This is a genomic window from Bacillus altitudinis 41KF2b, from assembly GCF_000691145.1.
GTDB lineage: Bacteria > Bacillota > Bacilli > Bacillales > Bacillaceae > Bacillus > Bacillus altitudinis.
This window is the reverse complement of the sequence record NZ_ASJC01000013.1, coordinates 1-57,671: the sequence shown is the minus strand read 5'-3', so window position 1 is coordinate 57,671 and position 57,671 is coordinate 1. Positions and strand designations below refer to the sequence as shown.

Here is a 57,671-nt window from a genome sequence, read left to right as displayed (position 1 = left end):
GGTCATTTAAGTGATCCGCAAAAGCTTGGAGAGCCGATTCTTTATCTTCAGGATGCAAACGATCACTCCAGCTGCTCAACACGTTCGGGAAATCCTTTTCATCTGTAAAACCAAGCGTTTTTCTAAACTGTGGAGACCACCAGAATTCATTGTTTGGATTGACAGGATCGCCAGCCTCTACAACCATATCCCAAGGCGCTTCCACAAGCGCACGGTTGATCAAGTCATATCTTGTCACGAATGCTTGCAGCTCTTCTTCTTTCAATTTCTGATCATGAATATCAAAAAGAGCCCCTGCCACACGAAGAGGTACACCATTTCGATCTCGAATCGTCGTTCCAGTTGCTTTGAACCAGCGATAATCGCCATTTTTCAACTTCAGACGATACTCGATATCATACGGTGTACGGCCAGAATGATCCAATAAATGCGTAGAGAATGCATTCAAGGTGTATTCCTGCTCATCTGGATGAATTCGAGATGCCCAGCTGTCTAAGACATTCGGAAAATCGTTTTCATTTTGGAAACCTAGCATTCTGCGGAAATCATCCGTCCATGTGAATTCGTTTTTTGGATTCACAGGATCTCCTGCTACAACCGTCATATCCCATAGACCCACTTGAATGGCTTTTGTCACTAAATTCATACGCATATGAATATCTTCTTGCGCTTCTTGCATCTTTTGCAACGCTTCATTTATTTGAGCCACTGCTTCTATTGTTTGACTAAAAGAGAATGCAGCAGTATCAATTCTGGCTGAAAAATCTCCCTTCTCAATTCGTTGAACTAATTGACTGCTTTCACTTAGAAGGGCTCCCGACGATGAATCACTTGCTTTTCTCATAAACATCTTCAATAACTCCTTTCATTCTTTCATACATTTTTGAAATATTTTACAGTTATAAACAATTCTTTATTAGGACTTTAGTAATACAAAAGATATATCGACAAAAACTGAAAATTGTTTATGTCAGAATGAAGGCAAATGTTCATTTTTTCACGAAGTTTTAGGTTTTGGGGATGGGTCATGGAAAAGATTTATGGAAGAAAACGGCTCATTTGATAGAATCAACCGCCTATTTTGTCTGAAAAATCTCTTTTTTTATATTGACACTGACCGCTCGAAAAAAGAAAATGGAACATAAGCATTTTAAAAAAGGAGAACGTCATGAGCGCGAATCAGGAACAACACGAATTAAAAAAGCTTTTATCGCCGCGTCATATTCGCATGATTGCGATGGGCGGGGTCATTGGTACAGGAATCTTTAAAGGAAGTGCCGATACAATCGGCTTAGCAGGTCCTGGAGTTATCTTTTCCTATGTATTTGCTGGATTGCTTCTTCTCATTGTCATGGCGGCTTTAGCTGAAATGGCCATCGTCTACCCGGGGAATAACCTTCGCGACCTCATACAGATTGCGCTTGGTCAACGTTTTTCATTTGTTGTCGGATGGGTTTACTGTTTTATGTGGCTCACTGTATGTGTCATTGAAATCATTGCAGCGGGGAGTTTACTTCAATATTGGATGCCAAACGTACCTTTATGGTCTTTATGTTTACTTTGCTCGCTCTTAGTCATCGGAATTAATTTAAATAATGTAAAATACTTTGGTGAAATTGAGTTTTGGTTCGCTGGAATGAAGATTTTCGTTATTATTGTGTTTATTATTCTCGGTGCTGCATTATTATTTGGAATCATTCCGAGCGAACAAAGCACGCCTGTTCTCACCAATTACCAAAACTTTGTCCCGAACGGATGGGGTGCTGTCTTTGCCTCATTATTAGTGGTGATCTTCTCGTATGGAGGCTCTGAATTGATCGGGCTGACCATTACAGAAACAAAGGATGCAGAAAAGGTGTTACCTGGTGTTGTCAAAAGTATGATGTGGCGCATCATCTTGTTTTACACACTGCCGATTTTGATTATTTGTGGACTCATTCCTTGGAATCAAATTGATCCGAATAACAGTCCTTTTGTCCAAGTCTTTTCAGCAGCTGGCATGCAAGGTGCCTCTCACTTCATTAATTTCGTCTTAATTACAGCCGTTCTATCTGCCGCCAACTCTGGTATTTACGGCACGACAAGAATGATTCATTCTCTATCTAAATCAGACGGCGGTCCAAAAAAGCTGGCACAGGTCAACAAAAGAGGTGTACCTATTTTAAGTTTATGGGTGACCGTTCTGTTTCTTTTAATCGGAACATTCTTTGCTTACTTGTACCCAGATCAAATTTTCAGCTATATGCTGGCTATCCCTGGTTTTGCGGTTTCTCTTATTTGGATCAGCATCTGTCTGGCTCATTTGAAACTGCGTCCAAGATATCCGCAGGAGCCGTATTTCAAAGTTTGGTTATTTCCGTATTTCACTTTATTTGCTGGTCTTGTACTCAGTATCAGTTTTGTTCTGTTCCTATTCAGACCAGAGAACTTACCTAGCTCGATTATCAGCATCGGTTTCTTAGCAGCCGCCATCATTGCTTCATTTTTAATGAAAAAGAAAGCTTAGAAACGAAGCAAAAACCCGCCTCAGTGGCGGGTATCAGATTGTTGACAAAGGGCTAAAATGAACTTGATTTTAGCCCTTTGTCTTCTTTTCAGCGTGATAGAAAACCTTTGCAGCCCTAGGAAGGACGAGTACTGGCGCGGAGCGAATTTGACATTCGTGAGCACCAGCACGCAGGACTGACAAAGAATGCGAGGGTTTGTCTACACGCTAAGAGCTATCGCCCATAAAGCGATAGCTCTTTTGATTATCCGCGCAAGACGGCTTGATACGTATCTTCTAATGCTTTCAATACGTTTGTATGAACAGCCGTGACTTCTTCCTCAGTCAACACCCCGCCTCAGTGGCGGGTTTTTTCATGAGCAGCTGCTGTGACTTCGAAATCGACAGACGCTTTTGGGATGCCGTTGATGATGATGGTTAATGTATGAATGCCCTCATAGTGCTTTCTCGTTGTCATATTTTGAAACGACTGTGACCGGACAAATTCTCTATGCAGCGTCGATCCTGTTTCAAATTCTGTGATTTTAAATACCTTTTGATTGCGTGTACCACGAGCTTTCACGTAATCAACAGCATACTCTACGCGCAGCTTTAATGGCTTATCTGCCTGAAGAATAAAATGAAAGGTCAGCTTCTCTCCAATACGAACGGGGTCTTGCATCACCTTCAAATCCATTACTTGGATAGACGGATCATCTCCATAGCCAAATAAAGCCATGATATCTGGATCGCCTTTTTTCAATAACGTACGGGATGCATGTTTGACAATCCAGTTTGTATGTTCATTGGTTCCATACCAGCTTTTGACCATTTGCTTCATGAGGTCTGGCTGAATTGCAGAAATATCATTTAAATGATTCGCTACACTTTTTTGCACATACTTGGCCGAATCTGACTTCAAGTTTTCCAAAATGGGCAGCGTGACAGAAGGGTCCTTTTTCAGCGCAGGGACGGATAATCCCCACGGCAAACGAGGCCTGCATCCTTCACTAGCGAGACGGCGAATATGTTCATTTTGATCCTGTGACCACACAAGCATCTGCGCCAGCATTTTCTCTTGATCTTGTATGAGAAAAGGTCGAACGGCAAATTCAGCAGTGGAAAACGGTGTAAAGAATTCAAGTGTTTTGATCGAGATATCCCAATGGTCAACACCATATGTCTCGACGTAGTCTGGAAATACGAGCGCACTGAGCCCTGTAAAATGCGGTGCTGTCTGACGCAGTACATCGATTGCCTTCTCATAATCCTCAGGCAGACAAGCGTGCATCGATTCAGTCACTCTTCTCATTCGTCCTTTTAACTCCAGCTGCTCCCAATCCTCTTGAAACACGAGCTGCTGAAAGTGATCAGCATCAAATACAGTTGACGCTTGCGCAAGTTTTTCTGCTAAATGTTGAATAAATGGTTCATTATATACATGTTTTAAAGGTTCGATCATGTCCGCCTCCCATAGCTCAATATCATTATTTTATCCTAAATTGTCAAAAGCGGCATAACAACAAGCCAAAAACAGCCCAATCCCGAAGAATTGAGCTGTTGTGCCGTTATATAAACATATTAATGATCATAATAAATGCAATGGCGCTAACGGAAATGATGGTCTCCATAGCCGTCCATGTCAAGAACGTCTCTTTAATGGTCATACCAAAATACTCTTTGATCAGCCAAAAACCAGAATCATTGACATGAGACAAAATCAGTGAACCCGCTCCTGTTGCTAAAACAAGCAGCTCTCTGCTCACATCCGGCATGGATGCAGCGATTGGGGCTACAATTCCGGCCGCTGTCATCATGGATACTGTAGCAGATCCTGTTGCCACACGAATAACCGCAGCAATTAGCCAGCTAAGTAAAATCGGTGAGATTGGGGAGTGTTTGGCTAAATCAGCAATATAATCCCCAACACCTGAATCGATCAGTACATTATTGAACGCTCCGCCTGCACCAATCACAAGCAGAATGGAAGCGATCGGTCCCAAACATTCATTACTAAATGACAGCACTCGGTCACGGCTCATCCCTTGTATAAAGCCAAGACTAAAGAAAGAATACACTGTCGCAATCAATAAAGCTGTTATGGGATCTCCAATGTACTTGAACATCTGATACCACATACTATCCTCTGGCAAAATAATGTCCGCCAACGTGGCAAGCAACATAAGAATGACCGGCACCAAAATGGTAAACATCGTATTCGCAAAACCAGGAAGCTTCCGATCAGCATGTCGTTCCGTGAATTGCTTTCTGAGCAGCTCTGGAACTGGTTTATATATTCGTTTTCCAATCCACTTACCATACAACGGTCCAGCAATAATAGCTGTTGGCAAACCGACGATGATTGAAAAGAAAATCGTTTTCCCCACGTTGGCATGATAGATGCCTACTGCTGCCATTGCAGCTGGATGAGGCGGGACTAACCCATGCACAACAGACAAGCCTGCGATTAATGAAATCCCAATCGTCACAAGCGAAATGCCCGTTTCAATCGCAATGGTAAAGAGTAAAGGAATGAGAAGAACAAATCCGACCTGGAAAAAGACAGGTATCCCCACGATAAAGGCTACAAACATCATCGCCCAATGCACATTCTTCGTCCCAAAACGACTGATGAGTGTTTGAGCGATCCGCTCAGCGCCCCCTGACTCGGCCATCATTTTCCCAAGCATGGTCCCAAGCGCTAGCACTATCGCCAGTAATGATAACGTGTTCCCTAATCCCGTTTTAATCGATTGAATGATTTCCTGTAAATCCATTCCTGTAGCAAAACCTACTAGCATAGAGGTAATAATCAAACTCACAAACGGATTCAACTTAGCGACTGTAATGAGAATGAGTAAAAGGACAATCGCCGCAATCACAATGAATAAAAGCATGTTCTCCCACCTTTTCCCCGATGTTTAACGATTTTGTTTTAATTGCAACGCACTAATGACATCAAATTCATCCTTCAGTTTGTCATAGAGACGCTCATATAAATAAAATAGCTCTATGTATGTTTCGTTGTTCTTCATATTTGGTTCATGGCGGGCAGAAATACGAATCCATTCCTGCACCTCTTCTATCTCTTCCATATGACCTAAACTATGAAGTGCAAGGACAGCCGCCCCAAGTGCGGAAGCCTCATAGCTTTCTGGAACGAGCACTTCTCTACCCATCGTATCTGCCAAAATCTGTCGCCATAGAGGGGATCTCGCAAATCCACCAGAAGCCCTGACATCCTTCGCTGGACCTGTTAAATCTCTTAGTGCCACACCGATCGAGAATACACTCATAATGACGCCTTCTAACACGGCTCTAATAAAGTGCTCGCGCTTATGCTGAAGACCAATCCCGAAGAACGTGCCTCTTGCGTTTGGATTCCAATAAGGTGCACGCTCACCTGTTAAAAATGGTAGAAACAGCAGTCCTTCTGAGCCAGCTGGAACCTTCTCTGCAATATCAATCATCAGATCGTAAGGGTCTACACCTAGACGCTTCGCTACCTCCACCTCTGACGACCCAAATTCATCCTTCAGCCATCTCAGCATAATCCCGCCGTTATTGGTCGGTCCTCCGACTACCCAGTGCTTGTCCGTCAATGCATAGCAAAATGTTCTTGATTGCTCATCTGTAATCGGCTGATCTACGACTGTACGTACTGCACCACTTGTCCCAATCGTGACTGCTACCTCACCTTTGCCAATCGCACCTACACCAAGATTCGCTAGGACACCGTCATTCGCACCCACAACAAATGGTGTATCTTCTTCAATGCCCATTCGCAGCGCAATTTCTGGCTGAAGCCCACGCAGCTGATGCGTCGTTGGAACAAGTTCAGACAGCTGATTCACCTGAATTCCTGCAATACGTAGGGCCTCCTCGTCCCATTGAAGCGTTTCCAATCGGAACAGTCCTGTTGCTGATGCAATTGAATAATCGACCACATACTGACCGAAGAAATGATAAAGAACATACTCTTTGATGGAAATGAATTTTGCTGCCTGATTGAAGACGTCAGGTGTCACTTCCTTGATCCATCGTATTTTTGAAAGCGGTGACATTGGATGGATCGGTGTTCCGGTTCTTTTATAAATTTGAAAGCCATCTAAGTCCGTTATGATTCGTTTCGCTTGTTCTGCACTTCTGTTATCAGCCCAAATGATACTGTTTGTTAATGCTTTTCCATTCTCATCCATGACGATTAAGGAATGCATCGCCGTACTAATTCCCACACCTATGAGGTTTTTTGCATCAAATGCTGCTTTCGTCAAGGCGCCTCTTACACTCGCAATCACAGCATCTAAAATATGTTCAGGGTTCTGCTCAACCCATGCTGGCTGGGGGTGAATGAGGTCATAAGGAACAGAATGTTTTGATATGACTTTCCCCTGTGGTCCAAATAGAACCGCCTTTGTACTTGTTGTTCCAATATCCAAACCAATTACCGCCTGGTTTCCCTTCATCTGTATCACGCCCAATCATTGATTTGAAATAAAGTGTCGTGGTGCCGGTGTACCTGATAAATCCCATTATAGGAATATTTTTTTCGACATTCAACGATCAAAAAGAAAATAATTTTCATTTAAAACCTTAGAATCGTTACCACAACAGCATTTTTCACTAATAGAAAAATTTATTTTTGAAACCATTACACTCTTTTTTGAGAGATGGTTTCTCTCATTTGCTTTAAGTTTGTTAATGTTTCCTGCTGCCTTAAATGTGCAAGCGCAAAATATAGCACATCAATCACAGTAAGCTGAGCAAGCCTAGCAGACATCGCTTCCGTTCGGAAAGCCGTTTCTTGCGTTGATGTATACAGCGTGACATCTGCAAGCTGACTCAATGGAGAACGCTGATAGCTTGTAATGCCAATGGTTTTCGCTCCTTTTTGCTTGGCTGTTTTCATCGCATCCAGTAAATCCTTATTTCGACCAGAATGAGATATACCAAGCACTGTGCTCTTTTGATCAAGCAGACCTGCCGACATCGCTTGAAAGTGAGAATCTGTATGAACAATACAGTTGATGCCTGTTCTCATAAATTTGTGGAAAGCATCTGTGGCGATGAGGCCAGACCCACCACTGCCATAAAACTCTAAGCGCTCTGCCCCATGGATTAATTGTACGGCTTTTTCTACATCTTCTGGATTCAACAATTGAAAACTATCCTTTAATGCAGTGATGTTCGCCTGAAATACCTTTTGCATAAAAACGGCAGTATCATCGTCAAGACTCATCTCTTCATCTACATAATCAGGCTTCGTTTGGTCTATTTCCTGGGCAATAGCAATCTTCAAATCTTGATACCCCTCAAATCCAAGCCTTTTACAAAGACGAAAAATCGTTGCCTCTGAGCTCGCTGTCTTTTTGGCAAGCTCGACAATCGACAAATGGATGATGTCGCGGGGCTCACTTGTAATGTGCTCAGCAATTGCTTTCAGTTTTGGCGGCAATCCTCTGCTTGCTGCCCTTATCTTATCCATACTACTAAAACTGACAGAAGCCAATTGACTTCACTCCTTCCTCATTCATGTTAGCGCATACATTTCCTCATGTTCCCATCTTATAAAAAAGAAGCCTGTTTGCACAGACTTCTTTTTTAAGAATTCAAGACTTTGATCATTAAATCAAAAAACCCTTCAGCATCTACATCCATACACACTTGAAGATTGCGATCTTTTCCCCATTGGTGCTGAAAATCACATATCATTTGACCATCGCAGAACTCACTCTTCGTCTCCACTTCTACATGAAAAGCCTGTGTATTCACAAGTTGTTTATCAATTGCAAGACTTACAGCAAGCGGATCATGCATGGCACATGCCCACACCCCATTCCGCTCAAAATAGCGCTGGCGGTAAATGCTTGTGCTCTCTCTGATATAACTGGCTAACGTTTCATTTTGAATGGCATTAATTCTCTCATCCGTTAACAAGACCTGTCTCGTGACATCCAGCCCTACTTGAGTCAATGAAGGGAAACCAGCCTCCAGCACCAATTTCGCCGCTTCTGGATCTGCATATGTATTAAATTCCGCAACTGGTGTGACATTCCCCTGTCCCTGCACGACACCCCCCATAAAAATGACTTCTTTCACATGATGAATCAGCTCAGGGCATTTTTTTACCGCAAGGGCTAAATTCGTTAACGGCCCTGTCAACACGAGCGTAACCTGCTTCGAATACTTCAGCACTTGGTCAATGATAAAATCAGGCGCAAAACCTTCATCTGCGGTCTTCTTAGGCCGGGCGTCCTTTAAAGCGCCGCCAATTCCATCCTCCCCATGCACCCGATGTTCATAATGAGGGGCTCTCAAAAGAGGCGTCGCTGCACCTTTGATGACAGGGATTTCCTCTGCCTCAACCAGCTCAAGCACTTTACACGTATTCAACGTAGCCGCTTCAACAGACACATTCCCGCACACCGTTGTGATCCCCAACATATCAAACCGCTTACTTTTCACTGCAAGCAAAATACCAATCGCATCATCAATTCCAGTGTCTACATCCAAGATCAATTTCTTTTTATTTGCCATGTTTGAAAGCTCTCCTTTAAATGAAAGTGTTTTTATTGATTAATAGCATATTACTTTAGTCATCATTTATAGGGAACAAATTGATAACGGATATTTTTTACTCTTTTTCTCCAATATCGTTGAGATACTGTTCACGTTCTTTTTTAGAGAGACTATTCAAAAAATTTTCTTTCACTTTAGGTTCATCTTTATATTCATCCCAGTCTATAAAACGATCTGATAAATCAGGGGAATGACTCATCGAACCGATTTCGTTAGTTTTGTATATTAATGATGCAGAAAAATGATATTTTTCTGCATCGTTATTTATATATCCATCAACTGTGACATAACCCATAGGGCTTATAGATACATTTTTTTTAAATGTGATGGTTTTAATAAAATTGTGAATATCTTTTTCATGTAAATATTCTTCAATTTTTGGTTTCATCTTTTCTGCGAATTCTTCGGCCTTTTCTTGATCGCTTTTCTCTTGCACTACTTCATCTGAAAAACTCTGATGAATGTACTCTACAACAAACACAGTTACGGAGATGACGGCGACCACAATTATGATAGAAAATTTCATGATATTTTTCATAAAAAGCAAAACTCCTTAATGAACTTTAATCAGCTGACTATTGAATTTGGCAAAATAAAAACAGGTAGGCTAGTACCTGTTTTACTCTTTTTCTCCAATGTCTCTCAGATACTGATCACGTTCCTCCTTAGTAAAACTTTTAAGGTAATTTTCTTTCACTTCCGGCTCATCTTTATATTCTTCCCAATCTATAAAGCGGTCTGATAAATCAGGGTCATAACTCATTGAACCGATTTTTTTAGCTCTATATTGTAAAGAAGCTGAGAAACCGTACTTTTCCGGTTCATCATTTACATAACCATCAATCGTAATATCTCCCATTGGGTTAATGGTCACATCTTTTTCAAACGTTATGGTTTTTATAAAGTTATGAATATCTCTTTTGTGTAAGTGCTCTTCAATCTTGGGTTTCATCTTCTCTGCAAACTCTTCTGCTAATTCTTGATCACTCTTTTCTCTTTCTTCCACGATATTTTTTCCTCCCGCATCGTTTGATTCTTTTTTCTTGTCAAATTCTAGAATAAGTAAAATCACTGAGATAACTATGACGAGAACTAGAACACATATAATTTTAATTGTATTTTTCATTTAAATAATATCCACCTTTTATTGATATAATAGAGATATTTTTTGTATAATAAGCGATAGATCTAAAATAGATATTTATACCACTACATAATATAATTACCAAATATAAAGATAACAGGAGTGTTAATATTGACCATAAAGTCAACTCGATTTAAGCTTACTGACGAAGACTATAAAGAAATATCAACAAAATCTTATGCTATTAAAAACTATAAGGACTATAAAGAAATAGAAATTAGCAATGATAGAAAAATGTATGTCATTGACTATAAAGAAACAGAAAAAGGGCTTAACTCACTAACTCTGGTATCAAAGGATGACTTTATTCGATCCGGTAAAGGCAAAGACCTCACCAAAATCAAAAACGCCGTCATCGCCTACCGCGGGTCAGAACCGATTGGCGCAGGCCAATATAAAGATACCATTAAAAAACATGGAAAAAAAGAGTCAGATGATCTTCTTTCTACCATTTTGACAAAGCTTCCTCCTTTTAGCCAGTCAGAGACGTCAAAGGAAGTCACGACGAAGATGACGACAGGGACAACGACCTATACAAATGAGATTGTACAAGATTGGTTGATTTCAGATACGAAGTATTTGATTAAAAATATCCCTTTTGAACACGGCGCAGAGAATCAAATGGTGCAGGCGGACCGGTATGCAAAAGAGATCCATAAGAAAATGCCGAATGCGAAGATGTATGTGACAGGGCATTCACTTGGCGGGTCAAATGCTTCTTATGTTCTTGTCAAAAATGATTTTATTAAAGGCGGGGTCACCTTTGAGAATCCGAATATTTACCCAAATCTATCGGATGGTCTGCAAGCCAAAGCATTAAAAGGTGATTACCGCAATAGATTAACAGAATATATCAATCTCAATGACGGGCTATCTCTCTTAAATCGTCATACGACAGAAATCGGTCGTGTGAAAGTGATGTATGATGCCGCTTTACCTGAAGGCGTCGATTACACTGAGGACTCCTCAAAAGCCGTCCAATTTATGAAAAATCTCCTCAATCGGGCAATGAGTGTGAATCCTTCACTTGATGCGAATTTATTTCTTGAAGCCCTCGCCGGCAGCCATGGCTTAGACCGGTATTCCTTTTCGTCAGATGGCTCCGTTCAAACCATTGATGATATGTTGAGAAAAAACCCTTCTCTCACTGCCGCCATGTTACATCAATTGAGCCAATCAAATGTTCACCCGCAAAGTGTGGTAGCGATTTTAATCAAGTCGCATGTTCTCATGAACACAGGTCGTACATTCTCCACATATGCCGAGCACCATATGCAGCAAATCATTCGCAAAATTGAGAAACTCGATGACAAAGTGGATCAATCGGTGGAACGCGTTCGTTCAAGATACAAACAAATTGTCGGTTTTGGTTCGTATGACCAGCTGACGGCTTCAGATGTGGATGCTGTCATTCGCCACTTAAAAACAGAGGGTCTTGAAAATGAGTTCTATTCGGTCAAAAAGTATGATGCAGCGATTGATCATGCGATGGATATGAAAAGGTGGATGGACTCAATATCAGATGATATGAGCCAGCTAGGAAAACAATACCACGATGCAGATACAACCCTTGCCAAGAATATGGGGATTTCTTAAGGAGTACGACAAATGGAATTTTCAAAGAAACAACCAACAGACGCAGATCGTTTTTTGCAGAGAGTCACAGATACGCATACATCTAGCTCCATCTTCTCTCAAGCAAACTTTAACACGGAAGACATGACACCAGCAGAGCTGGCTGCTTTGAAGGCAAAGATCAAAGAAGAACAGAAAACAGCGCTGATCAGAGCCATCCGGCATCAACTTCAAAATGAATTTGCAGAGGATCGCCAAGAAGCCAAAAAAATAGTAGATCTGATTGATGACCTTCTGATTAACGTGTACAAACATCAAAGGAACATCCAAACCCATATGTCAGGTGAAGCCATTGACGCCTTAATCGAAAAAATCGAACAAAGACTCACATTTTTTGAACTGAAAGAAGATGTTCAATCCGCCATCGACTCGATCGGCATTTAAATGAACCTGTCATCCGGTGAATCTTTTCCCCGTCTCACTCGTATATACTAAAAGAGTGATTGATTTGAAAGGAGATCTGTTTGTGGGATATATGTTGTTATTTTCGGTTGTGATCGGTCTTGTCCTGACCCTTTTGCTCACACCACTCAGGTTAATCGTTAGAAAGAAAGGAACTGAACAACAGGTGCCGCTTATGTGGATTGCGGGACTGGCACTGCTGTTTATCATCGGGATTTTCGGCTTCTACTACATCACCAATTTAGACCGCAACCCATCATCACTGTGGCTCATTGGACTTGTTGTGACAGCAGCAGGTGCCTTTTTATCAGTGGGATTGGAGCGGAAGATCAAGGGCGTATTATTTCTCATTTTATTGCTGCTCGGTGTTTATATGGCAACCGCTTTTCTATTTAATGCAAATGAGAAATTCGACGTGTCTAAGATGGAGCAAAAAGTCGAAATCAAAGCGTTCGATGAGACAGAAACACCTGCGAGTGTACCACCGCAATTTGCTCGCAATAAGATGAAGAAATCGTTCGGACAGGTGCCAAACACGAGTTACTACGAGCTTGGCAGCTTGCAAATTCAGAAGGTCAATGGTGAGTATGTGTATATCGCCCCCGTCGAGTTCTCCGATTTCTTTAAATGGATTCGTTCTGGTAGCACACCGGGTTACTTTACATTAAGTGCGACCGACTCATCTGCCAATCCAAAGTTTGTGAAAACCGAGATGGTCTATACGCCTTCTTCCTATTTCAATAAGGAAATTGAGCGGCATATCCGTCTTCAGTACCCAGATTTGATTTTCTATGGAGACACGCAGCTCGAGATCAATGATGATGGCAAGCCTTATTACATCCAAACATTTGGAGATTTCATCTCTGCACGAAACGGGTTTAAAGCTTCCGGTGTAGTTGTTGTGGATGCCAAAACGGGTGAAACGAAGAAATATTCCTTAGACAAAGTACCAGCCTTTATTGATGGCGCTGTGTCACCAGAGGCCGTCAGTCTGCAAAATAGTTACTTCGGCAACTATGTTCATGGTTTCTGGAACAGTATGTTTGGAAAATCAGATGTGAAGCTGCCTTCTGATGAGGGGACTGAAGCCAATGTAAGTCCGGTGTTTGATTCAAAAGGGGATATGTATTACTTCACAGATTTCACCAGTCCAAAAGAGGGCGTTGATTCCATGCTCGGGTATGCACTAACAAATGCCCGAACAGGAAAAGCCACGTATTATACGGGTAATCTTGAAGAATCCTACATGGATTCACAGGGAGCTTTGCAAATTATTGAGAAACGATTTATCGAGAAGAAATGGAAGGGCCGCATGCCGATTCTTTATAATTTCTATGGGGAAGCTAGCTGGCTTACACCTGTTCTCGATTCAAACGGGTTCCTGCAAAACTACTTTATTGTTTCGGCAGCCAATCCTGAAATCGCCGCATATGCTTCTACACCAAACGAAGCACTAAGAGCCTATAAAACAGCTCTTCAAAAAGGCGGCGGTACCGTCAATAGTTCATCGAAGCAAGAAAAGAAAGAGTCAACAGGTAAAGTGAAGAGGGTGTATAAGGAAAAGACCGGTGATTATACAACCGTCACCTTCTTACTAGACGATGGGAAAAACTACACGATGTCTTCTGAAAAAGAGCCTCTTATTATTTATTTAAAAGAAGGGGATCAAGTCATCATGAAGTACACAGATACAGGTGAGATTTTCCTACCAGTCGATGAAATCAACATCAAAGGATTATAAAAAAAGACGTTTCTCCTACTGCGGAGAAGCGTCTTTTCTCTCTTTTCTCAACAACTCAACAAGCAATTCCTTATTCTTATTCCCACCTGTCATCGGGGATTCAACATAGGAAAATGTCCGTTTAAAGTCCATTCCCCTCACAGAAATGACAGCCAATTCCCCGCCAATGCTGCCCCGCTGGAGCACATATTTAGATAAAACAGACAGCCCCATTCCATGAATGACAGCTTCTTTAATCGCTTGATTGCTGCTAAATGTCACAAAGGTTCGCGCTTTCAGTCCATTTGATTTCAGGACGTGCTGTAAGTATTCTCCTGTCCCAGATCCTTCTTCTCTTGTGATCCATGTTTCATTTTGCAATTGATCAATGGTGACATCCTTTTTCTTTGCAAACGGATGGTCTAATGGTGCAACGATATACAATTCATCCTCTAGAAACGTTTCTACAGAGAGTTCTTTGTCATTGGTTTGTCCTTCGATCAGTCCGATGTCGACATGGAATAAGCGAACATGTCTGGCAATCGCCTCTGTATTATCAATAACTACCTCAATATCAACATGCGGATAAAGCTGATGAAATTGTGCCAAGATTTGCGGCAGCACATACTCCCCAATGGTAAAACTCGCTCCAATCGTGAGCTTCCCTCGTGCCAGATGATGATGCTCATAAATATCCTGCTTCGCCTGTTCATATAAACGAATGATTTGTTTTGATCGATGGTACAGCATATCCCCAGTTGGCGTCACCGTTAATTGCTTTGGCGAACGATTAAGCAGAACCGTCTGAAATTCCTGCTCCAAGTTCTTAATGTGAAGACTGACACTCGGTTGAGAAATCCGCAGCTTCTGAGCTGCTTTTGTAAAGTTTTTCTCTTCTACCACTGTCACAAATGTCTTCAGTGCATCATAATACATCTGTCCCTCTCCTATCAGAAATCTTAATCCTACATCTTCAATACATATATCTTACTAATTCCTTTCCAACTCGTAAAGAACAGCCTAAACCAATCAATTTAATAAAAATATTTACTAATTTTTTTAAAGACTCTATACTGAAAGGAGATATTTTCTATAGGAGGTGCTGACTTGGCAGCTAAAATAAAGGACATTGCGGAAAAAGCCGGATTATCCATCGCCACCGTGTCTCGCGTATTGAACCAAGATCCCAACCTATCTGTTACAAATCAAACACGTGAGAGAGTATACGCGGCAGCAGAAGCTTTGTCCTATCAAAAAAAGACATTCAAACATTCACTAAAAAAAATTGCCTTTCTCTATTGGATGACTGAAAAAGAAGAGCTTGAAGATATTTATTTTAAATCCATTCGTCTAGGCATCGAGGAACTCACCAATACCCGAAGCTTAAATGTTACCGCTTACAACCCATCTGATGGTCTTCATTCTATTGATCCTTCTACAGAAGGCATCATCGCCATCGGTCGATTTAAAAAAACTGAGCTGGATCAATTATATGCGATCACAAAACATATCGTCTTTATTGATACATCACCAGATGAAGACCGCTTTGATTCTGTGAAACCAAACCTGAAACGAATTGTAGAAAAGATTATTGATTCTTTTATCGAGAAACAGCACACATCCATCGGATTTATTGGCGGGACAGATCTTGATCTCAATACAAATAGGCGGATTCCAGATATTCGTGAAACGACCTTCCGCCAGTACACGACAGCACACAACAAACTGGATGAACAATTGGTCTATATCGGTCACCATTTCTCTGTAGATGAAGGCTATTCATTGATGATGAAGGCGATCGACGAGCTCGGTGATCACCTGCCAACCGCTTTTTGTGTCGCAAGTGATCCTCTTGCGATAGGCTGTTTACAAGCATTAAATGAACGCGGTTTTTCTTTACCAAATCGAGTGAGTGTCTTTAGTATCAACGATATTCACGTCTCTCAATATGTGTCACCACCGCTCACAACTTATCACATCCATACCTCTTTACTTTGCGAGACAGCTGTCGATTTACTTTTAGAAAGACTTGTTGATGGCAGAACATTACCAAAAACCGTGCTGATTGCCTCAGATCCTGTCTTTCGGAAAAGCACGATATAAACAGCTGGAAGGCCTGCCGTATGTGGTGGGCTTCTTTTCTCTTTATTTCAGTAAAAAATTTTACTTAATAAATTTAATAAAATGTGTTTACTTTTTTTACTCAAGTTGATATTCTCACATTAAGAAAGCGTTTTCTTATCATCTGTGAAAAAAGAACGAGAGGGGATTACGAATGAAAAAGGGAAAATGGGCGACATTATCGGCAGTCGTTGGTACTGCTGTGCTGCTACTGTCAGCATGCGGACCAGGAGATGACAATTCAAGCGGTACACAGCCGGCATCTACAGGTACAAAGACCTTGCTAGTGTGGGAGGATGTCAAAAAGTCTGATGGGATTCAAGACGCTGTCAAAGAATTTGAAAAACAAAACGACGTGAAAGTCAAAGTAGTCGAAAAAGCATATGCCGACCAAATTGAAGCGCTTCGTCTTGATGGCGCAGCCGGCACTGGTCCAGATGTCATCACCATGCCTCACGACCAAATTGGATCAGCTGTCACAGAGGGATTGTTACAAGAAATCAAACCAGATGAAAAAGTGATCAATTCCTTCACAGACGAATCGATTCAATCACAAACGGTAGATGGCAAGCTGTATGGCCTGCCAAAATCCGTTGAAACCACTGTGCTTTTCTATAACAAAGACCTTGTGAAAAAGGCACCAACGACACTCGATGGCTGGTATGACCTTTCGAAAAAGCTGACAAAGGACGGGAAATACGGTTTTGTTGCGAAGTGGGATGAAATTTATTACGCACAAAGTGTATTAGGCGGTTCAGGTGGCTATATTTTCAAACAGAAAAACGATGGGTCTTATGACGTCAATGATATTGGTCTTAATAACGATGGTGCCATCGAAGGCGGAAAATACATTCAGACATTCTTTAGCGAAGGACTTTTCCCGAAAGGCATCATTGGTGAGCAAGGAATCAATGTCCTCAATTCCTTATTCACTGAGAAAAAGGCAGCGGCTGTGATTTCTGGTCCATGGTCATTTGGTCCTTATAAAGAAGCGGGTATCGACTATGGCGTGACGGAACTGCCAACACTCCCTAACGGAAAACATATGAGCTCGTTCTTAGGTGTAAAGAGCTACAACGTCTCCTCTTATTCTAAAAATAAAGAACTTGCCGAGAAATTTGTTGAGTTTATCACGAACGAAAAAAATTCGAAAAAGCGCTTTGAAGTCACAGAGGAAATTCCACCAGTGAAAAAGCTGATGAAAGACCCAGTCATTACTGAAAACGCTAATGCGGATGCTGTTTCAAAGCAAACGAAATATGCCACGCTGACACCGAACAATCCAGAGATGGCAGAGGTGTGGAAGCCGATTGACAGTGCATTAGGACTGATTGCGACCGGCCGTACCGATGTGAAAAAGGCATTTGATGATGCGGTCAAACAAATCGACTCGCAAATTAAAGCGAATCACTCCAAATAAACATCAAGCGCAGGTAGCTGTTCATCTATCATGCTGCCTGCACTTGATCTAATTTCATATGAAGTAGGTGTTAGACGTGACGGGTAACCTTGAACTAGACCGCACACACATAGTGGAATCAAAGACACACCGGAGACGGGCGCTAATGTTCTCTCTTATACCCGGGATGGGGCAAATATACAACAAACAATATGGCAAAGGGGCACTCTTTTTCCTGTTTGGCGTTTCTTTTCTAGTAGTGTTTTATGATTTATTCAATATTGGCTTCTGGGGGCTGTTCACACTTGGTACGATGCTGCCTCGTGACAACTCTGTTTTCCTTTTAGCAAAAGGAATTATTGCACTTTTAACAGCTGGATTTGGCATCGGTTTTTATGTACTCATGATACGAGATGCATTTATGAACGGAAAGAAACGTGATCAAGGGATTCCGCTTCATTCCATCCGTGCTCAATACCATCAGCTCATCGACCAAGGCTTTCCTTACTTAATGAGCACTCCTGCTTTCTTTTTACTTCTATTCTCTGTTGTCTTTCCTATTATGTTCAGCTTTGCGCTGGCCTTTACAAACTATGATTTATACCACTCGCCTCCTGCCAATCTCATTGATTGGGTAGGCATCAAAAACTTTCAAAATATCTTTTCAATCGATATTTGGAGAGACACATTCATTGATGTACTAGGCTGGACGGTCGTATGGACGTTGGCTGCATCGACCCTTCAATGTGCTGTCGGCATTTTCCTAGCGGTTCTGCTCAATCAAAAAGATTTAAAAGGAAAACGGTTTTTCAGAACGATTTTGATTCTGCCGTGGGCTGTTCCAGGATTTGTGACCATTTTGGTGTTTGCTGGATTGTTTAACGACACGTTTGGTGCGATCAACAATACCCTTTTTGCATCGATTGGAATTGATCCAAAACCATGGCTGACAGATCCATTTTGGAGCAAAATCGCTCTTATTGCGATGCAGACTTGGCTTGGTTTTCCTTTTGTGTTCATTATGACAACTGGCGTTTTGCAGGCCATTCCTGAAGATTTATACGAGGCTGCAACCATTGATGGGGCAAATTTCTTTCAGAAATTCCGTTCCATTACATTACCGCTTGTCCTCTATTCAATTGCACCTATATTAATCACGCAGTATACGTTTAACTTTAACAACTTTAATATCATCTACTTATTTAATGGCGGAGGACCGCCTGTGGCTGGCTCAACTGCTGGGGGCACAGACATCTTGGTGTCTTGGATTTACAAACTGACGATGCAATCTTCTCAATATGCACTCGCTGCCGCTGTTACGATCTTACTGTCAATCTTCGTCATTGCCATTGCACTTTGGCAGTTTAAGAGAACGAATTCATTTAAAGAGGAGGACATGATGTGATATGGGATCAAAACAAAATAAGCTCATTCGTCTGAGTATCACTTATTTCATCCTTTTCATCGCCTCCGTATGTATTCTATATCCACTCCTTTGGACGATCGGCGCTTCCTTTAATCCTGGGAATAGCCTGATGAGCACAAGCATGTTTCCGAAGAATCCAACGTTCAGCCACTTTACAGAACTCTTCTTCGGTCAGGGAGCACTTTATGCAAAATGGTATTGGAACTCAATGAAAATCAGTATTGCGACTATGCTCTTAACGTTGATCCTTGTTAGCTTTACAGGTTATGCCTTTTCTAGGTTCCGATTCAAAGGACGCAAGAATGGACTGATGCTCTTTTTGCTGCTGCAAATGATTCCTCAATTTTCAGCGCTAATCGCCATTTTTGTATTGGCTCAAATGCTTGGACTCATTAACAGCCACCTCGCATTGATTTTGATTTATGCAGGCGGACAAATCCCGATGAATACGTATTTAATGAAAGGTTATCTTGATGCGATTCCAAAGGATCTCGATGAATCAGCCAGAATGGATGGCGCAGGGCATTTCCGGATTTTCATCCAAATTATTATGCCGCTTGCCAAGCCGATTTTAGCCGTTGTTGCCATCAACTCATTTACAGGACCGCTGGGTGATTTCATCATCTCCAGTGTCATTGTCCGCTCACCCGAAATGTATACGCTCCCAATCGGTCTATACAATCTTGTATCAGACAAAATGGGTGCCAGCTACACGACCTTTGCAGCCGGGGCTTTACTCATTGCGATTCCAGTTGCTTTATTGTTTCTTGTTTTACAAAAACAATTTGTATCCGGCCTCACACAAGGCGGGACAAAAGGATAAGGGGAGATTTGATGAAGAAATGGTTGCTTGTCACTGTTGTCGTTTTCTTTCTGATGGGGTTAGGTATTCTGCCTGAAGCAAAGGCTGATACGATTTCGGTGAAACCGATCAATGGATTGCAAGGTGATTTCATCAAAGGAGCCGATATCTCCATGCTCGCAGAAGTGGAGCGAAGCGGCGGCAAATACTACAATCAAAACTGGCAGCAGGTTGATCCGCTCAAGCTATTAAAAGAGAAAGGTGTCAACTATGTGCGCATCAGACTCTGGAACCATCCATACGACAACCAAGGCCGTGCCTATAACGGCGGGACAAACGATTTAAACACCGCCATTGCTCTATCGAAACGTGCAAAAGCACAAAACATGAAAGTGCTGCTTGATTTTCACTACAGTGATTTCTGGACCGATCCCGGTAAACAGTTCAAACCGAAAGCTTGGACCAATCTCTCGCAAAGCGATTTAGAGAAAGCGGTTGGCACTTACACAAGCGATGTGCTCAAAGCGATGAGAGCACAAAATGCCCTACCAAATATGGTGCAGGTCGGGAATGAATTGAATTCAGGTATGCTTTGGCCGAACGGAAAAAGCTGGGGTGAAGGCGGCGGTGAATTTGACCGACTCGCTGCTTTGCTAAAAGCGGGAACAAATGCTGTCCGCTCTGTCGATTCAAACATCAAAGTCATGCTTCACCTTGCACATGGAGGAGACAATGGCGCATCTCGCTGGTGGTTTGATGAAATCACCAAACGAGGCGTTTCGTTCGATACGATCGGTTTATCTTACTACCCGTATTGGGACGGGGGATTTAGCGGTCTTACTAACAACATGAATGATATTAGCGCCCGCTATAACAAAGATGTCATCGTGGTCGAAACCGCCTACGGCTTTACAACAGCAAATGGTGACAACCTCGATAACTCATTTAACCAAGATTCAGTCAATACGGCCGGTTATCCAGCATCACCACAAGGGCAGGCATCTTTTATACGAGATCTATCAGAAAAAATTTCACAAGTAAAAAACAATCGCGGGAAAGGGTTCTTTTATTGGGAGCCACTTTGGATTCCAGCAAAAGGTGCGCCATGGTCTAGTCAATACGGGCTCGCTTATATTCAAACAACCGGCACAGTCGGGAATGCTTGGGAAAATCAGGCCATGTTTGATTTCAACGGAAAAGCCCTGCCTTCTCTTGATGTATTTAAACAAATGACACCGTAATTAAACAGATAGGACGTGACAAAATGGGAAAGCGTTACCCACTCGTTCACCCAAATGTGAAAGGCTTTTTGCATGGTGGCGACTATAACCCTGATCAATGGCTTCATATGCCGGAGATCATTGACGAAGATTTTCGTTTAATGAAGCTTGCACACTGTCAAACATTCTCTATCAACATTTTCGCTTGGAGCAAGCTCGAGCCAAAAGAAGGGGAATATGATTTTGCCTGGCTGGATGATATCATGGACCGCTTGGCAGCGCAGGGAGCTCACGCCATTCTCGCCACGCCAAGCGGAGCAAGACCTGCTTGGCTCTCGCAAACATATCCAGAAGTCTTACGCGTTGAAGCAAACCGCCAGCGCAACTTACACGGACTTCGCCATAATCATTGCTTCACCTCGCCGGTTTATCGAGAAAAAACGAATACACTCAATCGTTTGCTCGCTGAACGCTACAAGGACCATCCAGCGCTGATCATGTGGCACATTTCAAATGAATACGGCGGTGAATGTCATTGTGATCTTTGCCAAGAAGCATTTAGAGACTATTTGAAAGACAAATACAACCATGACCTTGAAGCTTTGAATCAAGCATGGTGGACGGGATTTTGGAGCCACACCTTTACCGATTGGTCGCAAATCGAGTCACCAGCCCCTCATGGCGAGCACATGATTCATGGCATGAACCTAGATTGGAAGCGTTTTGTCACAGCGCAAACGATCAATTTTTATCAAAATGAAATTGAACCGCTGAGAGAATTAACACCTCATGTGCCAGTAACCACCAATTTTATGGGCGACTATCCGCATATGCGTCCATTCCTTGGACTGGATTATCATCAATTTGCAAAAGAAGTCGACGTGATCTCATGGGATAGCTATCCGGCATGGCATAGCGGCAGAGAAACCACTGCAGAATTAGCGTCAAACGTCGCCTTCGTTCATGATTTGTATCGTTCATTAAAGGGCGGTCAGCCGTTTCTTGTGATGGAAAGCACACCAAGCCTCGTGAACTGGCATGAAGTGAATAAGGTGAAGCACAAAGGAATGGCACACCTCTCTGCCATGCAGGCAATTGCCCACGGGTCCGACTCCGTCCTTTATTTCCAGTGGAGACAAGGCCGGGGCGCCTCTGAAAAATTCCACGGCGCTGTTGTGGATCATTCAGGACATGAACACACGCGTGTGTTTCAAGAAGTCGCTGATTTAGGAAAACAGCTGGAGCAGCTTCAACCGATTGCGGGTACATCCGTTCAACCAGAGGTCGCCATCATATATGATTGGGAAAACCATTGGGCAATTGATGATGCGCAAGGCTTAAATAATACCAACAAACGCTATGTAGAGGCTTGCCAAACTCACTATCGCAGTTTCTGGAAAAAGGGCATCCCTGTTGATATTGTCGGGATGGAAAAGGATTTCTCATCCTATCGAGTGCTTGTGGGACCAATGCTTTACATGATCAAACCAGGTGTGGCAGAAAAGATCGAAGCATTTGTCAAAGAGGGCGGCATTTTTGTGGCAACGTACTGGAGCGGCATGGTCGATGAAAACGACCTCTGTTTCCTTGGTGGTTTCCCCGGTCCTCTCCGTCATGTACTTGGTATTTGGGCAGAGGAAATCAACACATTGATGCCAGATGAACACGTCTTAATGACCACAGGAAATGGGCGCACTTATCATGTCGGGCAATATTGCGAGTCCATTCATCCTGAAACAGCCTCTGTGTTAGGGCATTTTGAGAATGGCTGCTATGAAGGACAGCCCGCCCTTACTGTCCGTCCATTTGGCAAAGGGAAAGCATACTATATGGCTTCTGAAAATGAGCAGGCGTTTTATGATGATTTTTACGAAGATCTCATCACAGGAATAGGGATAAAACCGATCCTATCCTCTTCAATTCCAGAGGGAGTCAGTGTCCAGAAACGAACAGATGGATCGCAGGACTTTGTGTTTATGATGAATTTTACAGAACAGCAACAGAACATTTCACTAGATTCAGCGGAAAGCTATGAAAATATGCTGACTGGACAGCATACATCTCAACGGTTACAACTGAATCCTTACGAATATGTTATTTTGAAAAAATAGTGTGAAAGAAGCGTCCATCCAAAGGGCGCTTTTTACTTTTTGTTGAATCTAAATACCTGTATATTTTCTCCCGATAGTAGATTATAAATAGAAGTATTATTTTTTATCTAAATTTTTTGACATATTAAACACCACACCCTGATTGGCCCCGCCATCCTTTTTTACCATTGTATAGGTATGAAAGCGGTTGCCTAATACTCATATTTTTGATACTCTTTTTTTCAATGCAAATGTGGGATTGCATTGGTAAAAAAACAAACAAATGTAAACGGTTTATTGTAGGGGGAGGGGCTTATGTTAACGTTTGTTGGATTGTTGATTATTTTAACGATTGTTGTTTTGCTGATTTGGGGGAAAGCAAGTCCAATTGTCGCCATGGTCATGGTGCCTTTAATAGGGGCGCTCATCGCAGGATTTGGTATCAATGACATTCAAACTTTCTTTGAACAAGGGATTATCAAAGTATTGCCAGTGGCGACCATGTTTATCTTCGCCATTTTATTTTTTGGCATTTTACAAGATACAGGGTTCTTTGAACCTGTAATTAAAGCGTTAATCAAGCTGACAAAAGGGAATGTTGTCACAGTTGCGATGGGAACTGCCTTGATTGGGGTCATCGCACACTTAGACGGAGCAGGCGCTACAACCTTTTTATTAACTGTACCTGCACTGCTTCCGCTTTATAAAAAATTACATATGAGTCCTTACTTACTGCTATTGTTAATCGGGACGAGTGCTGGATTAACCAATATGGTGCCTTGGGCTGGCCCCACAGGACGGGCAGCGAGTGTCCTTAATATGGACCCATCTGAACTGTGGGTACCGCTCATTCCCATTCAGTTGATCGGGGTCGTGCTCATATTAGGAATGGCATTCATTTTAGGAAAAAGAGAAGAAAAACGAATTCGGGTGAAAGTTGCAGCAAATGAAGTAGCTGCGGTTCAATTAGAAGGCGCTGATTGGGATCGTGCCATTCAATCAATCAGCGAAACAGGCGATGCGTCTTTAAAGCGTTATCACTTAATCTGGGTCAACTTTATTCTATTTTTAGCTGTTGTTGTCCTTCTCGTGCTGAACGTGATTCCTGCTAGTTATATGTTTATGATTGGTCTTTCACTAGCACTTTTGGTGAACTATCCGAATGTGAATGTACAAATGGAGCGAATTAAGGCACATGCTCCAAGTGCACTAATGATGGCGGCTGTTATTTTCTCCGCAGGTTCTTTTTTAGGGATTCTTGAAGGAACGGGCATGCTAAAGGCGATTGCAGTGGACAGTATTCACATTTTGCCAGCTTTCTTACTGCCATTTTTACATATCATTGTGGGGATATTTGGGGTTCCGCTTGATATGCTGACAAGTACGGATGCCTATTATTATGCACTCTTGCCGATTGTCGAATCGATTACATCAGAGGTAGGTGTGTCAGGGACATCTGCAGCATACGCCATGATGATTGGAAATATCATCGGCACCTTTGTCAGCCCCCTTGCACCTGCTGTATGGCTTGCCATCGGTCTTGCAGGGGTCGATATGGGGAAACATATCCGCTACTCCTTCTTTTGGATGTGGGGGTTCAGTATCGTTTTACTCATCATCGCCAAACTGATTGGCATCATATAAAAAGAAAGACATGCGCAAACCAGCGCATGTCTTTTTCTTTTGAATTATGAAGGATATTCACTCGTGTGAATGTCTGTTTTCGGTTTTCTAATCAGTGACATCAATCCAACGATTAGCAACAAGATCATCGGAACGAAAGCAAGACCAACAGTTCCAATTAAAAGAGTCACAGCGGAAACCAAGAAAAGAATACCAGAAAGCACGGCACGGCGGTCTGTTTTCAAAACAATCACACCAACAAGGGCTAAAACAGCCGCAATTGCGGAAACAACCATAAACTGAACGCCAAAGGCATGAACCGATGCCTCAAGTGTTTCAACTGGCAAGGCACTGCCTTCCTCTTTTAACACTTCATTCAATTCTTCATAAACTGCTGGGTCCACAGAGAGCATCAATGCCCCAAAACCAACACCAATTACGTTGAGGACAATACTGATAATCCCCATAATTTTTTCACCTTTACGCTTAATCATTGATAGAAACCTCCTAAAAAGTTAAATTAACCTGTTTTTACTTCTCGCTTTTGGAAGACGATTAAAGCAACCGCCAAGAAGATGGCCCAATAAATGACTAGGACCGTTAGTGAGAAACCTAGGGACATGCCTTCGATAACAGTAACCTGTTCCATAAAGTATTGGGATGGATCATTTGCGAATAACAAATATTTTGTCCAATCAAAGAAGAGCATTAAAATACCTGTAATCGTTCCACCTACAATATAAGCTAACACACTAATGGCAATGGAGATAGCTTCACTTCTGAAAATTGTTGATATAGCGAACGAAAGTGTCCCTAACACAACAAACATTGCGCAATTAGCTAAATAATAAAAAACCATATTGGCAAACTGCGAACGTTCAATCACTTCACCATTTTGATAGATCACACTCACATAATCAGTATTGAGTCCGAAGAAAATGGCACCCAATATAAATGACAAGATAAACAGCACCACCACCAGTAGAAGAGCATACAGTTGCACCGTAATATATTTAGATATTAAGATTTTTAGTCTTGATGGTGGGCGAATCAATAATAATTTAATTGTACCATGCTTGTATTCAGCCGAGACAATGGTGGAAGCGATAATGATCACAAACACACCTACAAGCTGAAGTAAACTGGCGTTTGTTTTCACATAGTCCCATACACTGTCGCTAAACTGATCAGCTGGCGGCAAGTTATGCTTAATTCGATAATCATTAATAGCGATCTCTTTTTCAAGGTTTCTTTTAAAGTAACCATTTTCTATTTCTTTGAGTTCCTTCTTGTTCTCAGTATTCATCATCTCTAGCTGGGCTTTCCATGCTCCAGATGATTGATCTTCGTCGTTTGTTTTAAGTGCAAAAATCAACGTCGCAATCATACCTAAAACAAGAAGCCCAACCATAATCCAAGTACCCACACGATAACTGATTTTCATCCACTCGTTTTGAATGAGGCGAATCATACGTCTGCCTCCTTTTTACCTGTTAAGCTTAAGAACTTATCTTCTAAGGTTTGTTTTTCTATTTTGATTTCGTACAAATGAATAGAAGCCTCGCTCAAATGACGAATCAATTGTGGCATTTTCTCTTCTAGGATGGAGAAGAATAAGTACTGCTCCTCTTCTCTAACTGTGATGCCTTCCTCAAATGCTTTAATGAGCTTTTGAGTTTCTTCTAGCTCACTTGATGCTACTTTCATACGATAGTTGACCAAATCATCCTGCTTCGTCTCTGCACGCTGATCCTCAATCGCAATCAGCTTTCCTTTTTGGATAATGGCGAAACGATCACACATCAATTCCATTTCTGACATGAGGTGACTTGAAACAATGACAGCAAGCCCTTCTTCCTTTGCCAGCCTTCTCAAGTAATCTCGTATCATACGAATTCCCTCTGGATCTAGTCCATTGGTCGGCTCATCTAAGATTAGCAGTTTCGGTTTATGTATCAATGCCTGAGCAATCCCCAAACGCTGCTTCATTCCTAATGAAAACGTACGGACACGCTTATGTTTCACATGCTGCAAACTAACTAGTTCTAGCAGTTCATCAATTCGACCTTCATCCACTTTTCCATTCATTCTGGCAAAATGAACAAGGTTTTGTCTTGCCGTTAAATGATTATACATTTCTGGATTTTCAATAATTGCACCGACATCTTGGATGGCATGCTGATATGAGGTTTGAATACTATGACCATTAATCAGAATGTCACCGGATGTAATGGGAGAAAGACCGACCATCATGCGAATGGTTGTCGTTTTTCCTGCGCCATTCGGTCCTAAGAAGCCAAAGACTTCGCCCGCTTGGACAGAGAAACTCAAGTCTTGAACAATCTTTTTCCCGCGAATATGCCTAGATACATGTTGCAGTTCTAAAACGTTCGTCACGTTACCTCTCCTTCTTTGTCTAAGTATCATCTATCATCTATTTCCTGATAAACACCATGATCCGTCAAAAATAGAAGAACACTTCCATATGGTACAGCAATGCCCAAAAGTTGTGAAGGGGATTAGGCAAAATTTAGAGAATCATCTGCCTTTTTTAAGGTAGAGTTAAGAAAAGCGTGAATTTTTATAAGAAAAGAGGCTTGATTTTTTAAAAAAAGAATGATTTTCAATAGGTACATATGTATGAAATGATGTTTAAGATTATACCTTTCACCTATAAATATCGAAATAAAAAAGAGGCTGATGATCGACAGCCTCTTTTCATATATTATACTTTCTTCACAAACTCCGATTTTAACTTCATCGCGCCAAAGCTAGGAATTTTACAATCAATGTTATGATCGCCTTCGACTAAACGAATCCCTTTGACCTTCGTCCCTATTTTTAAAACCGAAGAAGAACCTTTGACTTTTAAATCTTTAATCACAGTGACCGTGTCACCATCACTTAATAGATTTCCATTCGCATCTTTGACAACAAGCTGCTCCTCTGCCGCTTGTTCTTGTTCTAGCGACCATTCATGCGCACATTCTGGACAAATAAGCATGCTGCCATCCTCGTATGTATAGGTTGAACTGCACGATGGACAATTCGGTAGATTAGACATTTGTGTTTCCTCCAACTTTTTTTCATTTAGAACCATTTTACCACATTTCTATAGAAAGGAATGTGATAGAAAAGGAAACATTTTTCATCATTTACTTATCTCTTCCAAATGTTATGACAGCCGCAATATTCCTTGCTGTTCTCTCTACATGCACACTAGCATCATGCATGGCTTCAGCCAGAGTCGTGATGCCTGGGACAATACTAAAAAGTGCATCAATGCCATGATCATGTACGACTGCACTGTCTTTTGAGAGGGACCCAGCGATGCCAATGACAGGGAGTCCATATTGTTTCGCAGCTTTGGCTACACCGATCGGCGTTTTGCCGTAAATGGTCTGCTGATCAATCCGCCCTTCCCCTGTAATGACTAGGTCAGCGTCCTTGAGTACGTCAGCAAAATGTACGGCTTTCAGTACAATATCAATTCCCTTTTGCAGATCAGCCTGTAAAAAGCCTAATAAACTCGCGCCGAGTCCTCCTGCCGCTCCTGCACCTGCCGCATCCCCAAAGGAGACATGAAGCTGCTGCTTAGCCACTTGTGCAAAATGAGATAAATTCTTGTCCAACAGTTGAACCATTTCTGTATCTGCTCCCTTTTGAGGACCGAACACAGCAGACGCTCCTCTTTCACCAGTTAAAGGATTATCCACATCACACGCCACTTCCAGACGGACTGATCGCAATCTTGGATCCAGTCGAGATAGATCAATAGAAGCTAATTGATTCAGTGATCCACCGCCCGGCGTGAGGTCTTGGCCTGCTTTATCGAGAAAAGAAGCACCTAAACCTTGCATCATGCCAACGCCACCATCATTTGTTGCGCTTCCGCCAAGCCCAATGATTAAATGCTTCGCTCCTTTATCCAGCGCTGCAAGCATTAATTCTCCTGTCCCTCTAGACGTCGTGAATAAGGGGTTCCGTTTTTCTGGCGGAACAAGATGTAATCCTGATGCTGCTGCCATCTCTATGACAGCTGTCTGCCCATCTCCCAACATACCAAAAAAGGCATCCACAGGTTTGTCAAGCGGACCTGTGACCACTTGCTGGACAATGGTTCCGCCTGTCGCATCCACTAACGATTGAACTGTGCCTTCTCCTCCATCTGCCATTGGGATTTTCATATATTCTGCATATGGCAAAATAGAGCGAAATCCTCGTTCGATGGCACATGCTGTCTCATAAGCAGATAAACTTTCTTTAAATGAATCTGGTGCGATCACAATTTTCATCCAAAAACCCCTCGTTTCTCATTAAGTCCTCAGCCGAACAGCTGGAAAATACCAAAGATAATGGTCGATACCACAGTTAATGTCAAACCAATTAACGATTCAAAGGGCATTAATTTCAACCGTTCTTTTATATCCATTTGAACACTTCCCGCCGTTGCATGGAAAAAGCTTCCGTGCGGCATATGATCGAGAACAGTTGCGCCAGCGTGAATCATAGCTGCGCCTGAAAGGGCAGATACACCAAGACCAATAAGAGTTCCGCTAAATACACCACTTGCAACTGCCGTCCCTGCAGTTGTCGAAGCTGTGGCTGCCGACATAAAAATTCCAGACGTTGGTGCAAGCAAGTAAGGAGGTAATCCCGAAGCGTCAAGCGCCTGAATAAATACCTCTTTCATGGAAGAATTCGATACAATTCCAGCTAATGTGCCTGTCCCTAGTAACATGATCGCTACACCTGACATTTTATGCAGCCCTGACATCGCATAATCATTGAGAAACTTCCCTTTTTTCATGAAAAGAGCGCCAACAATTCCTCCTATTGGTAAGGCAATCATTGGATCAATATTTATTTGAAACAACGGTCTTAAGGCTAACAAGAGAATGGTCACAAGCGGGCCTATAAGCGCTTGTAGAAAACCAGGTACTTGAACCTCGCCTTGGTCAGCTCCCTCTTCCAGAACAGGTGTCCCTTTATTCGCAAGCTTTTTGGCTAATACATATGTGACGGCTATCCCGAAAATAGCCGGTATGACACCTGCCGCCATCAGGGAAGTAAGCGGTACACCAAAGGCATCAGAGGCTGCAATGGCATTCGGATTCGGTGACATGATATTCCCCGCCTTCCCTCCTCCAATCATCGCAAGTAAAATCCCCGTTTTAGAAAGTTTTGCACGCTTGGCAATGGCAAGTGCGATTGGTGCTACTGTAATGACTGCTACATCTACAAAAACACCCACCGTTGTTAAAATCATTGTTGCAAGTGCGAGTGCTAAAAGTGCCCTCGCCTCTCCAAGTTTTTTCACGATGGCCTCCGCAATAGATAACGCTGCACCCGACTCAATTAAAACCCCTGCCAGTACACCTGCCGCCATGATTCGAAGAACAGCCGGAATCATGTCCTTTGCGCCTTCCATCATGACGTTCACGGTCTGCACAACATCTACACCGCCAACCAAACCGCCAATAAATGCGCCTGCCAGCATGCCATAAGCAGGTGATACTTTTTTTAGAATGAGAACAATAGCGATCACAAGCGCAGTCAATGCGCCCAATGTACTTACTGTCACATCTCCACCCATACTCCATCCCTCCTGATTGTCTTTTCTTAATTGTAAGCGTTTACCCATTGGGATCGAGTTGTGAATCTAGATGAACTTCTTTTATTTATTTCTTTATCCAGTTGTGCAAATGCACAATTAAGACAGTTGATGGTCCAATTGTGCTATGTACAGCTCCATCAACTGTTTCACATGACGAGGATCTTTTCCGGTCAATGCCTGGATTTTATCTAAACGATATCGCAGTGTATTGCGGTGAATAAATAGACGATCAACGATTCTTTGTAAGTCCCCGCCCTCTTCAATGTAAACCTTTAACGTTTGAACGAGTTCCGTTTCTTGTATCAGCGGATGATAAAAATCACTCCACCGTTTGCCCTCTTTGGCGGCTCTCGCTTTTATAAACAAGCTTTCAAGCTGATAAGATTCAAAGACATATATGCTTTCCTCTGGATGGAGCACCTTTCCTAACCGCAGGGCCTCTCTCGCATGCTGAAAGGACAACGGTAATTGACTCATATCCTCAGCGACAGTTCCTACACCCACGAGCACTTGTCCATCAACTGCACCTGCCATTGTTTGTTGTAGCTGTTTCATCACATGCTTGAATTGATGGTCACATATCGGCTGTCTTAACAGGATCAATTCATGACGGAAGGTCATGCCTAGTAAATCATCCGCATTCTTATCGTATTGAATGGCATGCATCATTTTGTGTACCGTATCCTCGGACGATGGAATCGGCTGAAAAACAATAGCCATTCGCCGCTTGTCTAAATCCATTCCAAGCCAGTCAGCACGGTGCTTCAGCTGATGATCACCCATGTCAGACTCGGAGATGAGCTGATTCACAATTTCACTCTCTATTCGCTGCCGCCACTGGAAGCGTTCAAGTAGAAAAGACTGCTCTAATACGAGCTCAGCTGCCATTTTCACCAGCTCGGCATGATGACGAATATCCCCTGGCTCACCCGTAATCCCAATGACACCAACAACTTGTTCGCGAAAGCAAATAGGCAGATTGATTCCAGGTCTCACGCCTTTTAAGCGGTGGGATGTCTCCTGATCAATCTCCACACTATCTCCGCTTGACAGCACTAGACGTGCTCCATCATGTTTTTGTCCAATCCTTTTTCGTTCACCAGACCCAATAATGACACCATCCGCATTCATGACATTGATGTTTTGATGTAAAATATGCATCGTACGTTCAACCATCTCTTGCGCCAATTCACTGGTTAAAAATTGCATTCAGCATCTCTCCTGAAGGGGTTTTCATTCAATGTATCATAGTGTCATTGCACAATAAATGCAAAGCTGAAAAAAACAGCCGTTGACAAAGATACGCCAAAAAGTGTTTAATCAAATCAAGGGACCGACCGACAGTCTAGTCAAAAGAAAGGATGGCTTTATGAGAACCGTTAAACATCCTGAGGAACGCAAAAATGACATCTTAAATGCAGCAGAGAAGCTTTTTTCAACCAAAGGCTATCAGCAAACCACAATTATTGACATCCTCAAAGCCGTTGGCATTGCAAAAGGCACATTCTATTATTACTTTACTTCCAAAGAAGAAGTGATGGATGCAATCATTGACCGGATCATAAAAGCAGATATCATCGAGGCAAAGCGTATTGCCGCTGATCCAGATATCTCAGTGGTTGATAAATTATTTCGCATCATCATGGCACAATCTCCTAAACAGGGCAGCCATAAAGAAGGCATGATCGAACAATTTCATCAGCCTGCTAATGCAGAGATGCATCAAAAAAGCTTGATCAAAGCCATTACAGAGCTATCACCCGTTTTAGCAGAAGTCATTCAGCAAGGGGTAGAAGAAGGGATATTTCAAACGGATTACCCGCAAGAAACTGTCGAATTTCTCCTCGCTTCTGCTCAGGTTATCTTTGATGAGGGACTTTTCCAATGGACCGCAGCGGAAAGCATACAACGAGCTCTAGCATTTATCGCAATCCTTGAAGCCTCATTACATGCAGAAAAGGGAAGTTTCTCCTTCCTTCTCCAACGTTTAACTGGAGAACCGGAAGACAATAATCAGTGATTGGTCACTTCAATACCAATCCTGCATACATTATAGACTGACGGTCGGTCTAAAAGGAGAGTGATTTTCATGTCGTTATCAGCCAAAAATGGCTCCACCCATTTTATCTATCTCGTTCTCGGGCAAATTATTTCCGTTTTCGGGTCTTCCTTGATTCGTTTTGTTCTATCTTTACACGTCTTGGATATGACACATCGTGTTGATTTATATGCTCTGCTTTTCGCTTTATCCAATATCCCGCTCCTCCTTTCGCCATTAGCAGGAGCAATTGCTGACCGGTTTAACAGAAGAAATTTGATGATTTTATTTGATGTTCTTACTGGCATTATGATTCTGGCTTTTTATTTCTGGTTATTTTCAGGTCATGATTCACTTTATATGATTGGAGCCGTCATGATTCTCCTTGGTGTCATGAGTACGTTTTATGCTCCTGCTGTGATGTCCAGTATTCCTCAGCTAGTGAAAGAAGACAAATTAGAACAAGCGAATGGCATCGTGAATGGCGTGCAGGCCCTTTCAGGTGTTGTCGCTCCTATCATTGGCGGCGTTTTATACGGACTCATTGGGAGCCAGGTCATCATAGGCGCTAGCAGCATTGTATTTTTTCTATCAGCATGCATGCTTTTACGGTTAAATATCTCTTTCTCACCTAGCCCACTCGCAGAACCGATGACCAAAGTACTCTTGAAAGATATGAAACAAGGATTTTCCTATATCGGAAGCCAGCCATTTTTAAAAAGAGCCATGCTGCTTGCAGCGCTGCTAAATTTCATCCTCACACCATTTTTTATCGTTGGAGGTCCCATTATTTTAAGGGTCACAATGAAAAGCAGTGACATCATGTACGGAATAGGAATGGGTATCATTGAGTTTGCCGTCATCGCAGGCGCCCTGCTAGTTGGGCTTGTAGCGAAACATTGGCGCATTCCTACTTTGTATCGCTGGCTGCTCGTCATCGCAGTCATTTTGCTGCCTGTTGCTTTTTCAACATCCAAGATGGCTCTTCAATTTGGTACATTTCCAGCCTATTTTCTCTTTTTAGCAGGGTGTCTCCCAATTGCCATGCTGCTCACCATGATTTCGATCGTTGTCATCTCACATGTGCAAAAGAAAACACCCAATGCTCAATTAGGAAAAGTCATGGCCAATCTGACAATGGTCTCTCAATGTGCTGCACCGCTCGGTCAAATGATGTACGGGTTCTTGTTCAACACTTTTTCCGCCAGCATGTATGTGACCGTGTTAATCGTCAGTGCCTTGATGTTTGCACTTGCCTTCCTTACAAAAAATATGCTTCGACATGAAGGAGAATCAGCCTCATGAGATTGACGTTTATCAAGAAAGACCTAACCCGCCACCGTCTCATTTCAATCGGCTTAACCCTTTGCATCATGATGACATCATTTTTAGCAACAAGCGCTGCGCAAATGACAGTCCAGTTGAATGGTTCCATTTCTGATTTACTCCAATCAGCCAAAGCACCAGACTTTGTCCAAATGCACGATGGGAGCTTAGATGAAAAAGCGGTCGATACATTTTCAAGTAAACAGTCGATGGTGAAGGCACATCAAATTGTTCCAATGATTCCGATCGAACATGTCAGCATCAAGTTCGGGCAGGAGCCTGCTCAAGCGGGTGTGATGGATCATTTATTTGTAAAGCAAAATCGCTATTTTGATTTCCTTTTAAACGAACGAAATGAAAAGCTCACTGTCAATAAAGGAGAAGTAGCAGTCCCTATTTATTTTCAACAAAAATACCACTTAAAGATTGGCGAAAGGTTACTCATTACAAAAGGCTCTCATCAATTCTCTTTTCAAATCAAAACGTTCTTACGAGATGCCCAAATGAATCCAAGTCTTGTCAGTTCAAAGAGATTTCTTCTGCATGATGCGGACTGGGCGGCACTGAATCAAGTGTTTCAAAAAAAGGAGTACTTAATTGAATTTTTATTGCATGTTGCTGGTCAAGCAGATGCTTTTCAATCACTCTATCAATCATCTGAGCTGCCACAACAGGGGCCTGCTGTCACATTACCCCTGCTTCGCATGCTGAATGCCCTAACAGATGGTATGGTGATCGCCATTCTCCTTCTTGTCTGCTTTCTGCTCATTAGCATTTCTCTCCTCTCTCTTCGTCTCGCTATGACCGCCGCTATAGAAGAGGATGAACGTGAAATTGGAATCTTAAAAGTACTTGGAATCCCTTTATCAAAAATCAAACAATTATACGTTGGGAAATATGCTGTGCTTACCTGTATAGGGTGTATAGCAGGATATTTAATGACGCTCATGTTTGGTGATTTGTTTACAGCCAATATTCAGCAATATATGGGGAATCGCCTCTCTTTTATTCATCAGGTGATCCCGCTTTTGGTGTCAATTTTGACGGCAATGATCGTCATCTCATTCAGCTATGCTGTCCTAAGGAGATTTGGACAAATATCAGCCGCTCAAGCCATTCAAGGCGGCATAAGCTCACCAATCCATAAAAAACAAATTCCTATGCACCTCCAGAAAAACAGATTCCTCCCAGTAAATTTTTGGTTTGGTTTGAAAGATCTGTTCTCGCGAATAAAGATGTATTCAACAATTACTTGTATTATCGCGCTTTGTACATTTTTAATGTTGATGCCGATTCAGTTATGGTACACATTACAATCACCAGATTTCATCACATATCTTGGCTCAGGAAAAAGTGACCTTCGAATTGATATTCGGCAGGGAAATCATTTAGAGAAAAGTACAAATAAAATAGAGTCTATGATTAGCGAAGACCAAGACATTCAAACATCTGCCGTCTATGAAACAACTTCTCTACAAGCCAAAACAATGGAGAATACATTAGAAACGCTCTATTTAGAAACAGGTGATCTATCAGCATTCCCTCTCACCTATTTACAAGGAAGGGAACCGTTGAAGGAGGAAGAGATTGCTTTATCGGTGTTGAGTGCTGACTCACTTCAGAAAAAGATAGGCGAAAAAGTCACTCTCGCCACAAATGGGCAGCAAGTTCAAAAAATGGTTACCGGCATTTATCAAGACGTCACCAACGGAGGGAAAACTGCTAAAGCATTATCTCAGCCTTTTCCTCAATCATCCCTTTGGAAAACCATTCAAATACAATTAAAACAAGGAATAGATATGGCAGGAAAAAAAGCAGCACTTGAAACAAATATGTCTCCTGCAAAAGTGACAGATATGAAAGAATATGTGCATCAAACAATAGGAAGCACCGCATCTCTAGTAAAAGTGATTGCATTATTTTCAACCATCGCAGCTTTTGGAACAGCCAGCCTCATGTTAATGATGTTTCTACACATGTTAAGGGCGAAAGATTTAAATCGTACTCACTTGTTAAGGACGATTGGTTTTTCTCAAAAAGATTTAACCTATCAATACTTAACAAGTTTTATCGTCGTTCTCTCTATTGGTGCCTTCATTGGAGCAATCGCTGTTCATACTATTGGTCCGGCGTTAATGAGTGCAGGCGGAGCATCATTAGGAGCATCCAGCCTTCAGTGGTTAGCCCCGAAATGGGTTTGGATCGTGTATCCTCTCCTGCTGTTTATGGTGAATTTAACTGTCATCTCGTGGTTATTGAAGTCCTTTTTTTCTAGTAAAATCAGCCGTCATACACTTTCATAAGGAGATGTTTCACATGGAACAATTAATTGAAGCGAAACAATTGTCTTTACAAATTGATTCATTAAAAGGACAAAAACAGACCATTCTTAGAAATATTCACTTAACCATTAAACGTGGAGAATTTGTCACCATTATGGGACCTTCAGGATGTGGAAAAACCTCTTTGCTTTATCAACTTAGCGGTATAGAGACATCCTCCAGAGGGGAAATCAAATATAAAGGTCAACTGCTATCAGAAATGACAGACAAACAGTTAACAGCTTTGCGCTTATCAGAGATGGGATTCGTCTTTCAACACAGCCACTTACTAAAAAACCTCAATCTATTTGATAACATAATTGCTGCAGCTTACTTAGCGAAGAAAATGCCGAGAAAAGAAGTCAATGAACGAGCAAAATATCTAATGGAGAAACTTGATATTGATCATTTAGCTGATAGATATTTATCAGAAGTATCAGGAGGACAGCTCCAAAGAGCCTCTATCTGTCGAGCTCTTATGAATAAACCAAACATTCTTTTTGCAGATGAGCCCACAGGTGCTCTAAATTCAAGCACCACAAAGGAAGTCATGGATATTTTTTCACTAATCAATTCTGAAGGAACAACTCTGCTTCTCGCCACCCATGATCCAAAAGTGGCCCTTTGCTCTGAAAGAATTTTGTTTATGAATGACGGTGAAATTTCAGCTCATTTAAATTTAGGAAAATACGATCGCTTCACCGCTGAGAAACGAGAGGCCTTGTTAAACAAGTGGTTACAAAACTTAGGGTTTTAATTGGTGTCAAACAGGCAGAAAGCTGCCTGTTTTATTTTTTCTTACACTCAAAGGAGTAATCCATAGTCAAACTATTTGTTTCTAGTATGATTTTGCCGTCTTCTTGTTGACAAGATTCTGTCAGCAACTCAATTTCTTTGCTATAAAAGTATCTCTTTGAGATATAAAGAGTGACTAAAACAAGTAAAAGCGTCGTCATCACAATTGTCATTTGCCAGTTTAACATTTGAAATCTTTTTTTCATTTCAACATCCTTTCTGAAAGGTCAACACTTGTCTCGGATATTCACCTTTCTCAGTAACTACCAGTTTCTTTTCCAAAATCATCTAGCAACATCATAACTGATTTTCCCTTCTAGATCGACCTTTCATTGTTCTTTTCTCATAGCTAAAATAGCTTTATTTCATATATTCAGATGGTATTGTCGACCATAAACTTAAAACTAATAGTATCTATCACGTTTTTAGACTTCCAAAAAAAGATTTTACTCATTTGAATAAACAATCAATCATCATTACAATAACGTACATCTCATGACATAAGGTCCTTTTTATTACCTCCTGTCAATCACCTCCCAGAAACGATTATATTTTACCAAAAATTGTGATATCGTTTTTTATTGAAACAGGCGAAAGGATGTTAAAGAGGTGAAATTTCCATGAAAATCATTTCAGCTGAACAGGTGGGGAATCGTTTAAATGATTGGCGAATTGCCATTCGTAAGCATGATGTACACAATGCAAAGACAATCTACACAGAATTAAAGGAATTACTTCAAGAGATGGAAGAGAATCAGGAGGTCTTGACCTACTATTCATTGCTAGAAGGCAAGTTTAAGCTCATGTTATATGAACGAAGAGGTAAAAAACTAAATGAACCGACAGTGCTAGAATACCCTTCTAAAACAAACGACTTAATTGAATACTATTTTTACCTATATAAAGCTCTTTACGCTTCATATAACAGAGACTATGCATCAGCCATCGGACTGTTTAAAATTGCTGAGAAAAAACTACAAAACATTCCTGATGAAATAGAAGTAGCAGAATTCCATACGAAGGTCGCAAACCTATATATGATGCTTCGCCAAAGCCTGATTTCACTTCATTATATTCAGAATGCTATCGATATTTTCAAAGGGCATGATGGCTATGAAAGAAGACTGGCAGCAGCTTTTGTGATTGCAGCCACCAACTTCATGGATATTGGCGATTTCAAAAGAGCTGAGAATTACTACACAAAAGCATTACACATCTCAAATCAATTAAACGATCATTTTTTAGCATCACAGCTTTATCACAATATCAGTATTCTATATGCTGAAGTTGGAGAATCAAAAAAATGTATTGATGCCCTAGAAAAGGCTCTTAGTGATGATGACTACCTTTCATCTTGTTATTTCGAACACTCCATGTTTATGTTACTAAAAGAGCTACTCTCCATTGATGAAAAGTCGCAAGCTCTCTATTATTTTGAATTGGTCAAACAAAAACAAGAAATAGACAGAAACCCCATCTATACAGCAAAAATGAATTTTCTCTATCACCTATATTTCACTGAAGACATATCCAAAAAAGCTAAAACCTGTTTCGATGACATCAGTATTCTGAAAGAATTAAAGGATGTTGAAGGTGCCCGTGAATTAAGTGCACTAGCTGCCAAACACTTTGAAGAGCTGGGTTCAATTCACCAAGCATACCTCTTTTTGAAGGATGCCTATCAATTGGAACACACTACACTTAATTGGAGGAATTATGATGAAAAAAGTGAGTTTACTCATTTTCGCTTTAGCTATCGTTGTTTTCGGACAAACGGTGTCTTACAATTCGTTAAATGATACAAATCTTGGCCCAACAGAACGACCTATCGGAACATAAACCGATACAATACAAATAACCACTTGCCTTATTACAAGGCAAGTGGTCCACATTTATTTCAGTTCTTGATAAGAAATGAGGCGGTGAATATGTACCGCCAGATACGTAAGTTCGTCATTTGGAATAACAATACTATGCACCTGTTTAATATAATCTTTGATTTTGAAAGCTACATCCATCGCTTGAGGATACAAGTGTGCAATTTGTTCAAACAACTCATTTTCTTGATCTGATAATAATTTATTTGCGTAGAATCTTTCAACAAAGAATTTCACATGTGTAATAAATCGGCTGTAATGAATATTCTCTTGATCCATTTTCATATTCAACGTATAGCGGACAAGATTCACAATACTTCCGATCATCTTTGCATACTTCATGCCATCTTTGGAATCGGACTCTTCACCTAACGCATTAATTAAATGGAAGGCGATATTGGCCGCTTCTTCCTTTGGTAATTGAATGCCCAATGTATTGTTGACTAACTCAAGCGCATAATTACCTACTTCAAATTCTTCGGTATAGTAGTTTTTGATTTCCCAGTATACTCGATTTGTAATATTAATGTTCTTCTTGTGCCGTTCTACTGCAAAATTCAAGTGGTCCATCAAGGTAAAATAGACACCAGAATTCAGACTTGAGTTTAAGCGTTTTTCAGCATATTGAACAATATGCTGAGTTAAATCGATAAACTCTTGTGGCATTGAATCTAATAGTTGGAGAAATTCCTTCGCTCTCATGTTATCGACAGACATAAACACTTGATCTGCCTTCTTTTCTTCAATCATTTGACCTGGTTTTTGTCCATAACCAATCCCACGGCCGAATAGAACCATCTCCTGTTGGTTCTGATCTTCAGCCAGAACCACACTCGAGTTTAAAACTTTTTTGATTTTAAACATCGTCATCACCTGTTTTCATGATTGTGGTTTTTCAATCAAGCGATTCACCATTTGTTTCAATGACCTTTTTGTACCAATAAAATGAGTCTTTACGAGAACGTTTTAATGTACCGTTTCCATCGTCATCTTGATCTACATGAATGAACCCGTATCGTTTTGACATCTGTGATGTACCTGCACTAATAATATCAATTGAGCCCCAGCTCGTATATCCGAAGAGGTCAACGCCTTCTTCCACCGCTTCTCTCATTTGGCGGAAATGCTCTTTGAAATAGTTAATACGATAATCATCGTGAATTGATCCATCACTTTCAACAACATCTTTTGCACCCATGCCGTTTTCTACAATGATCAGTGGTTTTTGATAACGATCATATAATTCTATTAAAGAAATTTTCAGACCAACCGGATCAATTTGCCATCCCCAATCAGTAGATGGAAGGTAAGGATTTTTGACCCCACGGATGGTATTTCCATCCGTTTTTTCTAATCCTTCATCAGCTGATTCAGTTAAAGACATATAGTAGCTGAACGAGATAAAATCTACTGTATTTTCTTTTAAAATAGAAAGATCATCTGATTCCATTTGGATATGAATGTTTTTTCTCTCAAGCATGCGCTTGATAAGCGGCGGGTATTCACCAAATACCTGAACATCTGCATAGAAATAGTTTTCTAAGTTTTGTTTCAATGCCCGCTTCACATCATTCGGATGACAAGTGTGCGGATACGTTGTTAATTTTGTCAGCATACACCCTACTTGACTGCCTTGTATGATGCGATGACAATCTGCTGTTACGAGTGCAGAGGCAATGAATTGATGATGGAGTGCTTGATAAACCGTCTCTTCCTCTTTCCCTTCTGGGCAGCGATCAGGAATAATTCCTGCTGTAATAAAAGAGTGGCGGTGAATACTATCTATTTCATTAAAGGTCAGCCAATATTTCACATCATGTTTATAGCGTTCAAAACATACATTGGCGAACTTAACAAAGAGATCAACGACTTTTCTTTCAACCCAGCCATTATATTTCACGCTCAGTGCTAACGGCATTTCATAATGTGACAGTGTCACAATCGGTTCTATGTTGTGTTTTTTCATTTCTGCAAATACACGATCGTAAAATTGGAGTCCTTTTTCATTTGGTTCGTTCTCTTCTCCAGTTGGGAAGATACGGCTCCATGCAATAGAGATGCGAAGAGTTTTAAAACCCATTTCAGCAAATAGAGCCAAATCCTCTTTATAGTGATGATAGAAATCAACACCTCTGCGTTTTGGATACTTTTTATCATCTGGGTCTTTCATCGCTCGATCTATATTTTCAGAAGTAACAGCTAGATGCCCTTCATAATCTTCTACACTCAAATTAGACCTGTACATCGCAATATCAGCAACAGATGGGCCCTTTCCATCTACATTCCAAGCGCCTTCTGCTTGGTTGGCGGCAATGGCGCCGCCCCATAAAAATCCTTTTGGAAAACCTTTTATTGTCGTCATATGTTTAGCCTCCTAATTGGGTGATAACCATCAATGTATCTTGGCGATTGACCTCTTGTAATGGCTGTACCTTAATATCATATTGATCTGTATTCGTGATGACAGCAAGCGTAACTGGATCGTATCCTGCTTCCATGATTTTTTCTACATCAAATTCAATGAGTAAATCCCCTGCTTGTACACGATCTCCTGCCTGCACTTTTGGATAAAAATACTGTCCTTCCAACTGTACAGTATCAATGCCAATGTGGAATAATACTTCCACCCCTTTGTCCGTTTTCATACCAAGTGCATGGTTTGTTTCGAACAGCAAGGTGACCTCACCTTCTACTGGTGCATATAGCGCTCCTTCTGAAGGAATAATGGCAATTCCGTCTCCCATGACCTTTGAAGAGAATATATCATCTTTTACTTCAGATAGAGAGATCATTTGACCAATCACAGGGCTTTTGAAAGTTTCCCCTGCTCCAATTTGTTCAGCAAATGCATCTTGATCATTTGTCTTTTCTTCTACTTGTTTATCCTTACCTAATACAAAAGCAGCGATAAAAGCAACAACGAAGGAAATGACAGCTCCAATGACAGCAAACATTAGATTTCGTGGAAGCTCATCTGATATAAACATCGACATACTTGCTAATCCAGGACCAACAAGTACAAAGGCTTGTATACCAACTAATCCAATGAAGATCCCGCCAACAAACGAACCAATCATGACACTTCCAAGTACGCGTTTATTTTGAAGTGTCACACCATACAAAGCAGGTTCTGTGATGCCAAAAAATGCTGAAATTCCTGCCGAAATGGCTGTTGATCTGAGTACCTTGTCTTTCGTGCGTAGTGCCACTGCGAAACATGCTCCACTTTCCGCAATATTATGCGCAAGTGATGCTGGTAAATAAAGTGCTTCTTTCCCGAGGTTCCCCATCGTTGTCACTGCATAAGGGACCATTGCTTTGTGCATGCCTGATGCAACCATAAACGGGAGTACCGCTGCTAAGATTGCGACAGCTACCCAGCCTACTGTATTAAACATCGCAAGAATAACGGATGAAAACCCTTGTCCCGCCGTAAAACCAAGTGGTCCTAATAACAGTAACGTAACGGGTACAGTAATGACTAATGACATCATTGGGACAAAGAAAATCCGAATTGGTTTTGGTGAAAATCGTGTGAAGAATTTTTCCATTTGAGCGTAAAGCAATACAGAAAGGATTGCTGGAAACACTTGATACGCATAAGCTATATTTTTTACGTCGAATGACATTAATTGCGCACCTTCAGTAAGCATGGCTGTCATGTTCGGAAGAAGGAGTGCACCGACTGCTGATAATGCGACCAGTGGGTTTACCTTTAGTTTATTTGCCGTTGTGACAGCGACTAGTAATGGCAGGAAGTATAGTGGTGCGTCACCCACCATGTTCAGTATTTGATAGGTTTGGCCTTTTGCATCAACCCAGCCTAATAAAGAGAAAAGGAGAAGAAATGATTTTAAAATCCCTCCGCCTGCGATAGCCGGAACAAGCGGCTGGAAGACACCCACAATGAAATCTAATAGAACTGTGCCTACTTTTCTTTTTTCTTTTGGCTGATTGGATGGCACGCCTTGCCCAGACGAGCTGCCTCCCATTAAATTTGTTACCTGTTGATACACTTCAATCACGTCATTTCCAATGACCACTTGGCATTGTCCTGACATTCTGACAGCTATGACACCTGGTGTTTTTTCTAATGCTGGTACATCTGCTTTTTTCTGATCAATTAGTGTGAAGCGAAGTCTTGTTGAGCAGTGTTCAAGGTGCGCAATGTTTTCTTTACCACCTACATGCTGTAAAACATCTTTGGCGACTTGTGTGTAATCCATTTTTTCTCCTCCTTTTCTCATACATGAGACCTATATTTTGGCAATAAAAAAAGGATCTAAAACGACAAATTAAAGAAATTCATCGTTTTTAGATCCTGCCTGCATGACCAGTCACATGTCTAATTTATTTATATTGGATTTGTTTTTAGTATATATTGATTATATGAAAGCGTCAACATTTATTTTTCTAAAAATTATTAAGGTCTATATACCCAAAATACTTTTCTTTATTTACTTAAAGCAACTCTTTTGTTCCTTCTATCATCAATCAACCAAATGTTTCTCCATAAAAAACCAGATAAGTTGATTCACTCATCTGGTTTAAGATCACCTATTTTCTCTTTTCTTCTGCTTTCTTTTTAAATGCTTTCGCTTGTTTTTCATATTCCTTTTTCGTGACAGCTTTTAACTCTACCGAATCTCCTGTCATGATATATGGTTTAGGGAGTTTTTTATATTCCTGACGCGTGAAAGCTCTTAACTCTATTGTACCGTTGGTCTTTTTAACTGGCAGTTTGATTGATTTTGCATCTCGATCAGTCGAACCTATCAGTACACCTTGTTCAATTATAGGATCATAGCTCATGTCTAAAAATCCTCCACCATCCGTAAAGCCTCCGACTTCTAATTTCATTTCTTTATATGGCTTACAACCATCTTCAGAAACAGTTGTTATTAGAAAAGAGCCGAGCCATCCATTCTCAATATGCATGCTTTCCACTTGTAAAAATAGTTGTTTGTCCTCTGCCGTATATAGAAAACCATATACCTTCTCCACTTTATCCCTGAAGTGTCTCATATTGTCATAAAATCTAGTTTCTGATGTATCAACTAGATGTTGATGTCGATCTTGAATTTTTTTGTGATACGAATCTAGCTTTTTTCGATTGATTGCTTTATATATCCTGCTTTTCTTATCACCTTGTTTTTTCACAGATAGGTCTTTACCGGACATTCGAACTTCGTATATGATTGTTTCTTTGCCTTGTTTGACTCGAAATTCATAACCGTTTTCCTTTGAACTCCCGGACACTACATATTGTTTATTATATATTTTGGGATCCCACCATATTTCTTCTATATACTTTTCGTTTAGATGCCCCGTTACTTTGCCTTTATTCTCAGATATCTCAAACCAGCTCATTTTATCCTTCGTTTTATACGCAAATGCATAGGCATGATTCAATGAATTCTTTTGTGCGATTGCTTGATATGCTGTCCAGCCGCCTCCACCTAAGACGAGTACTGCCAGGATAGACACGACCCACATTTTCAATTTACTCATAGGTACCTCCACTCAAATATGTTTTGAAAAACCTTCAAGATCCCTATTTATTCTGATCGTCCTGAAATGCCATTCACAACAATCATCTGTTCCAACACGATCTATTTTTGCCATTCTTTCGCCTTCTTTTTGAATGCTTCCGTTTGTTCTTGATATTCCTCTTTCGTGACCGCTTTAAATTCTATGATCCCGCCTGCCATTTTAAAAGGAAATTTAATGTATGTTGCGTCTCGGTCAGTTTCCCCTAAAATAAAACCCTTTTCAATTGCAGGATAAGTACTCAAATCAAACATTATCCCATCTGAAACTCCACCTGCTGTATGTTTCGTTTCTTTATAAGGTTCACCACCATCTCCTGGGACCTTTCTCATTAGAAAAGAACCTGCCCATTCAGACTGCATATACATTCGTTTTACTTTTAAAAATAGTTGGTATGAACCATCCTCTGCTGTATACAGATAACCATAAGCGCCTGTTACTTTCTTAATGAAGTTTCGTACATAATCATGAAATCTATTTTCCGTGTCATCCATCAGTTTCTCATATAGAGTATGAATGTCCTGTTGAACAGCACGTAGGTTTTTTTGATCAACTGCTTTGTATGTGATGCTGTGCTTTTCACCTTGTTTTTTCACAGAAAGATCTTTTTCGGCAAGGTGAACTTCATATGTGACCGTTTCTTTCCCTTGCTTCACATAAAATTCGTAACCGTTTTCAATTGATTTTCCGGTTAATTGATATTTGTTGATAAATAGATTGGGATCATAATGCCTTTGCGGATTTTCCTCTAAAATGGTTTCGTTCAGCTGGCCTGTTACTTTTCCGTTTCTCTCCGTTACCTTGAACCAGTTCACACGATCATGAGTCTTATATGCAAAGGCGTAGGGATGATTCAAACCACTCTTTTGTGCGATTGCTTGATAGGCTATCCAGCCGCCTCCACCAATCAGTAGGACCGCCAGAATAGTCATGATCCAGATTTTCGATTTACTCATATGTCCCCTCCAAACTATAATCGTTCACTCTATATGAAGGATTCATCTCATTGATTAACCAATCAGTGATCTCTTCACCTCCTTTCTAGCATTTATTTTTTTCTCATACCTCTTGTATCTGCAGTTATACATCGTTTATCATATATCTAAATGATATATCTTTTAGATAGGTGTGTTGATCAATGAAAAAATACAATGATACGACATATGCGATTTTGGGGATTTTAACGACAGATTGTAAGTCTGGGTATGAAGTGAAGCAATTAATTGATAGGAGCTTGCATCACTTTTGGAAAATTAGTTATGGACAAATTTATCCAGCTTTAAAGTTAATAGTCGAGGAAGGGCTTGCGAAGGTTTCACCCACTTCTACAACTGGCCGCTCAGACAAGCGGGAATATCATCTAACTGAAAAAGGGCTGGACACGTTGAGGCAATGGCTGGCACAGCCGCTCGATCAAGTACCATCAGAACGAAATGAGGTGTTATTAAAGTTATTTTTTGGTCAATATCTTTCGTTTGAGAAAAAATTGGTGCTTTTACAGGATTATGAGAGGCAGCTCCGTATCCGTTATGAGACATATGTTGCGATTGAACAAAACATTCAAGAGCTGTATCCAGATGAAGCTGATGCGAAGTATTGGCTGTATACGTTAAATTACGGAAAGAAAGTGGCGCAGGCTGGAATTGATTGGTGCGTGGAGACCTGTGAATCAATGAGGAAAGAAGGTTGAACAAATGAAAAAAAATATACGTGCAGGCAGGTATACAACAGACAATTCTGAGCCGATTGTTGTGTTCATTATCGGAATGAGAATCAATAAACGCTGGGCTGTCCATCAATGGCTGCCAGTATTTAAGGCGATGCCGGGGATGATCAAAGAACTTTATACACATCAAGATGAACTTGGTTTTCTCGGGACAGAAAATTACTTCGGTTTACGCACCACCACCATGATCCAATATTGGAAATCAACAGAGGACCTCCTTGCCTATGCCAAGATGGAGAAGCATTTGGCTGCTTGGAAAGGATTTAACCAAAGAGCACGACATAATGACGCGGTCGGAATTTATCATGAAACGTATCAAATTCAAGCCGGCTCATATGAATCTATCTACGTGAACATGCCTTCATATGGATTGAGCCAAGCGAAAGCGCCCATCCTAATTGGAAAAGGGAAAGGAAAAGAAACTGCAAAAGAACGCCTTTATACAACAAATTCCTAGAGCTGATTCTCTAGGAATTTCTTTTTGCAACCATCACAAAATGTTTTAATATGCGGGCAGTTAATCCCCAAATGGTGTAACGATTGTAATCATAAAACCACTCTTCAATCGAACGACTCCCCCAGCTGTATTTTTCACCATTCATGATTTTTTCATAAGGAAAGTCCTCTCCTGGTGTTGGCTGCACCGATACATGGTGTAAGTACGGTTCGTATTGGCTGAGCCATGATAGAGGCACAGTAAAGGTCTCATCTACTTCTTCTTGATTAAAGGAATGTTTGACCTGCTGTTCATCAATGATTCCGACAAATGGATATACCACAAAGGATGGAGAGGCAATATAAGGGCTGAGTTGTCCTAAAACCTTGACGGATTCGGGCGGAATCCCTAGTTCTTCATATGTTTCCCGCAGTGCAGCTTCTTGTGCGGTTTCGCCGCCGTCGAGTTTGCCTCCTGGGAAGCTAATATCGCCAGGCTGTTTTCTCATCGTCAGTGATCGCACTTCAAATAAAACATGCCATTCCCCGTTTACTTGCACCAAAGGGACAAGGACTGCCGCTTTGAACGCTGTCTCTTCTCCGATAAATAGCGGCTGTGATTGATGTAAGTCACTTTTTAATTGATCAATGAACATGGGCATCACCTATTTTCTGTTTCTCTTTTCTTTAGCGTATCATTGATTCTCTTTTGAATAAAGGCGATCTTTCTGACAATTATTTTTATCATTTTGACAAATATTCTTATCAAAATGAATATAATACTTTACAATCAAGATAACATTTTGATCAGAGTTGAGGTGACAGAATGAAAAATCGGCTAAAAGAGCTGCGGGCACGTGATGGTTTAAACCAGACGGAGCTTGCGAAACGGGCAAAGGTTTCCCGCCAGACGATCAGCTTAATGGAACGAGATGAATTAATGCCATCTCTCTTACTTGCTATGAGGCTTTCACGTATTTTTCAAGAACCCATTGAACATATTTTTCTATTCGAGGAGGATGAACTCACATGAAAACTGTATACAAAATGCTCTTAGGTGCTCTCCTTGGTTTTCTCGGTGCTTACTGTTTGCTGGCAGCCGAATTTGAGCTGACACTTCTGCAAGCTGCATTTGAGGCGACCCTTGTCATCACTGGCTTGACAGTTCTATTCATCATTTATTGTTTTTCAGGCATTTCACGCATGAAGAAAAGAGTCTCTCTTTCAGTATCCGGTGATGAGGAGGATGAACTAGAGGTAAAACAGTACCGAACCTTTACTGATGTAACGTTAGCTAATACGGTGAGTACCATTTTATCGATCATTGCAATTGGTATTTCCATCGTGACTGAGCAGCCACTCTGGCTGATTCTCACAAATGCTGCCTTATTTTTGATCACCGTCATTCTTTCTTATGTGTCGACCTCTGTCCTAAAGCTCGTCTATCCTAATCGTCACCTACCTAGTCCAACCGATAAAGATTATGGCAAAAAACTGCTCGCCATTTCTGATGAAGGCGAAAAGCATGTGATGCTCGATGGGCTTTTTCACACTTTTCAAATGATGAATATTTTATTGACCGGTGCCATGTTTATTTTGATTGTCTATTCTCTTGGCGCCAATCACTCTCAGCTCTTCTCCATCATCGTCGTTGGACTTGTTCTGATCATTCTTAATGCATACTATATGTTGAAGATTAGAAATCGTTAAATAAGCAAAAGCACAGCCATTTAAAAAGGCTGTGCTTTTTTCGTTCATTATGCTGAACGGCGTTTCTTTCGTGCATAAATCAAAAATAAGAACCCAAACCATACGGGTGTCAATAACAATGCTGGACGTGTTGCATCAGCGAAAAGCATGATGACAAGAATAGCAGCAAAGAGCACAAGAACCGCTATATTCACAAAAGGTGTAAATGGCGCTTTAAAGGTAGACGCCTTATGCAGTTCAGGACGTGTCTTCTTATATTTCAGATGGCATATTAAAATAATACTCCATACCCAAATGAAACAAATGGCACTGATCGTTGTCACAATACCAAAGGCTTGTTCAGGAATCAGCTTGCTTAAAAGAGCCCCTACTGACACCACAATCGTCGACACAAACAGGGCATTACTTGGAACAGCATGCTTATTTAGACGGCCAAAAGATGCCGGTCCTTGTTTTTGATGACTGAGATTATACAAAATTCGGCTCGTTGAGAACATACCGCTATTACAAGCAGACGCCGCAGATGTCAGGACGACAAAGTTGATGAGTCCCGCCGCTACTGGTATCCCAATGAGTCCAAAGGTTTTCACAAAAGGACTTTCTGATGCACTGAGTTCTGTCCATGGGTTGATGCATAGTAATACAAAAATCGCACCTACATAGAAAAAGAGAATTCTTAATGGAATTTTATTAATCGCAGACGGGATATTTTTTTGCGGATTCGCTGTTTCTGCTGCTGACACACCGACAAGTTCCACGCCCACATACGCAAAAATCACCATCTGGAATGACAATAAGAAGCCTGTCACACCATTTGGAAATAATCCTCCGTGTGACCACAGATTCGTTACCGTCACGGGTCCTGCATCTGTTTGAAAACCAATGATTAACAGGACAATTCCAACGCCAATCAACAGTAATATCGTAATCACTTTAATCAGTGCAAACCAAAATTCCATTTCTCCAAAAAGCTTCACCGTTAATAAATTAAATCCTAGTAAAATCAATAAACAAATAATAGCAGGAATCCACTGCGGTATATCAAACCAATACTGCACATACACCCCGACCGCAATAACATCCGCCATCGCTGTCATAATCCAACAAAACCAATACGTCCATCCTGTCACAAAGGAAGCCCATGGTCCAAGATAATCCTCTGCTATATCCGTTAAAGATTGATAGCCCGCCTTAGATAAGAGCAATTCTCCAAGTGCCCTCATGACAAAAAAGATGGCCATTCCGACAATTAAGTACGCAAAAATGATCGATGGTCCTGCCAATTGAATAGCCTTTCCAGACCCTAAAAATAGCCCAGTTCCAATCGTTCCGCCAATGGCAATTAATTGAACATGACGGTTTGATAAATCTCGCTTTAACTCTTGTTGTGCCAATTTCAACACCCTCCTACGACACGATCCTATACTGAAATAATGAACTCTCAAAAAGTCCATAAAAAAAGAGATTGGATGCGCTCCAATCTCACGGTCATAAAAGAATAGCAAAATAGAGAAAAGCAATACACAGTATGATCCATGCATCACAAATACAATATTTCGTACTCTTCTGTCCTTTTGCCTGAGATTGTGAACCCTTCGGCGCCGCACATACATGCGGTCTCTCCAGAAGCTGCTCCTGCCATAGTGTGACCCACAGCAATCATAGCCTTCGATATTTACTTTAAATGTTGCTATTTCTGAATAATTTTATATTTTACGCCTCTAAAAGAAAGCTGTCAATGGTAATCTTTTAAGATGTTGTTTCCTCCTTATCTGAAGCCGATATGACATCACTTCATCAACACCCCTTGATTAAGGTATAATGAAACAAAGAATGTTCGGCTAGTTTGGTGGAGACATCCATCTTGATGATGAACCATAGTTAGGCAATCCAATGAAGTTGGTGAAGACAAATGAAAAAAATGAACAAACAGCGTGTGACATTACAAGAAGTCGCTCGGCATGCCGGTGTATCGACTTCAACGGCCTCACTCGTTGTTCGCAACAACCCTAGGATCTCTGAAGCCACCCGGAAAAAAGTGCTGCAATCCATGGAGGATTTGGGATACGTGTACGATCGCGTCGCTGCCAACATGCGGTCGAAAAGTTCAAATATTGTGGGTGTGATCGTCACGGATATTTCAAACACCTTTATTTCTGAATTTTTAATTGGTGTGCAAACCACACTTGAATCACTTGGCTATACCGTTTTACTTGGGACAACCTTTGATAGTGTAGATAAGCAGGAGCGTCTCATCTCCACAATGGTAGAGCACCGAGTGGGTGGAATCATCTTAAATCCAGCATCGAAGAGCTCGACACGAACGGTGAAACAATTAAACAACATTCGCACACCAAAAGTATTGGCAAATCGTGAATTAGCAGATGTCCATTGTGATTATGTCGGCGTTGATTATGAACAAGGTACTTGGATGGCGGTGCGTCATCTTCTTCAAAAAGGGCATCGCCGCATCGCTTTCTTAGGCGGAGTCAAATCCTCCTCGACTTGGATTGAACGGATGAAAGGGTTCAAAAGAGCCCATGATGATGAAGACCTGACGATGGATGAATCTCTTATTATCGATATGGTACCTACCCGTGAAGGCGGGAAAGAAGCCCTTGCCCAAGTGATTGACCTTCCCGAACCACCTACTGCTATTTTTTGCTTCAGTGATTTAGTGGCGTTTGGGGTGATTCAAGAATTGGCAGCGCGTGACATCAAGCCTGGTGAAGACATTGATGTAGTTGGATTCGATAACATCCCTGAAGCGGAGATGTATCACCCGCCGCTCACCACAGTCTCATCATTTCCACGATCCATTGGAGTCAAAGCAGCCAACCTTTTGTATCATAAAATGAACGAGCAGGATGAAGAACTGCAGCGATTGATATTAAAGCCTCAACTTCATATTCGAGAAACCTCGACATGATCATGAAAAGGAGAATTGCAAAGCGATTCTCCCTTTCAGATTGTTGACAAAGGGCTAAAATGAACTTGATTTTAGCCCTTTGTCTTCTTTTCAGCGTGATAGAAAACCTTTGCAGTCTAGGAAGGACGAGCACCGGAGCAGAGCGAATTTGACATTCGTGAGCACCGGAGCGCAGGACTGACAAAGAATGCGAGGGTTTGTCTACACGCTGAAAGGAGAATTGCAAAGCGATTCTCCTTTTTTTATTGAGCAAGTCAACTATTTCTTTATTACATTTTTCTTTTTTTAAATCGCAAAGTCATAAACTTGACACATTTTAAACGCAGGAGTATATTTATCTCGTTGCTTCTTTTAGTATATCGTTATACCTTTTGTGAACATATCGTTATTTATGATATCAACTACAGTTAAAGATGGATCTTTTGATTCTGATCAAATCGAGGAAGTCCATCAACTTATGATAACTGTTATTATTTTTAATTATTTAGTAGAACGATGTACTTATTTGAAGAACAGATGAATATTCATTATTTTTTCATCAATCACACAAGGGGTGTTGTGATGGACTTAATATTATTTACGTTTAAGGAAATAACAAAGGGTAACAAGAATTTGGCCCGAACAGGGTTTCAAATATAGGAGTGGGAACATGAAAAATCCATACATTAAATCATCACTTGGCATGTACTTAAACTATTTCATGCTAGGCATGATCAATATTATTGTGGCATCAAACATGGAAAGCTTATCTGAACGCTACCATGTAGATATTCCAAAAATCAGCTTGCTTGTATCAGCAATCGGTATCGGTAAATTAATTGCTCTCTTTTTCTCTGGTAGGCTGGCAGACAGCTGGGGGCGAAAACCTGTCATTATTACAGGTAACTTTCTTTACTTATTATTCTTAATTGGGATTCCAACGACGACCAATTATACATTGGCTTTCATTTTTGCCATTTCCGCAGGGATTGCAAACTCATTGCTTGATTCAGGGACATATCCTGCTTTGACAGAGTCATTTCCTAAAAAAGCAAGTTCAGCTTCTGTATTAGTGAAGGCGTCTGTATCAATTGGTGCGACTGTTCTTCCATTTATCTTGGCATTCCTTATTGCACATGACATCTTCTGGGGCTGGGCATTCTTTGGTCTAGGACTTCTTTATTTACTTGTAGGCATTTACTTGATCTTTATGCCGTTCCCAAATCATAAGCAAACGGCTTCTCAAAACGATCTTCCCGTTCAAGAGCAAATGAAGGAAGAACCGAAAATGTTTGGTGAAGGTTTAGCTGTTGTACTTATGGGATTCACGTCTACTGCATTATTTGTCGTATGGCAAACTTGGCTTCCACAGCTCGGGTTGAAATTGATTGGGCTTGGCTCAGGACAAGCGACGCAGCTTCTTTCTTATTTTAGTATTGGTGCACTCGTATCTGTTCTATTGCTTTCAATCGTATTAGATAAATTCATTTCACCAATTATGGTCGCTATTATTTACCCAATCGGGGCATTCCTTGCCATGCTTTCACTATTTCAAATCGAAACATACGGCATTGTCATTGTTAGTACCTTTTTCTTAGGATTATTTACAGCCGGCATTTTCCAGTTGGCGATGAGTATTATGATGAAATTATTCCCTACAAACAAAGCAACAGCTTCATCATATGTCAACATTGCGGCAAGCTCAGCGTTTATCCTTGTTCCGCTTATTACAAGCGGACTCGTTAGCACGTACGATATTAAAATGACTTTATTCTTCGATATGATCATTGCGGTCATCAGCGTATTGTTAGCAGTCTTTGTTTTACGACGCATGAAAAAATTGTTTAGATAATTAAAGGAGATGTCAATCATGACAAACATACATGAACGTAATATTGATGGAAAAACAAAATTAGTCGGTCTTCTTGCAACACCAATCGGGCACAGCCTGTCACCACGGATGCACAACCTTGGCCTACACTAACAGGAATCAACTATGCTTACCTTGCTTTTGAGGTAGGAAATGATGAACTAGAAGCAGCAGTAAACGGGATGAAAGCAATGGGTGCAGCTGGATTTAACGTATCCATGCCGAACAAAATGAAAGTGCTCGATTACTTAGATGAACTAGATGATTCTGCAAAATATACTCGCGCAAGCAACACAGTTGTGAACAAAGATGGCAAGCTGGTTGGCTACAACACAGATGGTCTTGGTTACGTAAGAAACTTAATTGAACATGGCGTTGAATTAGCTGGACAAAAGGTTACACTTGTTGGATCTGGCGGCGCTGCAACACCGATCGCCATTCAGCTTGCACAATCAGGTATTCGTGAAATTAGTATTTTTGCTCGTAATGATCAATACTTTGTTCAAGCAGAAGAAAATGTAAATTACATCAACAACGAAATGAAATCATTCGGTGTCAAAGCGAATATCTTCCCACTTGAAGACAAAGACGCTTTCCGTCGTGAAGTAGCTGAAAGTGCGATCTTAGCAAACGGGACAAGCCTTGGCATGAAACCATTAGATGAGCTCAGCATTATTGACGATACACTTGATGTATTACGCAAAGACTTAATCGTGACAGATGTCGTCTACAACCCGCAAAAAACAAAACTTCTTGCTCAAGCACAAGAAGCGGGTGCCAAAACGATTAACGGTCTTGGCATGATGCTATGGCAAGGTGCCCTTGCGTACAAACTCTTTACTGGCGAGGATATGCCGGTTGAACAAGTGAAACAAATTCTATTTGAAAATGACCGTTTCTAAACGAAACACATAAAAAAGACGACCTCCGCTTTGGAAGTCGTCTTTTTTATTCGTGTATCATCACACGGCGATATCGATAAAGGATATACATCGCCCCGATGATCGCAACAACAGCCACACCCGCATCAAATATAAAGATTTGTAAAATCGTCGAGTGGGTTTCGATCAAACCAGTGACGACCGGAATCACAATGGCGGACACTCCGCCTGCTGTTGAGATAATTCCTGTCATCGTCCCTTTGTTTTTCCAGAAGAACTCAGCCATTACGGTTAACGTCAGCTGAAAGACACCAGCTGTTGAAAAGCCCAATACAAATGCATTGACGGTCCCGATGACTGGAGACTTCACGACCAATAGCACACAGATAGAGGCTAATGTAATAATCGGATAGAGTAGCAGCACGGTGACCGGACGAACAATGCGGCGCAAAAGAAATGCGAGCAATAAGACAGACAGCAAACCGCCCATGCTATAGTAACTAAGCAGCTTCACAGCACTGCCAGAAGCCATCCCCAAAATTTCCTCACCGTACGTAGGCAGCCAAATTTGCGGCAAGGCGTACAGACCATTTGATGTAAAACTGATCACAATCAGTGCGACCCCTTCTCTCCAAAACGTAGGCTCTGATGAGAAGCGCGGAAGTCCATCATGCTCCGTCACCTGAACTTGCTCCACCTTGCGATGATTCGGAAATGGCAATGTCCACAGCATGATCACATTCACTAAATAAATAAAAGCAGGTAAATAAAACGCAAATCCATAAAACAGATCATGCTCTGCTAAAAAGAAAATAGCGAGCGGCAGAATGGTCGCCCCAATCGAAATAAACGCCTTCACCATCACATTTGCAGATCCCGAGTTTTGAGGAAAAGCTTCCATTAAAGCCGGATACGTCCCTGCATCCATCGCCGAATTCGCCACCCCTGCCAAAATCGCAAACGCAAACGCGATTTGATAATTCGGAGACAATGGGATTCCAATGAGGAACACTGCCATCAGCACCCCCGAAACCAAAATGACCGGCTTTCGTCCAAAACGATCTGACAGTACGCCCGATAGACCATACGTGAGCACCCTGCCAATACCGAGTGCAGAGATCATATAACTTATCCCCGCACTATTTGTATCTAATTGTTTGATCAAAAATGGCATATTAGAAGCCAAAATAATATTGACCATACCTAATAAAAAATAATTGATATAAAGACTAGAAGCCGTTCTCAAATACGGATTCCTCATGCTGACACACCCCTCAACACATTGCAATGAAGTGACAAATAATGGTTACGCTTACAAGATTCATGCGTGAGGAGAAACAGCTTTGCAACCTTCACGTACTTGAAACATCTCATCATTTCATGCAGCTCACAGCTTACATGCCCTTCATTTATCAAGCATCTCTTCAAATTTTCACTAGCTCTTATTTTATATGAATGTGAAAGGTAATGATAGTGAATTGCTTAAATTTGAGGGAAATGGTTATAGAGAAAAATCCCTGTCATTTTTTGAAATGAAGCTTGATCTAAACTCACATTCCCCAAAAACTAAACTCATAAAAATATTCTGTACGCTCTATGCATAATCCAAAATGAAAATCCTCTGCTATTAAAATGAAATCTCCGTATCCACTTAAAAATTTGGTTTGCTCAAGAAGTTGATTTAAATGATGAAACACTTCATCCACATTCACTAAAAGCGCTTCAATTTCATGATCTCGGAAAAAAAGCAATCTCCCTTGTTCAGGAGTCTCTTTTATCCTCCCGACCATTTCATTTAACATTTGTGTAGACTTTTCAATATGCTCTAGATAGTTGTCTCCATGTATTTGACTTTTATGTTCTCTCGATTGCAGGAAAGTAAATACCTTCTGACAAAAAAATTGATTCTCTTCGACCTCCAAAAAAGGGGGTTCTGGAAGTGTCATATAGCTTAATTCGTTTATTAAGTGCTTTCTTCTGCTTTTTCTTTTTAAGGTTTCGATTTTTGTTTTTCCTTTATTATTCATAGGAGCACCTCCACAAGGCGTATAAACATTGCTCTCTAGACATCTCCCCCTTGAAAATTCCACCAGGCTACACGGTGGAATGAACTGATTTCTAGATAACTATGCTTTTTTTCAAAATTTCCGGATATAAATCTAGGAAATCAATATAAATGGGGACTTTGTATAATTACATGTACGTAATAATGAATCTTATGTTGTTTAAAATCCCGAATAAATACATTCCTACTTACTCTTTTTACAATGTGACATTTTTCATCAGTGTAAATTAAATAATCTTGATCAGTATAAAACCAATCAAGATCTTATTTCATCATTAAATTTCAGCAATAACGGACTAATTTGAATGTATTTTTGAAATGAAATCTCGAAGAACTGTCTTTGCTGGTAGGTTCGCAGTAGTAGTCAACATTTGATTTATACGTTCTGTAATCTGAGGATGTTTCAGTACTATTTTTTTACCCTCTTCAATAGGATAACTTCTTAATGTATCAATACAAATCTCAAATAATTCCGCATCATTAGTATTCAGCAAATCCAATAAAATATGAAACTCATATTCATTGCACTCATTATCGAGACAGTACGCAATTTTTCGCTGCCACTCTATTAGTTTATTGAGTACCTGTTTTGATAGTTCTTCCCAATCGTTTAGGCTAAAATACAAGAGTATCTCACTTACTAGTATTTATCAGCGGATAAAAGTTTATCCAGTTCTATATACATTTTTAATGCTCCAATGATGGTTCCACATATTTTTCTTTTTAAGCATTGTTTGGTTTTTATTCATTATAAGACCACCACCATAGAAACGGCAAAACAGAGAAGCACTAGCCTTATTAACCTCGTAGAAATACATACAGTTTTATTTCCACCAGTTAGATGTAATTTCTTTTAAATGAAATTCTATAAAATCTATCACTTTGCTATAGTCATCAGAGCTAAACTCCTGAATAGGATTGTCCCAATCTGTATTTTTAACTATTAGAACAAGATAGTTGCCATCTGAAGATAAATCGGGATACCAACCTAAGTCCAATGTTATTGATGATTTCTCATGATAAAGCTGTAACAAACTTTCAGTGAACATAAACCATCTTTCATCTTCTGTTTCTAACTTTCTAGGGTCAATTTCCCAAAAATGATTATAACGGACATTCCAACCTTCAGTTATCCTCAAGGGATGAATGTTTACTTCCGGAATATCAAGTTTCACATGCTTTCTCATCTTTATCCGACCTCTTTGTTAATTTTATAGTTATTTTATTCCTAATTTGTTTAAATACTTATTTAATCTATCACCAGCTATTGGATGACCGTGATACACATTACCACTCGTTAGTTCTCCTCTAATCCAACTAGTAGATTTTCCATTATCATAACCAACAACTTTACCAGTATCATAAATGAAGTAAAAATTATTATTGCCATTATCAATGATATGCCCTCTTTGAAGAGCTTCTTTTTCTATCACTTTATTATTTATTTCAGGTAGGTATTGAGCATTTCGTCTTCCGGTTTCACTAAAACGTTTCGCTTCTTCGGCAGTTCTAGCCTTTAAATGCTTATTATCATGATGAGAATATACTGCACTATTTATCTTTATTCTAAAATCTTTTCTACCATAATAACTTTTATGAGCAATTTCATCATGCCTTTTTGAAATATTAGGTATACCTGAACTCTTTACACCCATCTTCCCATGAAACCCTTTTGCCCCAAACGGCAAAAGCATCCCAAGCGCCGCATTCATACTCGCTTCCTGCTGTTCTTTCGAGACTTTATTTCCAAACATATCTCGACCCGTAATCGCTTCGCTGAAGCCGTTAGTTGCGGTGAGTCCATATAAGCCTTTTTGAGATGTTTTCAGGGCGTCAAAAGACTTCTGTGATGTCTTGTAAATGTCGACCGCTCTTACTGCGGCGGACGTGGCTTGAGTCGTTTTAT

General features: G+C 40.9%; 48 protein-coding genes, 3 pseudogenes and 1 riboswitch (1 of these 52 running past the window's edge). Of the genes and pseudogenes, 23 read left to right on the top strand and 28 right to left on the bottom strand.

The window, feature by feature from the left end:
• A protein-coding gene (locus tag BA79_RS16595; protein WP_035704033.1) for a methyl-accepting chemotaxis protein crosses the window boundary here: on the bottom strand, positions 1 to 850 show its 5' portion. The gene continues 665 nt to the left of window position 1, outside the view; the window shows 850 of its 1,515 coding nt (coding positions 1-850); its start codon is at positions 848 to 850; its stop codon lies off the left edge, out of view.
• A 318-nt stretch (positions 851 to 1,168) separates the two neighbouring features.
• On the opposite strand from BA79_RS16595, the gene BA79_RS16590 reads away from it, so the two are divergent.
• A complete protein-coding gene (locus BA79_RS16590) occupies positions 1,169 to 2,506 on the top strand; it encodes an amino acid permease (protein WP_035704030.1) in 1,338 nt (445 codons plus the stop codon).
• 244 nt (positions 2,507 to 2,750) lie between these two features.
• Here BA79_RS16590 and BA79_RS19965 read toward each other — a convergent pair.
• From BA79_RS19965 to BA79_RS16555, 8 genes and pseudogenes are all read right to left on the bottom strand, one after another.
• Positions 2,751 to 2,834 (bottom strand): annotated as a pseudogene (locus BA79_RS19965) (hypothetical protein); the annotation flags it as partial.
• A gap of 9 nt (positions 2,835 to 2,843) precedes the next feature.
• Positions 2,844 to 3,944: a DNA alkylation repair protein gene (locus BA79_RS16585; protein ID WP_411801804.1), complete on the bottom strand. Its 1,101-nt coding sequence runs from the start codon at positions 3,942 to 3,944 to the stop codon at positions 2,844 to 2,846.
• A gap of 109 nt (positions 3,945 to 4,053) precedes the next feature.
• Positions 4,054 to 5,382 carry a GntP family permease gene (locus BA79_RS16580; RefSeq protein WP_035704024.1) on the bottom strand — a complete coding sequence of 443 codons (1,329 nt, stop codon included), beginning with the start codon at positions 5,380 to 5,382 and terminating at the stop codon, positions 4,054 to 4,056.
• Between the two features lie 24 nt (positions 5,383 to 5,406).
• Positions 5,407 to 6,951, bottom strand: coding sequence for a gluconokinase (gene gntK / locus BA79_RS16575; RefSeq protein WP_035704020.1), 1,545 nt, complete (start codon positions 6,949 to 6,951; stop codon positions 5,407 to 5,409).
• Between the two features lie 185 nt (positions 6,952 to 7,136).
• On the bottom strand, positions 7,137 to 7,970 hold the full coding sequence (locus BA79_RS16570; RefSeq protein ID WP_035704036.1) for a MurR/RpiR family transcriptional regulator: 834 nt from the start codon (positions 7,968 to 7,970) through the stop codon (positions 7,137 to 7,139).
• A 116-nt stretch (positions 7,971 to 8,086) separates the two neighbouring features.
• Positions 8,087 to 9,022 (bottom strand): nucleoside hydrolase, encoded by a 936-nt coding sequence (locus BA79_RS16565; protein WP_035704018.1) that lies wholly within the window; start codon positions 9,020 to 9,022, stop codon positions 8,087 to 8,089.
• Positions 9,023 to 9,119: 97 nt separating this feature from the next.
• Entirely contained in the window at positions 9,120 to 9,602 is a 483-nt protein-coding gene (locus BA79_RS16560) for a DUF1433 domain-containing protein (protein ID WP_035704015.1), read from the bottom strand.
• 81 nt (positions 9,603 to 9,683) lie between these two features.
• Positions 9,684 to 10,190: a DUF1433 domain-containing protein gene (locus BA79_RS16555; protein ID WP_035704010.1), complete on the bottom strand. Its 507-nt coding sequence runs from the start codon at positions 10,188 to 10,190 to the stop codon at positions 9,684 to 9,686.
• A gap of 129 nt (positions 10,191 to 10,319) precedes the next feature.
• Here BA79_RS16555 and BA79_RS16550 point away from each other — a divergent pair, with 129 nt between their 5' ends.
• The 3 genes from BA79_RS16550 to BA79_RS16540 all read left to right on the top strand — a co-directional run bounded on the left by BA79_RS16550 (position 10,320) and on the right by BA79_RS16540 (position 13,986).
• A complete protein-coding gene (locus BA79_RS16550) occupies positions 10,320 to 11,804 on the top strand; it encodes a lipase family protein (protein ID WP_035704008.1) in 1,485 nt (494 codons plus the stop codon).
• Between the two features lie 12 nt (positions 11,805 to 11,816).
• Positions 11,817 to 12,227, top strand: coding sequence for a hypothetical protein (locus tag BA79_RS16545; protein WP_035704005.1), 411 nt, complete (start codon positions 11,817 to 11,819; stop codon positions 12,225 to 12,227).
• An 82-nt stretch (positions 12,228 to 12,309) separates the two neighbouring features.
• Positions 12,310 to 13,986, top strand: a complete 1,677-nt coding sequence (locus BA79_RS16540; protein WP_035703999.1) for a hypothetical protein — start codon at positions 12,310 to 12,312, stop codon at positions 13,984 to 13,986.
• 15 nt (positions 13,987 to 14,001) lie between these two features.
• On the opposite strand, the gene BA79_RS16535 is transcribed toward BA79_RS16540, so the two are convergent.
• The gene (locus BA79_RS16535) at positions 14,002 to 14,901 is read right to left on the bottom strand and encodes a LysR family transcriptional regulator (RefSeq protein ID WP_017359912.1); all 900 of its coding nucleotides are present in this window, start codon (positions 14,899 to 14,901) and stop codon (positions 14,002 to 14,004) included.
• A 171-nt stretch (positions 14,902 to 15,072) separates the two neighbouring features.
• On the opposite strand from BA79_RS16535, the gene BA79_RS16530 reads away from it, so the two are divergent.
• The 7 genes from BA79_RS16530 to BA79_RS16500 all read left to right on the top strand — a co-directional run bounded on the left by BA79_RS16530 (position 15,073) and on the right by BA79_RS16500 (position 24,667).
• Positions 15,073 to 16,068 (top strand): LacI family DNA-binding transcriptional regulator, encoded by a 996-nt coding sequence (locus BA79_RS16530; protein ID WP_035703996.1) that lies wholly within the window; start codon positions 15,073 to 15,075, stop codon positions 16,066 to 16,068.
• A gap of 172 nt (positions 16,069 to 16,240) precedes the next feature.
• Positions 16,241 to 17,506 carry a galactooligosaccharide ABC transporter substrate-binding protein GanS gene (gene ganS / locus BA79_RS16525; protein WP_035703994.1) on the top strand — a complete coding sequence of 422 codons (1,266 nt, stop codon included), beginning with the start codon at positions 16,241 to 16,243 and terminating at the stop codon, positions 17,504 to 17,506.
• 145 nt (positions 17,507 to 17,651) lie between these two features.
• Positions 17,652 to 18,890, top strand: coding sequence for a carbohydrate ABC transporter permease (locus BA79_RS16520; protein ID WP_025208262.1), 1,239 nt, complete (start codon positions 17,652 to 17,654; stop codon positions 18,888 to 18,890).
• 1 nt (position 18,891) lies between these two features.
• Positions 18,892 to 19,734, top strand: coding sequence for a galactooligosaccharide ABC transporter permease GanQ (gene ganQ, locus BA79_RS16515; protein WP_007497274.1), 843 nt, complete (start codon positions 18,892 to 18,894; stop codon positions 19,732 to 19,734).
• Positions 19,735 to 19,745: 11 nt separating this feature from the next.
• A complete protein-coding gene (locus BA79_RS16510; protein ID WP_035703992.1) occupies positions 19,746 to 20,954 on the top strand; it encodes a glycoside hydrolase family 53 protein in 1,209 nt (402 codons plus the stop codon).
• A 23-nt stretch (positions 20,955 to 20,977) separates the two neighbouring features.
• Entirely contained in the window at positions 20,978 to 23,044 is a 2,067-nt protein-coding gene (locus tag BA79_RS16505; RefSeq protein ID WP_035703990.1) for a beta-galactosidase, read from the top strand.
• 294 nt (positions 23,045 to 23,338) lie between these two features.
• Positions 23,339 to 24,667: a CitMHS family transporter gene (locus BA79_RS16500; protein WP_035703989.1), complete on the top strand. Its 1,329-nt coding sequence runs from the start codon at positions 23,339 to 23,341 to the stop codon at positions 24,665 to 24,667.
• Between the two features lie 44 nt (positions 24,668 to 24,711).
• Here BA79_RS16500 and BA79_RS16495 read toward each other — a convergent pair whose 3' ends face one another.
• From BA79_RS16495 to BA79_RS16465, 7 genes are all read right to left on the bottom strand, one after another.
• A complete protein-coding gene (locus BA79_RS16495; protein WP_024720447.1) occupies positions 24,712 to 25,140 on the bottom strand; it encodes a DUF4064 domain-containing protein in 429 nt (142 codons plus the stop codon).
• A 26-nt stretch (positions 25,141 to 25,166) separates the two neighbouring features.
• Positions 25,167 to 26,117, bottom strand: coding sequence for an ABC transporter permease (locus BA79_RS16490; RefSeq protein WP_035703987.1), 951 nt, complete (start codon positions 26,115 to 26,117; stop codon positions 25,167 to 25,169).
• Positions 26,114 to 27,043, bottom strand: a complete 930-nt coding sequence (locus BA79_RS16485; protein WP_035390031.1) for an ABC transporter ATP-binding protein — start codon at positions 27,041 to 27,043, stop codon at positions 26,114 to 26,116. Before BA79_RS16485 ends, BA79_RS16490 begins: the two co-directional genes overlap by 4 nt.
• Positions 27,044 to 27,371: 328 nt before the next feature.
• Positions 27,372 to 27,710 (bottom strand): zinc ribbon domain-containing protein YjdM, encoded by a 339-nt coding sequence (locus BA79_RS16480; RefSeq protein ID WP_017359922.1) that lies wholly within the window; start codon positions 27,708 to 27,710, stop codon positions 27,372 to 27,374.
• Positions 27,711 to 27,801: 91 nt separating this feature from the next.
• Positions 27,802 to 28,941, bottom strand: a complete 1,140-nt coding sequence (locus BA79_RS16475) for a glycerate kinase (protein WP_035703983.1) — start codon at positions 28,939 to 28,941, stop codon at positions 27,802 to 27,804.
• A 29-nt stretch (positions 28,942 to 28,970) separates the two neighbouring features.
• The gene (locus tag BA79_RS16470) at positions 28,971 to 30,242 is read right to left on the bottom strand and encodes a GntP family permease (protein WP_035703981.1); all 1,272 of its coding nucleotides are present in this window, start codon (positions 30,240 to 30,242) and stop codon (positions 28,971 to 28,973) included.
• Between the two features lie 117 nt (positions 30,243 to 30,359).
• Entirely contained in the window at positions 30,360 to 31,472 is a 1,113-nt protein-coding gene (locus BA79_RS16465) for a CdaR family transcriptional regulator (RefSeq protein WP_035703978.1), read from the bottom strand.
• Between the two features lie 160 nt (positions 31,473 to 31,632).
• Between BA79_RS16465 and BA79_RS16460 the strand changes: the two genes are divergently transcribed.
• The 5 genes from BA79_RS16460 (at position 31,633) to BA79_RS16435 (ending at position 38,542) form a co-directional block, all read left to right on the top strand.
• The gene (locus BA79_RS16460) at positions 31,633 to 32,283 is read left to right on the top strand and encodes a TetR/AcrR family transcriptional regulator (protein WP_035703974.1); all 651 of its coding nucleotides are present in this window, start codon (positions 31,633 to 31,635) and stop codon (positions 32,281 to 32,283) included.
• Positions 32,284 to 32,352: 69 nt separating this feature from the next.
• The gene (locus tag BA79_RS16455; protein ID WP_035703969.1) at positions 32,353 to 33,606 is read left to right on the top strand and encodes an MFS transporter; all 1,254 of its coding nucleotides are present in this window, start codon (positions 32,353 to 32,355) and stop codon (positions 33,604 to 33,606) included.
• Positions 33,603 to 35,930 carry an FtsX-like permease family protein gene (locus BA79_RS16450; RefSeq protein ID WP_035703966.1) on the top strand — a complete coding sequence of 776 codons (2,328 nt, stop codon included), beginning with the start codon at positions 33,603 to 33,605 and terminating at the stop codon, positions 35,928 to 35,930. The genes BA79_RS16455 and BA79_RS16450 overlap by 4 nt, the downstream gene beginning before the upstream one ends.
• Before the next feature lie 13 nt (positions 35,931 to 35,943).
• On the top strand, positions 35,944 to 36,705 hold the full coding sequence (locus BA79_RS16445; RefSeq protein WP_035703962.1) for an ABC transporter ATP-binding protein: 762 nt from the start codon (positions 35,944 to 35,946) through the stop codon (positions 36,703 to 36,705).
• A gap of 658 nt (positions 36,706 to 37,363) precedes the next feature.
• Complete coding sequence (locus tag BA79_RS16435; RefSeq protein ID WP_035703956.1) at positions 37,364 to 38,542, top strand: response regulator aspartate phosphatase; 1,179 nt, start codon at positions 37,364 to 37,366, stop codon at positions 38,540 to 38,542.
• Positions 38,543 to 38,635: 93 nt separating this feature from the next.
• Here BA79_RS16435 and BA79_RS16430 read toward each other — a convergent pair whose 3' ends face one another.
• From BA79_RS16430 to BA79_RS16410, 5 genes are all read right to left on the bottom strand, one after another.
• Positions 38,636 to 39,484 (bottom strand): PRD domain-containing protein, encoded by an 849-nt coding sequence (locus tag BA79_RS16430; RefSeq protein WP_008347382.1) that lies wholly within the window; start codon positions 39,482 to 39,484, stop codon positions 38,636 to 38,638.
• A 31-nt stretch (positions 39,485 to 39,515) separates the two neighbouring features.
• Entirely contained in the window at positions 39,516 to 40,982 is a 1,467-nt protein-coding gene (locus BA79_RS16425; RefSeq protein WP_035703953.1) for a glycoside hydrolase family 1 protein, read from the bottom strand.
• A gap of 4 nt (positions 40,983 to 40,986) precedes the next feature.
• Positions 40,987 to 42,846, bottom strand: coding sequence for a beta-glucoside-specific PTS transporter subunit IIABC (locus tag BA79_RS16420; RefSeq protein WP_035703951.1), 1,860 nt, complete (start codon positions 42,844 to 42,846; stop codon positions 40,987 to 40,989).
• Positions 42,847 to 43,177: 331 nt separating this feature from the next.
• A complete protein-coding gene (locus tag BA79_RS16415; protein ID WP_035703947.1) occupies positions 43,178 to 44,131 on the bottom strand; it encodes a hypothetical protein in 954 nt (317 codons plus the stop codon).
• Positions 44,132 to 44,232: 101 nt separating this feature from the next.
• Positions 44,233 to 45,126, bottom strand: coding sequence for a hypothetical protein (locus BA79_RS16410; protein ID WP_035703945.1), 894 nt, complete (start codon positions 45,124 to 45,126; stop codon positions 44,233 to 44,235).
• A 182-nt stretch (positions 45,127 to 45,308) separates the two neighbouring features.
• On the opposite strand from BA79_RS16410, the gene BA79_RS16405 reads away from it, so the two are divergent.
• Together BA79_RS16405 and BA79_RS16400 are read left to right on the top strand one after the other, a co-directional pair.
• Positions 45,309 to 45,860 carry a PadR family transcriptional regulator gene (locus BA79_RS16405; RefSeq protein ID WP_035703942.1) on the top strand — a complete coding sequence of 184 codons (552 nt, stop codon included), beginning with the start codon at positions 45,309 to 45,311 and terminating at the stop codon, positions 45,858 to 45,860.
• A gap of 4 nt (positions 45,861 to 45,864) precedes the next feature.
• A complete protein-coding gene (locus BA79_RS16400) occupies positions 45,865 to 46,353 on the top strand; it encodes a DUF4188 domain-containing protein (protein WP_035703941.1) in 489 nt (162 codons plus the stop codon).
• Positions 46,354 to 46,363: 10 nt separating this feature from the next.
• On the opposite strand, the gene BA79_RS16395 is transcribed toward BA79_RS16400, so the two are convergent.
• Positions 46,364 to 46,987, bottom strand: a complete 624-nt coding sequence (locus BA79_RS16395) for an NUDIX hydrolase (protein ID WP_035703939.1) — start codon at positions 46,985 to 46,987, stop codon at positions 46,364 to 46,366.
• Positions 46,988 to 47,157: 170 nt separating this feature from the next.
• Between BA79_RS16395 and BA79_RS16390 the strand changes: the two genes are divergently transcribed.
• Together BA79_RS16390 and BA79_RS16385 are read left to right on the top strand one after the other, a co-directional pair.
• Positions 47,158 to 47,364: a helix-turn-helix transcriptional regulator gene (locus BA79_RS16390; protein ID WP_008347396.1), complete on the top strand. Its 207-nt coding sequence runs from the start codon at positions 47,158 to 47,160 to the stop codon at positions 47,362 to 47,364.
• Positions 47,361 to 48,041: a DUF3169 family protein gene (locus tag BA79_RS16385; RefSeq protein WP_025208286.1), complete on the top strand. Its 681-nt coding sequence runs from the start codon at positions 47,361 to 47,363 to the stop codon at positions 48,039 to 48,041. The genes BA79_RS16390 and BA79_RS16385 overlap by 4 nt, the downstream gene beginning before the upstream one ends.
• Before the next feature lie 47 nt (positions 48,042 to 48,088).
• Here the strand turns inward: BA79_RS16385 and BA79_RS16380 are convergent, their stop codons facing one another.
• On the bottom strand, positions 48,089 to 49,435 hold the full coding sequence (locus tag BA79_RS16380; protein ID WP_008347408.1) for an amino acid permease: 1,347 nt from the start codon (positions 49,433 to 49,435) through the stop codon (positions 48,089 to 48,091).
• A 162-nt stretch (positions 49,436 to 49,597) separates the two neighbouring features.
• Positions 49,598 to 49,677: riboswitch (glycine riboswitch) on the bottom strand.
• Between the two features lie 276 nt (positions 49,678 to 49,953).
• Here BA79_RS16380 and BA79_RS16375 point away from each other — a divergent pair.
• From BA79_RS16375 to BA79_RS16365, 3 genes and pseudogenes are all read left to right on the top strand, one after another.
• Complete coding sequence (locus BA79_RS16375) at positions 49,954 to 50,970, top strand: LacI family DNA-binding transcriptional regulator (RefSeq protein WP_007497313.1); 1,017 nt, start codon at positions 49,954 to 49,956, stop codon at positions 50,968 to 50,970.
• A 649-nt stretch (positions 50,971 to 51,619) separates the two neighbouring features.
• Complete coding sequence (locus tag BA79_RS16370; protein WP_007497314.1) at positions 51,620 to 52,801, top strand: MFS transporter; 1,182 nt, start codon at positions 51,620 to 51,622, stop codon at positions 52,799 to 52,801.
• An 18-nt stretch (positions 52,802 to 52,819) separates the two neighbouring features.
• Positions 52,820 to 53,721: pseudogene (locus BA79_RS16365) on the top strand (quinate/shikimate dehydrogenase).
• Positions 53,722 to 53,767: 46 nt separating this feature from the next.
• On the opposite strand, the gene BA79_RS16360 reads toward BA79_RS16365, so the two are convergent.
• The 4 genes and pseudogenes from BA79_RS16360 to BA79_RS19465 form a co-directional block, all read right to left on the bottom strand.
• A complete protein-coding gene (locus tag BA79_RS16360) occupies positions 53,768 to 54,961 on the bottom strand; it encodes an MFS transporter (RefSeq protein ID WP_035703933.1) in 1,194 nt (397 codons plus the stop codon).
• Positions 54,962 to 55,250: 289 nt separating this feature from the next.
• A complete protein-coding gene (locus tag BA79_RS16355) occupies positions 55,251 to 55,727 on the bottom strand; it encodes a YxiF family protein (RefSeq protein WP_035703929.1) in 477 nt (158 codons plus the stop codon).
• Positions 55,728 to 56,589: 862 nt separating this feature from the next.
• Positions 56,590 to 56,952 carry a hypothetical protein gene (locus tag BA79_RS16345; RefSeq protein ID WP_035390066.1) on the bottom strand — a complete coding sequence of 121 codons (363 nt, stop codon included), beginning with the start codon at positions 56,950 to 56,952 and terminating at the stop codon, positions 56,590 to 56,592.
• 30 nt (positions 56,953 to 56,982) lie between these two features.
• Positions 56,983 to 57,671: pseudogene (locus BA79_RS19465) on the bottom strand (hypothetical protein); the annotation flags it as partial.

Coding starts and splice junctions, on each gene's coding strand:
- BA79_RS16375 (WP_007497313.1), top strand. CDS start 49,954: ATGAAAAAAATGAACAAACAGCGTGTGACATTACAAGAAGTCGCTCGG.
- BA79_RS16435 (WP_035703956.1), top strand. CDS start 37,364: ATGAAAATCATTTCAGCTGAACAGGTGGGGAATCGTTTAAATGATTGG.
- BA79_RS16470 (WP_035703981.1), bottom strand. CDS start 30,242: ATGGGTGGAGATGTGACAGTAAGTACATTGGGCGCATTGACTGCGCTT.
- BA79_RS16420 (WP_035703951.1), bottom strand. CDS start 42,846: ATGGATTACACACAAGTCGCCAAAGATGTTTTACAGCATGTAGGTGGT.
- ganS (WP_035703994.1), top strand. CDS start 16,241: ATGAAAAAGGGAAAATGGGCGACATTATCGGCAGTCGTTGGTACTGCT.
- BA79_RS16510 (WP_035703992.1), top strand. CDS start 19,746: ATGAAGAAATGGTTGCTTGTCACTGTTGTCGTTTTCTTTCTGATGGGG.
- BA79_RS16455 (WP_035703969.1), top strand. CDS start 32,353: ATGTCGTTATCAGCCAAAAATGGCTCCACCCATTTTATCTATCTCGTT.
- BA79_RS16590 (WP_035704030.1), top strand. CDS start 1,169: ATGAGCGCGAATCAGGAACAACACGAATTAAAAAAGCTTTTATCGCCG.
- ganQ (WP_007497274.1), top strand. CDS start 18,892: ATGGGATCAAAACAAAATAAGCTCATTCGTCTGAGTATCACTTATTTC.
- BA79_RS16505 (WP_035703990.1), top strand. CDS start 20,978: ATGGGAAAGCGTTACCCACTCGTTCACCCAAATGTGAAAGGCTTTTTG.
- BA79_RS16560 (WP_035704015.1), bottom strand. CDS start 9,602: ATGAAAAATATCATGAAATTTTCTATCATAATTGTGGTCGCCGTCATC.
- BA79_RS16490 (WP_035703987.1), bottom strand. CDS start 26,117: ATGATTCGCCTCATTCAAAACGAGTGGATGAAAATCAGTTATCGTGTG.
- BA79_RS16520 (WP_025208262.1), top strand. CDS start 17,652: ATGTTCTCTCTTATACCCGGGATGGGGCAAATATACAACAAACAATAT.
- BA79_RS16415 (WP_035703947.1), bottom strand. CDS start 44,131: ATGAGTAAATTGAAAATGTGGGTCGTGTCTATCCTGGCAGTACTCGTC.
- BA79_RS16450 (WP_035703966.1), top strand. CDS start 33,603: ATGAGATTGACGTTTATCAAGAAAGACCTAACCCGCCACCGTCTCATT.
- BA79_RS16555 (WP_035704010.1), bottom strand. CDS start 10,190: ATGAAAAATACAATTAAAATTATATGTGTTCTAGTTCTCGTCATAGTT.
- BA79_RS16570 (WP_035704036.1), bottom strand. CDS start 7,970: ATGGATAAGATAAGGGCAGCAAGCAGAGGATTGCCGCCAAAACTGAAA.
- BA79_RS16370 (WP_007497314.1), top strand. CDS start 51,620: ATGAAAAATCCATACATTAAATCATCACTTGGCATGTACTTAAACTAT.
- BA79_RS16400 (WP_035703941.1), top strand. CDS start 45,865: ATGAAAAAAAATATACGTGCAGGCAGGTATACAACAGACAATTCTGAG.
- BA79_RS16445 (WP_035703962.1), top strand. CDS start 35,944: ATGGAACAATTAATTGAAGCGAAACAATTGTCTTTACAAATTGATTCA.
- BA79_RS16410 (WP_035703945.1), bottom strand. CDS start 45,126: ATGAGTAAATCGAAAATCTGGATCATGACTATTCTGGCGGTCCTACTG.
- BA79_RS16390 (WP_008347396.1), top strand. CDS start 47,158: ATGAAAAATCGGCTAAAAGAGCTGCGGGCACGTGATGGTTTAAACCAG.
- gntK (WP_035704020.1), bottom strand. CDS start 6,951: ATGAAGGGAAACCAGGCGGTAATTGGTTTGGATATTGGAACAACAAGT.
- BA79_RS16495 (WP_024720447.1), bottom strand. CDS start 25,140: ATGATTAAGCGTAAAGGTGAAAAAATTATGGGGATTATCAGTATTGTC.
- BA79_RS16355 (WP_035703929.1), bottom strand. CDS start 55,727: ATGAATAATAAAGGAAAAACAAAAATCGAAACCTTAAAAAGAAAAAGC.
- BA79_RS16545 (WP_035704005.1), top strand. CDS start 11,817: ATGGAATTTTCAAAGAAACAACCAACAGACGCAGATCGTTTTTTGCAG.
- BA79_RS16425 (WP_035703953.1), bottom strand. CDS start 40,982: ATGACGACAATAAAAGGTTTTCCAAAAGGATTTTTATGGGGCGGCGCC.
- BA79_RS16500 (WP_035703989.1), top strand. CDS start 23,339: ATGTTAACGTTTGTTGGATTGTTGATTATTTTAACGATTGTTGTTTTG.
- BA79_RS16345 (WP_035390066.1), bottom strand. CDS start 56,952: ATGAGAAAGCATGTGAAACTTGATATTCCGGAAGTAAACATTCATCCC.
- BA79_RS16360 (WP_035703933.1), bottom strand. CDS start 54,961: ATGAGGAATCCGTATTTGAGAACGGCTTCTAGTCTTTATATCAATTAT.
- BA79_RS16580 (WP_035704024.1), bottom strand. CDS start 5,382: ATGCTTTTATTCATTGTGATTGCGGCGATTGTCCTTTTACTCATTCTC.
- BA79_RS16385 (WP_025208286.1), top strand. CDS start 47,361: ATGAAAACTGTATACAAAATGCTCTTAGGTGCTCTCCTTGGTTTTCTC.
- BA79_RS16465 (WP_035703978.1), bottom strand. CDS start 31,472: ATGCAATTTTTAACCAGTGAATTGGCGCAAGAGATGGTTGAACGTACG.
- BA79_RS16460 (WP_035703974.1), top strand. CDS start 31,633: ATGAGAACCGTTAAACATCCTGAGGAACGCAAAAATGACATCTTAAAT.
- BA79_RS16535 (WP_017359912.1), bottom strand. CDS start 14,901: ATGTATTATGATGCACTGAAGACATTTGTGACAGTGGTAGAAGAGAAA.
- BA79_RS16480 (WP_017359922.1), bottom strand. CDS start 27,710: ATGTCTAATCTACCGAATTGTCCATCGTGCAGTTCAACCTATACATAC.
- BA79_RS16475 (WP_035703983.1), bottom strand. CDS start 28,941: ATGAAAATTGTGATCGCACCAGATTCATTTAAAGAAAGTTTATCTGCT.
- BA79_RS16395 (WP_035703939.1), bottom strand. CDS start 46,987: ATGTTCATTGATCAATTAAAAAGTGACTTACATCAATCACAGCCGCTA.
- BA79_RS16430 (WP_008347382.1), bottom strand. CDS start 39,484: ATGTTTAAAATCAAAAAAGTTTTAAACTCGAGTGTGGTTCTGGCTGAA.
- BA79_RS16565 (WP_035704018.1), bottom strand. CDS start 9,022: ATGGCAAATAAAAAGAAATTGATCTTGGATGTAGACACTGGAATTGAT.
- BA79_RS16405 (WP_035703942.1), top strand. CDS start 45,309: ATGAAAAAATACAATGATACGACATATGCGATTTTGGGGATTTTAACG.